General features: G+C 37.1%; 55 protein-coding genes and 1 tRNA gene (1 of these 56 running past the window's edge). 28 read left to right on the top strand and 28 right to left on the bottom strand.

Annotation, left to right across the window (positions count from 1 at the left end; genetic code table 11):
* The 7 genes from topA to K8089_RS05990 all read left to right on the top strand — a co-directional run.
* Positions 1-541 carry the 3' end of a type I DNA topoisomerase gene (topA, locus tag K8089_RS06020; RefSeq protein ID WP_237602382.1) on the top strand. It extends 1,994 nt beyond the left edge of the window, so the window shows 541 of its 2,535 coding nt (coding positions 1,995-2,535); its start codon lies off the left edge, out of view; it ends in the stop codon at positions 539-541.
* Positions 541-1,704 (top strand): formimidoylglutamase, encoded by a 1,164-nt coding sequence (locus K8089_RS06015; RefSeq protein WP_237602381.1) that lies wholly within the window; start codon positions 541-543, stop codon positions 1,702-1,704. Before topA ends, K8089_RS06015 begins: the two co-directional genes overlap by 1 nt.
* 114 nt (positions 1,705-1,818) lie before the next feature.
* Entirely contained in the window at positions 1,819-3,192 is a 1,374-nt protein-coding gene (porK, locus tag K8089_RS06010) for a T9SS ring complex lipoprotein PorK/GldK (RefSeq protein WP_237602380.1), read from the top strand.
* Between the two features lie 63 nt (positions 3,193-3,255).
* Positions 3,256-3,921 (top strand): type IX secretion system motor protein PorL/GldL, encoded by a 666-nt coding sequence (gene porL / locus K8089_RS06005; RefSeq protein WP_237602379.1) that lies wholly within the window; start codon positions 3,256-3,258, stop codon positions 3,919-3,921.
* Positions 3,922-3,965: 44 nt separating this feature from the next.
* A complete protein-coding gene (gene porM / locus K8089_RS06000) occupies positions 3,966-5,540 on the top strand; it encodes a type IX secretion system motor protein PorM/GldM (protein WP_237602378.1) in 1,575 nt (524 codons plus the stop codon).
* Positions 5,541-5,566: 26 nt separating this feature from the next.
* Entirely contained in the window at positions 5,567-6,466 is a 900-nt protein-coding gene (gene porN / locus K8089_RS05995; protein ID WP_237602377.1) for a type IX secretion system ring subunit PorN/GldN, read from the top strand.
* Between the two features lie 130 nt (positions 6,467-6,596).
* The gene (locus K8089_RS05990) at positions 6,597-7,640 is read left to right on the top strand and encodes an NAD(P)/FAD-dependent oxidoreductase (RefSeq protein ID WP_237602376.1); all 1,044 of its coding nucleotides are present in this window, start codon (positions 6,597-6,599) and stop codon (positions 7,638-7,640) included.
* 1 nt (position 7,641) lies between these two features.
* On the opposite strand, the gene K8089_RS05985 is transcribed toward K8089_RS05990, so the two are convergent.
* A complete protein-coding gene (locus tag K8089_RS05985) occupies positions 7,642-8,034 on the bottom strand; it encodes a DUF983 domain-containing protein (protein ID WP_237602375.1) in 393 nt (130 codons plus the stop codon).
* A 135-nt stretch (positions 8,035-8,169) separates the two neighbouring features.
* Between K8089_RS05985 and K8089_RS05980 the strand changes: the two genes are divergently transcribed.
* A complete protein-coding gene (locus tag K8089_RS05980; RefSeq protein WP_237602374.1) occupies positions 8,170-10,086 on the top strand; it encodes an ABC-F family ATP-binding cassette domain-containing protein in 1,917 nt (638 codons plus the stop codon).
* A 32-nt stretch (positions 10,087-10,118) separates the two neighbouring features.
* Entirely contained in the window at positions 10,119-10,301 is a 183-nt protein-coding gene (locus K8089_RS05975) for a CPXCG motif-containing cysteine-rich protein (RefSeq protein ID WP_237602373.1), read from the top strand.
* A gap of 10 nt (positions 10,302-10,311) precedes the next feature.
* Here the strand turns inward: K8089_RS05975 and K8089_RS05970 are convergent, their stop codons facing one another.
* Positions 10,312-11,859 (bottom strand): AsmA family protein, encoded by a 1,548-nt coding sequence (locus K8089_RS05970; protein ID WP_237602372.1) that lies wholly within the window; start codon positions 11,857-11,859, stop codon positions 10,312-10,314.
* Positions 11,860-12,035: 176 nt separating this feature from the next.
* Between K8089_RS05970 and K8089_RS05965 the strand changes: the two genes are divergently transcribed.
* Positions 12,036-12,108, top strand: a tRNA-Met gene (locus K8089_RS05965).
* A gap of 152 nt (positions 12,109-12,260) precedes the next feature.
* Here K8089_RS05965 and K8089_RS05960 read toward each other — a convergent pair.
* Together K8089_RS05960 and K8089_RS05955 are read right to left on the bottom strand one after the other, a co-directional pair.
* Entirely contained in the window at positions 12,261-13,517 is a 1,257-nt protein-coding gene (locus K8089_RS05960; protein ID WP_237602371.1) for an alpha/beta hydrolase-fold protein, read from the bottom strand.
* Positions 13,518-13,654: 137 nt separating this feature from the next.
* Positions 13,655-13,912, bottom strand: a complete 258-nt coding sequence (locus K8089_RS05955) for a hypothetical protein (protein ID WP_237602370.1) — start codon at positions 13,910-13,912, stop codon at positions 13,655-13,657.
* A 309-nt stretch (positions 13,913-14,221) separates the two neighbouring features.
* Between K8089_RS05955 and K8089_RS05950 the strand changes: the two genes are divergently transcribed.
* Complete coding sequence (locus K8089_RS05950; protein ID WP_237602369.1) at positions 14,222-15,496, top strand: DEAD/DEAH box helicase; 1,275 nt, start codon at positions 14,222-14,224, stop codon at positions 15,494-15,496.
* Positions 15,497-15,625: 129 nt separating this feature from the next.
* Here the strand turns inward: K8089_RS05950 and K8089_RS05945 are convergent, their stop codons facing one another.
* Entirely contained in the window at positions 15,626-16,210 is a 585-nt protein-coding gene (locus K8089_RS05945; protein ID WP_237602368.1) for a diheme cytochrome c-553, read from the bottom strand.
* Between the two features lie 287 nt (positions 16,211-16,497).
* Between K8089_RS05945 and K8089_RS05940 the strand changes: the two genes are divergently transcribed.
* The 3 genes from K8089_RS05940 (at position 16,498) to K8089_RS05930 (ending at position 18,211) form a co-directional block, all read left to right on the top strand.
* Positions 16,498-17,010, top strand: a complete 513-nt coding sequence (locus tag K8089_RS05940; RefSeq protein WP_237602367.1) for an OmpH family outer membrane protein — start codon at positions 16,498-16,500, stop codon at positions 17,008-17,010.
* Positions 17,011-17,022: 12 nt separating this feature from the next.
* The gene (locus K8089_RS05935) at positions 17,023-17,538 is read left to right on the top strand and encodes an OmpH family outer membrane protein (protein ID WP_237602366.1); all 516 of its coding nucleotides are present in this window, start codon (positions 17,023-17,025) and stop codon (positions 17,536-17,538) included.
* Positions 17,539-17,740: 202 nt separating this feature from the next.
* Positions 17,741-18,211 (top strand): GtrA family protein, encoded by a 471-nt coding sequence (locus K8089_RS05930; protein WP_237602365.1) that lies wholly within the window; start codon positions 17,741-17,743, stop codon positions 18,209-18,211.
* Positions 18,212-18,214: 3 nt separating this feature from the next.
* On the opposite strand, the gene K8089_RS05925 is transcribed toward K8089_RS05930, so the two are convergent.
* The 7 genes from K8089_RS05925 to K8089_RS05895 form a co-directional block, all read right to left on the bottom strand.
* The gene (locus K8089_RS05925; protein ID WP_237602364.1) at positions 18,215-19,015 is read right to left on the bottom strand and encodes a carboxypeptidase-like regulatory domain-containing protein; all 801 of its coding nucleotides are present in this window, start codon (positions 19,013-19,015) and stop codon (positions 18,215-18,217) included.
* A 130-nt stretch (positions 19,016-19,145) separates the two neighbouring features.
* The gene (gene arsB, locus K8089_RS05920; protein WP_237602363.1) at positions 19,146-20,195 is read right to left on the bottom strand and encodes an ACR3 family arsenite efflux transporter; all 1,050 of its coding nucleotides are present in this window, start codon (positions 20,193-20,195) and stop codon (positions 19,146-19,148) included.
* A 1-nt stretch (position 20,196) separates the two neighbouring features.
* A complete protein-coding gene (locus K8089_RS05915; RefSeq protein WP_237602362.1) occupies positions 20,197-20,808 on the bottom strand; it encodes an arsenate-mycothiol transferase ArsC in 612 nt (203 codons plus the stop codon).
* A gap of 16 nt (positions 20,809-20,824) precedes the next feature.
* The gene (locus K8089_RS05910; RefSeq protein WP_237602361.1) at positions 20,825-21,715 is read right to left on the bottom strand and encodes an arsenite methyltransferase; all 891 of its coding nucleotides are present in this window, start codon (positions 21,713-21,715) and stop codon (positions 20,825-20,827) included.
* Positions 21,716-21,756: 41 nt separating this feature from the next.
* Positions 21,757-22,086 (bottom strand): ArsR/SmtB family transcription factor, encoded by a 330-nt coding sequence (locus tag K8089_RS05905; protein WP_237602360.1) that lies wholly within the window; start codon positions 22,084-22,086, stop codon positions 21,757-21,759.
* An 88-nt stretch (positions 22,087-22,174) separates the two neighbouring features.
* Complete coding sequence (locus K8089_RS05900; RefSeq protein ID WP_237602359.1) at positions 22,175-22,735, bottom strand: hypothetical protein; 561 nt, start codon at positions 22,733-22,735, stop codon at positions 22,175-22,177.
* 111 nt (positions 22,736-22,846) lie between these two features.
* Positions 22,847-24,589 carry a CRTAC1 family protein gene (locus K8089_RS05895; protein ID WP_237602358.1) on the bottom strand — a complete coding sequence of 581 codons (1,743 nt, stop codon included), beginning with the start codon at positions 24,587-24,589 and terminating at the stop codon, positions 22,847-22,849.
* Between the two features lie 236 nt (positions 24,590-24,825).
* Between K8089_RS05895 and K8089_RS05890 the strand changes: the two genes are divergently transcribed.
* A complete protein-coding gene (locus K8089_RS05890) occupies positions 24,826-25,713 on the top strand; it encodes a LytR/AlgR family response regulator transcription factor (protein ID WP_237602357.1) in 888 nt (295 codons plus the stop codon).
* 2 nt (positions 25,714-25,715) lie between these two features.
* Complete coding sequence (locus K8089_RS05885) at positions 25,716-26,825, top strand: sensor histidine kinase (RefSeq protein WP_237602356.1); 1,110 nt, start codon at positions 25,716-25,718, stop codon at positions 26,823-26,825.
* A gap of 40 nt (positions 26,826-26,865) precedes the next feature.
* Here K8089_RS05885 and nhaA read toward each other — a convergent pair whose 3' ends face one another.
* A complete protein-coding gene (nhaA, locus tag K8089_RS05880) occupies positions 26,866-28,203 on the bottom strand; it encodes a Na+/H+ antiporter NhaA (RefSeq protein WP_237602355.1) in 1,338 nt (445 codons plus the stop codon).
* Positions 28,204-28,438: 235 nt separating this feature from the next.
* On the opposite strand from nhaA, the gene ffh reads away from it, so the two are divergent.
* The 3 genes from ffh to K8089_RS05865 all read left to right on the top strand — a co-directional run bounded on the left by ffh (position 28,439) and on the right by K8089_RS05865 (position 30,965).
* Positions 28,439-29,767, top strand: a complete 1,329-nt coding sequence (ffh, locus tag K8089_RS05875) for a signal recognition particle protein (protein WP_237602354.1) — start codon at positions 28,439-28,441, stop codon at positions 29,765-29,767.
* 56 nt (positions 29,768-29,823) lie between these two features.
* Positions 29,824-30,021: a four helix bundle protein gene (locus K8089_RS05870; protein ID WP_338149237.1), complete on the top strand. Its 198-nt coding sequence runs from the start codon at positions 29,824-29,826 to the stop codon at positions 30,019-30,021.
* A 68-nt stretch (positions 30,022-30,089) separates the two neighbouring features.
* Positions 30,090-30,965 carry a bifunctional 5,10-methylenetetrahydrofolate dehydrogenase/5,10-methenyltetrahydrofolate cyclohydrolase gene (locus K8089_RS05865; protein ID WP_237602353.1) on the top strand — a complete coding sequence of 292 codons (876 nt, stop codon included), beginning with the start codon at positions 30,090-30,092 and terminating at the stop codon, positions 30,963-30,965.
* Positions 30,966-30,967: 2 nt separating this feature from the next.
* Here K8089_RS05865 and K8089_RS05860 read toward each other — a convergent pair whose 3' ends face one another.
* The 8 genes from K8089_RS05860 to K8089_RS05825 form a co-directional block, all read right to left on the bottom strand.
* Positions 30,968-31,405 (bottom strand): YkvA family protein, encoded by a 438-nt coding sequence (locus K8089_RS05860; protein ID WP_237602352.1) that lies wholly within the window; start codon positions 31,403-31,405, stop codon positions 30,968-30,970.
* Positions 31,406-31,459: 54 nt separating this feature from the next.
* Positions 31,460-31,945, bottom strand: a complete 486-nt coding sequence (locus tag K8089_RS05855) for a DUF393 domain-containing protein (protein WP_237602351.1) — start codon at positions 31,943-31,945, stop codon at positions 31,460-31,462.
* 9 nt (positions 31,946-31,954) lie between these two features.
* Positions 31,955-32,995, bottom strand: a complete 1,041-nt coding sequence (locus K8089_RS05850) for an AI-2E family transporter (RefSeq protein ID WP_237602350.1) — start codon at positions 32,993-32,995, stop codon at positions 31,955-31,957.
* Positions 32,992-33,441 (bottom strand): VOC family protein, encoded by a 450-nt coding sequence (locus K8089_RS05845; RefSeq protein ID WP_237602349.1) that lies wholly within the window; start codon positions 33,439-33,441, stop codon positions 32,992-32,994. The genes K8089_RS05850 and K8089_RS05845 overlap by 4 nt, the downstream gene beginning before the upstream one ends.
* Complete coding sequence (locus K8089_RS05840) at positions 33,442-33,681, bottom strand: DUF7218 family protein (protein WP_237602348.1); 240 nt, start codon at positions 33,679-33,681, stop codon at positions 33,442-33,444.
* Positions 33,682-33,740: 59 nt separating this feature from the next.
* Complete coding sequence (locus K8089_RS05835; RefSeq protein WP_237602347.1) at positions 33,741-33,926, bottom strand: hypothetical protein; 186 nt, start codon at positions 33,924-33,926, stop codon at positions 33,741-33,743.
* Positions 33,927-34,016: 90 nt separating this feature from the next.
* Positions 34,017-34,583: a hypothetical protein gene (locus K8089_RS05830; protein WP_237602346.1), complete on the bottom strand. Its 567-nt coding sequence runs from the start codon at positions 34,581-34,583 to the stop codon at positions 34,017-34,019.
* Between the two features lie 50 nt (positions 34,584-34,633).
* A complete protein-coding gene (locus K8089_RS05825; protein ID WP_237602345.1) occupies positions 34,634-36,169 on the bottom strand; it encodes a helicase HerA-like domain-containing protein in 1,536 nt (511 codons plus the stop codon).
* A 144-nt stretch (positions 36,170-36,313) separates the two neighbouring features.
* Between K8089_RS05825 and K8089_RS05820 the strand changes: the two genes are divergently transcribed.
* Positions 36,314-36,943, top strand: a complete 630-nt coding sequence (locus tag K8089_RS05820) for a 7-carboxy-7-deazaguanine synthase QueE (RefSeq protein WP_237602344.1) — start codon at positions 36,314-36,316, stop codon at positions 36,941-36,943.
* A gap of 78 nt (positions 36,944-37,021) precedes the next feature.
* Here the strand turns inward: K8089_RS05820 and K8089_RS05815 are convergent, their stop codons facing one another.
* Positions 37,022-37,564 (bottom strand): DUF2911 domain-containing protein, encoded by a 543-nt coding sequence (locus K8089_RS05815; protein ID WP_237602343.1) that lies wholly within the window; start codon positions 37,562-37,564, stop codon positions 37,022-37,024.
* Between the two features lie 306 nt (positions 37,565-37,870).
* Here K8089_RS05815 and gyrB point away from each other — a divergent pair, with 306 nt between their 5' ends.
* On the top strand, positions 37,871-39,811 hold the full coding sequence (gene gyrB / locus K8089_RS05810) for a DNA topoisomerase (ATP-hydrolyzing) subunit B (protein WP_237602342.1): 1,941 nt from the start codon (positions 37,871-37,873) through the stop codon (positions 39,809-39,811).
* 203 nt (positions 39,812-40,014) lie between these two features.
* Positions 40,015-40,941, top strand: a complete 927-nt coding sequence (gene mdh, locus K8089_RS05805; RefSeq protein ID WP_237602341.1) for a malate dehydrogenase — start codon at positions 40,015-40,017, stop codon at positions 40,939-40,941.
* A gap of 145 nt (positions 40,942-41,086) precedes the next feature.
* On the opposite strand, the gene K8089_RS05800 is transcribed toward mdh, so the two are convergent.
* Entirely contained in the window at positions 41,087-43,639 is a 2,553-nt protein-coding gene (locus K8089_RS05800) for an adenosylcobalamin-dependent ribonucleoside-diphosphate reductase (RefSeq protein WP_237602340.1), read from the bottom strand.
* A gap of 241 nt (positions 43,640-43,880) precedes the next feature.
* On the opposite strand from K8089_RS05800, the gene K8089_RS05795 reads away from it, so the two are divergent.
* From K8089_RS05795 to secDF, 5 genes are all read left to right on the top strand, one after another.
* Complete coding sequence (locus tag K8089_RS05795; protein ID WP_237602339.1) at positions 43,881-44,306, top strand: hypothetical protein; 426 nt, start codon at positions 43,881-43,883, stop codon at positions 44,304-44,306.
* 83 nt (positions 44,307-44,389) lie between these two features.
* Complete coding sequence (locus K8089_RS05790; RefSeq protein WP_237602338.1) at positions 44,390-46,429, top strand: TonB-dependent receptor; 2,040 nt, start codon at positions 44,390-44,392, stop codon at positions 46,427-46,429.
* A gap of 17 nt (positions 46,430-46,446) precedes the next feature.
* Complete coding sequence (locus K8089_RS05785; RefSeq protein ID WP_237602337.1) at positions 46,447-47,301, top strand: hypothetical protein; 855 nt, start codon at positions 46,447-46,449, stop codon at positions 47,299-47,301.
* Positions 47,302-47,470: 169 nt separating this feature from the next.
* A complete protein-coding gene (locus K8089_RS05780) occupies positions 47,471-48,085 on the top strand; it encodes a hypothetical protein (protein ID WP_237602336.1) in 615 nt (204 codons plus the stop codon).
* Between the two features lie 174 nt (positions 48,086-48,259).
* Positions 48,260-51,298, top strand: a complete 3,039-nt coding sequence (secDF, locus tag K8089_RS05775) for a protein translocase subunit SecDF (RefSeq protein ID WP_237602335.1) — start codon at positions 48,260-48,262, stop codon at positions 51,296-51,298.
* A 274-nt stretch (positions 51,299-51,572) separates the two neighbouring features.
* Here the strand turns inward: secDF and K8089_RS05770 are convergent, their stop codons facing one another.
* The 5 genes from K8089_RS05770 to folE all read right to left on the bottom strand — a co-directional run bounded on the left by K8089_RS05770 (position 51,573) and on the right by folE (position 55,642).
* Positions 51,573-52,070, bottom strand: a complete 498-nt coding sequence (locus tag K8089_RS05770; protein WP_237602334.1) for a DUF192 domain-containing protein — start codon at positions 52,068-52,070, stop codon at positions 51,573-51,575.
* 75 nt (positions 52,071-52,145) lie between these two features.
* Positions 52,146-53,075: a prolipoprotein diacylglyceryl transferase gene (gene lgt, locus K8089_RS05765; protein ID WP_237602333.1), complete on the bottom strand. Its 930-nt coding sequence runs from the start codon at positions 53,073-53,075 to the stop codon at positions 52,146-52,148.
* A gap of 64 nt (positions 53,076-53,139) precedes the next feature.
* Complete coding sequence (gene yidD / locus K8089_RS05760; RefSeq protein ID WP_237602427.1) at positions 53,140-53,376, bottom strand: membrane protein insertion efficiency factor YidD; 237 nt, start codon at positions 53,374-53,376, stop codon at positions 53,140-53,142.
* A gap of 33 nt (positions 53,377-53,409) precedes the next feature.
* Positions 53,410-54,885 (bottom strand): cysteine--tRNA ligase, encoded by a 1,476-nt coding sequence (gene cysS / locus K8089_RS05755; protein WP_237602332.1) that lies wholly within the window; start codon positions 54,883-54,885, stop codon positions 53,410-53,412.
* 79 nt (positions 54,886-54,964) lie between these two features.
* Entirely contained in the window at positions 54,965-55,642 is a 678-nt protein-coding gene (folE, locus tag K8089_RS05750) for a GTP cyclohydrolase I FolE (protein ID WP_237602331.1), read from the bottom strand.
* A 140-nt stretch (positions 55,643-55,782) separates the two neighbouring features.
* Between folE and K8089_RS05745 the strand changes: the two genes are divergently transcribed.
* Positions 55,783-57,671 (top strand): immunoglobulin domain-containing protein (locus K8089_RS05745; protein ID WP_456237142.1); only part of this gene is annotated, 1,889 nt, incomplete at its 3' end.

Raw genomic sequence — 57,671 nt, 5'->3', positions numbered from 1 at the left:
TTTTGGGCCCTATGTGCGCTTTGGTAAAACCTTTATATCGCTTCCCAAAGGGATGGATCCTTTAGATGTGGATATGACTTTCGCAAAAGAATTAATTGAAGAAAAGAAAAAAGCCGATGCTCCTATATACATGTATGAGGATTTACCAGTGCAAAAGGGAGTAGGGCGTTTTGGACCCTATATTAAATGGAATAACATGTTCATTAATGTGAACAAAAAATATGATTTTGACAATCTCTCAAATCAAGATATTGAACAACTTATTGAAGACAAAAAGCAGAAAGAAATTGATAAATTAATCAATGAATGGCCCGAAGAAAAGATACGGATTGAAAAGGCACGTTGGGGACGATTTAATATTATAAAAGGAAAAACTAAGGTGGAATTGCCAAAAGGCACTGAAGCTGATAAAATTACTTTGGAAGAAGCTCAAGCGTTATTAGAGAAAAAACGCCCTAAAAAGAAAACTGCGGCAAAAAAGAAAACTGCAGCCAAAAAGAAATCGACAACTAAGAAAAAAGCCACCGCCAAGAAAAAATAATGATAGCCTTTTTATCTCCAGTTACAAATAAAGTCTTGGCTCATCGGGAAATTTTACCGCTTGGAACCTTGGGCAAACAAATTGAAGTTCACGCTAAGAAAGAAGAATTGCCAGACTTAAACAATGTAAAGTTTGCAGTTCTTGGAATAAAAGAAAACCGCGGCGATGTAGATTATATGGGAGAAGAGATATCTTTTGACCCATACCGAAAAGCATTGTATTCTCTTTACCCCGGTAATTGGAATTATAAAATAATAGACCTCGGCGATATTGAAAAAGGCGCAACAATAGAAGACACACGTTTTGCTACAAAAGAAGTAATAGCTGCACTTTTAAAAAAGAATATCGTGCCATTGGTACTTGGTGGTGGACAGGACCTTGCCTACGCACAATACCGCGGGTACGACGGCTTGGGAGCGATGGTGAACGTGGTAAACATAGACAACCGTTTTGACCTAGGAAATGCTGAATTGCCAATCTCAAATAAATCGTATGTAGGAAAAATGGTGGTAGATCAACCCTACAATCTTTTTAATTATAGTGCGGTTGGGTATCAATCGTTTTTTAATGCGCCCCAAGAAATTGCATTAATGGACAAACTTTTTTTTGATGCCTTTCGCTTAGGCGAAATTACGTCCGATTTAACGACAGTAGAGCCCATTATGCGCGATGCAGATATGGTAACCTTAGATGTTACTGCAATAAAAAGTTCAGAATTAAGTTATAAAAATAACGACAGCCCAAATGGCTTTGATGGTCGCGAAATTTGTGCTATTTCGCGTTATGCCGGAATTAGTAATAAAGTAAAATCTTTCGGTGTTTACGAATTGAGCAATTCTATTGAAAGTAAGAGCGGCGCAATGCTGGTGGCGCAAATATTTTGGTATTTTATTGAGGGGTATAACTTTAGAGTAGATGATGGAGATTTTGATGATGAAACCCGCTTCACTACCTATAAAGTACCAGTTGAAGATGAAATATTAGAATTTAAAAAAAGCAATAAAACTGAAAGATGGTGGATTGTTTTGCCATTTATTTCAAATGTTAATAATAAATTAAAAAGCCGTGCGTTATTACCTTGCACTTATGGCGAATATTTGGGTGCATGTAATCAGGAAATTCCTGAAAGGTGGTTGAAAGCCCGGTACAAAAATGAAGTATAACCTAAGTAAACAAGTAAAATTAGGGGTTGATGGATTTTCAAAAAAAAAATTGTTTTTTTGGATTTTTATAGATACGTTTACGCCCTTGAATCTCAAAATTTAACCAAAATACCTATGAAGAAGTTTATTGCATTAACTGCGATCGTTGCCTTTTTGTTCAGTTGTAACTCTGGAGACCGAGGCGAATTGGTTGGGGTAAAAGGTAAAAAATGGTATCCTCAAAAACCCTATGGCATGACGCTTATCCCCGGTGGATCCTTCATTATGGGTAAGAGTGACGACGATTTCGTCGCCGTGAATGATGCGCCAACAAAAACCGTTACCGTTCGCTCATTCTATATGGATGAAACTGAAATTACTAATTCAGAATACCGCCAATTTGTTAATTGGGTACGAGATTCCACTGTAAGATTACGACTTGCAATTCAAGCAGACATGGTTGGAGCAACTCCTGGCGATGGCGGAATTGGTGAATTTGCTTTCGTTGATCAAGAAAATGAAGAAATGACGCCGTACCAGCAATATATGTACGATAATTACTTCGGTATGGGTGAAGATTACTACGCCGGAAGAAAGTTGAACGATAATATAGATATTATCTGGGATACTTCTGAATACCCAGACGAATACTATTCTGAAGTAATGGATACAATGTACATTCCAATTGAAGAATCGTATAACGGCCAGCGTACAATTGATGTTAGCAAACTGAAATTCCAATACACTTATATGGATATTCAAGCTGCAGCAAGAGATAAAAGCAAGCGAAGAAAAGATTTCATTAAAAAAGAAGAGTTGAATATATATCCAGATACTACTGTATGGATTAAGGATTTCAATTATTCTTACAATGAGCCAATGCACAACGATTACTTTTGGCACCAAGCTTATGGCGATTACCCTGTAGTTGGTGTAAGCTGGAAACAAGCAAAAGCGTTTACCGCTTGGAGAACTTTGTATAAAAACGCATACCAAAAATCTAAAAATAAAAATTTCGTAAACTCTTTCCGTCTTCCGGGCGAAGCGGAATGGGAATATGCAGCTCGCGGCGGTCTTGAATCTGCTACCTATCCTTGGGGTGGACCATATGCCAAGAATGACCGTGGTTGTTTTATGGCCAACTTTAAACCTTTGCGTGGCGATTATGCGGCCGATCAGGCATTGTACACAGTAGAAGCTAAAAGTTACGAGCCAAATGATTTTAATCTATACAATATGTCTGGAAATGTGGCCGAATGGGTAGCATCATCATATGACCCCGCCTCTTATGACTTTAGCTCAACTATGAATCCGAATGTTAATGACGATGATAATATGCGAAAAGTAGTACGTGGTGGATCTTGGAAAGACGTAGCTTATTTTCTTCAAGTAAGCACCCGCGATTATGAATATGCAGATTCAGCCAGAAGTTATATTGGTTTCCGAACTGTACAGGATTACATGGGCACAGACGTTGTTTTAAATCAAAACTTTGGCGACGCACGCTAATACCCCATATTTACTAAACTCTATCAACCTTAACTAAAAACTCTCAATTAAAAATTAAGCATTATGGCACAATCAAAATCATCAAAGAAATTATTTAATATGGCTTATGGCCTTGGAGCATCCGTTGTAATTTTAGGAGCGCTTTTCAAAATTCTTCACTGGGAAGTAAACCTTGGCGTTTTTAACCTTGACGGAGGTCTATTATTGGCAATCGGTCTTATTACGGAAGCAATTATTTTTGCTATTTCTGCCTTTGAACCTGTAGATGACGATTTAGATTGGTCATTGGTTTATCCAGAATTAGCTGGCGGAGCAGCCGGAACCAGAAAAACTGTGGGTAAAGAACCAGAAGACGCTCAAGGGCTTTTGTCTAAAAAACTAGACGATATGCTTAAAGATGCACGAATCGATTCAGAATTAATGAACAGTCTTACTACCAGCATTCGTTCTTTTGAAGGTGCTGCTAAGAGTATCGCACCAACTGCCGAAGCTATGAGCTCTACCAAAAAATACAGCGAAGAAATGGCGCTTGCTGCAGCACAAATGGACTCATTAAATAGCTTGTACAAAGTTCAAATAGAATCTACAAGCCGTCAAGCAGAAGCAAACGAACAAGTGGCAGAAAATGCCGAACAGCTTAAACAACAAATGCAGCACTTAGCTACTAACCTTTCTTCATTGAATGGTGTTTACGGAGGTATGCTTTCTGCAATGAGTACTAAAAACTAAGATAGGTCTTCACCTTAATTATTAATCTTTAAAAAAGAATAAAAATGGCAGGAGGAAAACTATCCCCAAGGCAACGAATGATTAACCTGATGTATCTGGTTTTCATTGCAATGCTTGCACTTAACATGTCTAAAGAAGTATTATCGGCTTTTGGACTATTAAACGAAAAAATATCAGACGCAAACGTGGCAACAACACAGCGCAACCAAGCTTTTATGGAAGGGTTGGCTGTTAAAGCGGCCGATGAGCCAGGGCAATACGCTGCGGTTGAGGCAAAAGCAAGAGAAATTTCCCAGATTTCTGATGAATTAGACACTTATTTAGCTTCGCTTAAAACGGCTTCAATGGAAAAAGTTGAAGACCCAACAGATTACGAAGTAATGGATAAGGCAGATTTTTTTAACAATCTGTTTTTTAGAGGAGATAAGTACAAAGAAGGTGGACAAGAATTTATAGACAAAATGGATGCCTATCGTACCGAAATGATTGCTATATTGTCTGATCCGGCATTGGCAAATGTTGCTGGTATCGAAGAAATTAAAAAATCTATCGAAACTAACTTCTCTACTGAAGAAGAAACCAATAGAAACGGTAAAAAAGTAAAATGGTTAAATTATAACTACGAAGGATTTCCATTAGTAGCTTCTTTAACTAAACTTACGCAGATACAAGCAGATGTTAAATCTACAAAAAGTGAAGTATTACAAAGAATGCTAGCCGGCCAACAAGCAGCAGCATTATCTTTTAGTAACTACTCAACCTTATTAGAAACATCAAAGTCTGCGTATTATGCTGGTGAAAATTTTGATGGAAGTATTGTATTAGGTCGTACGGATGAAAGTACAAAACCAAAAAGAGCTGAACTTACGTTAGACGGAAGAAAACTTGTTGAAGGTACAGATTATACTTTTGAAGGTGGAAAAGTGAAGTTAAATGTAAGTGCTGGTTCACCAGGAGATCATAAAATTGAAGGTTTCTTGTATTACGGTGAAGGCGGCGAAGAAACAGAAGTAGCGGTAGATCGCTCTTTTGCTACCATCTCTATGCCTAATTCGGCTGTAATTGCTGCAGATAAAATGAATGTAGTTTATCGCGGGGTAGATAATCCAATGACGGTTTCTATTCCTGGAATTCCAGACAATAAAGTAAATGCTTCCGCACCTGGTCTTTCTAGAGTTTCGGGTAGTAAGTATGTAATGCGTCCAGGATCTGGAAGAACAGTTACTATATCTGCAAATGGTACGTTGCCAGACGGAAAGCCAGTAGGCTCTAAATCTGAATTTCGTATTAAAGATATTCCACCACCAGTTGGTGCAATTCGCGGGGAAACAGGAATCGTGAGAATGGAACGTGGCGGACTTGAAATTTCATCAGTATCTGCTGTACTGCCAGATTTTGACTTTGATGTAAATCTAAACGTAACAGGATTTAGCTTTAAAGTTTCTGGGCAACCCACGGTTCGTGTGAACGGAACAAAGTTAGACGCAGCCGCCAAAGGAGCTTTAAGAAGAGCTGGACGAGGCGAAACCGTTCAAATTTTTGATATCAACGCGAAAGTTTCAGGTAGTAGTGTAGTTCTTAAGAAAACTTCACCTGTAATTATTGAATTGACAAACTAATATTTAGTATTAAAAACCCTATAGGTATGAATTTGAAAAATGTTGTTTTATGTGTTTTTGGTCTCGGAATGGCCGCTAGTGCTTCGGCACAGGTAAACATTCTAAATGCCAAAACCCCTGAAGATATAGGCAAAAAAACAGAATCGCAAATTGCTTATGACAATGATAAACCCCTGCCTTATGGGTACACAGACGAACGAGATGTGTTGTGGTCTAAAACTACCTGGGAAATTATCGATCTTGATGAGCGTGTTAATTTTCCACTGTATTATCCCATAGATACAAACAATATTGGTTCTGATAGACGTTCCTTATACGATGTTTTGGTGAAGAACATTAAAAATGGAAAAATTGATGGTGTATATGCAGATTCGTATTTTACCGAAAAAAGAACGTTACAAGATATTGAAGCATCTTTAGTTTATAGTGACACTACAGATTTAGGTATAGAGCAATATAACGCCGAAGGGATAGTAGACCCACAATATGTAAGACGTTTTTCGCTCGACGCCGGCGATATTGAAGCGTGGCACATTAGAGGGTATTGGTACTTAGACAAGCGTCAAGGCGAATTAAAATACCGTATGCTCGGTATCTGCCCAGTCGCTAACGAAGCGCGTTCCAAAGCTTTTCCTGAAGATGGAGTTGATTCCAAAGTTGAACTTTTTTGGGTGTGGTTTCCAGGAGCTCGTGAAGTTTTACACGAAGCAAAAGCCTTTAACCGTAAAAATACTTCGCAACCAATCTCTTACGATCATTTGTTAAATTCCAGACGCTTTCATGCTGTTATTTATAAAGAAGATAACGTTTATGGCGATAGAGGCGTAGATGATTACATTAGCGACAACGCTCTTATGCAATTGTTAGAATCTGATAGAATCAAAGAACAAATTCGTAATATTGAAATCGATTTGTGGAACTATTAAATAATACCATAGTTTTATAATTTAAACCCTTCAAATTCTATATTGGAAATTGAAGGGTTTTTTAGTTGCGCCAAATGTTTAATTTTTTCAAATATCGTGAAAGTAGCTTTTTGAAAATATAATTTTAGAAATGAAGAAGGTAGATTATATTATTGTGGGACTCGGCATAGCCGGTATAAGTCTGTGCGAACAACTTCAAAAGCAAAACAAAACTTTTATAGCGATTGACAGCGGTCGTAAAGGCGCAACGGCAAAGTCGGGAGGGGTTTTTAATCCAACAGTGTTAAAACGCTTTACAGCCGCTTGGAATGCTTCATTATTTTACCCAGCAGCAGTTAACTTTTATACCGAGCTTTCTAAAAAACTAAACAAGAAGCTATTTGTTGAAACTTCCGTATTAAGAATTTTCAAAAGCGTGGAGGAACAAAACAATTGGTCTGTTGCTAGCGATAAAAAGGATTTACGGCAATTTCTATCTTCAGAATTTTTAAAAAACACCAATACAGCAATTAAAGCATCCTACGGTTTTGGCGAAGTGTTGGGCACCGCACATATTGAAACGGAACTGCTGCTTTCTGGCTACCGCGAATTTTTGCAGGAAGCAGGTTTATTACTTTCGGAAAATTTTCAATATGAAATATTACAATATATAGACAGCAGTGTTAATTATAAAAACATTACTGCTTCAAAAATAATTTTTGCAGAAGGCGCAAAAGCAATTGAAAATCCATTTTTTCCGGAGCAAGCGATTATAGGTAATAAAGGAGAGTACGTGCTAATTAAAGCACCAGAATTGCAATTGGATGCACTTTTAAAAGGCTCGCTTTACGTAATTCCTGCTGGAAAAAACGTATATAAAGTTGGCGCAACTTACAGCCGCGATGATTATACCGATATTCCAACCGAATTGGCAAAGAACGAAATACTTTCAAAATTAAAAACATTTGTAAACTGCCCTTTTGAAGTAATTGGGCAAACCGCTGGCGTGCGGCCTACGACCAAAGACCACCGACCAATATTGGGAAGTTTAAAAGAAAATCGGAACTTGGTATTTTTTAACGGTTTGGGATCGCGAGGTTTTTTGATGGCACCCTTGCTTGCTGAAATACTGTTGAACTCATTGGAAAATAAAGAAGCGCTTCCCAAAGAAATGGATATTCAAAGAATGCTTTAAATTAAAATTGTTGTTTCGCTTTATTCTTGTCGTAATCCACGAAAAAATTAATCCAAATATTTCGGGAAATCCTTACAATTGGTGGATACAAAAGTATTAAACATAAAATAATAATTAGAAAAGTAACATCTCTGTCTAGCCCAATAATAAAGTAGGTAATAATAAAAGCAGCTATAGCAATGGCGCAACCTACACCATAACTAACGTACATTGCTCCAAAATAAAACGACGGTTCTATTTTAAACTTTTGTTCGCAATGACTGCAGGTGTCGTGCATTTTCATGATTTTTGAAACTTTGTACGGATTGTGCTCCAAATACATATCGCCCTTATGGCATACGGGGCATGTGCCGGTGAAAATACTGTAGAGTTTAGAACCTTTGAGGAATTGCATTATAGGCTTTTTTAACACCGCAAAAATAAGCATCTTTGCAAGAATTTTGAAGTTATCTGGACAATAAAAAAAAATAGTGATTCCGGGTAATTTTTAGAAATCTGTAAACCATTATTCCGAATTCATAATTATAAAATGATTAATATTCACAACCTATCGGTTTCCTTTCAAGGCGACTATTTGTTCGAAAAAATTACCTTTCAATTAAAACCCGGCGATCGGGTGGGATTAGTGGGTAAAAATGGTGCGGGCAAATCTACCTTGCTTAAAATTATAGCCGGTGAACAGGAATATGATACGGGACAAATTGCGACCGATAAAGAAATCTCCATTGGCTTTCTAAAACAAGATATTGATTTTGTAAAAGGACGAACAGTTTTAGAAGAATCGTACGAAGCTTTTACCGAAATTAAAAAACTTGAAAAAAAGCTTGAAGAAATAAATACCCAACTGGCAGAACGCACAGATTATGAAAGTGATGGGTACCACGATTTGATGGTGGATTTAAACGATGTTCAACATCAATACGAAATTCACGGCGGCTATAACTATCAAGGTGAAACCGAACGTATTTTACAAGGTTTGGGTTTTCAAAGAGCAGAATTTGGTAAACGCACCGAAACCTTTTCGGGCGGTTGGCGCATGCGTATTGAGCTTGCAAAATTATTACTTCAAAATAACGATATTTTGCTTCTCGATGAACCTACCAACCATCTTGATATTGAGTCAATACTCTGGTTAGAGGAATTTTTAAAAAGCTACGCGGGTGCGGTTGTAATTGTTTCGCACGATAAAATGTTTTTAGATAACGTTACCAATCGAACCATTGAAATTTCACTGGGAAAGATTTACGATTTCAACAAACCATATACGCAGTATTTAGTACTTCGCAATGAATTGCGTGAACAGCAATTGGCTTCGCAAAAAAACCAGCAAAAACAAATTGAGCAAACTGAAAAACTTATCGATAAATTTCGCGCCAAAGCCAGCAAGGCAACAATGGCGCAGTCGCTTATAAAAAAGCTGGATAAAATTGATAGAATTGAGGTTGACGAAGATGATAATAGCGTAATGACACTGCGTTTTCCAGTTTCAATTACTCCTGGAAAAGTGGTGATTGAAGCTAAAAATATATCAAAAAGTTACGGCGATAAAAATGTTTTAAACCAAGTAGATCTTGTTGTAGATAGGGAAAGTAAAATTGCTTTTGTGGGGCAAAACGGACAAGGTAAATCTACATTGGCGAAAATTATAGTTGGTGAAATAGAGCACGGCGGAAAGGTAAATCTCGGCCACAATGTACAAATAGGATATTTTGCGCAAAATCAAGCAGATTATTTAGACGGTAGCAAAACTGTTTTAGACACCATGATTGACGCTGCTAACGAAAAAAACCGAAGCCGGGTTCGCGATATTTTGGGCTCTTTCCTATTCCGTGGTGATGATGTAGAAAAATATGTTCGAGTTTTAAGCGGTGGCGAAAGAAATAGGTTGGCGCTTGCCAAATTATTGCTTCAACCGTTTAATGTTTTGGTGATGGACGAACCTACCAATCATTTAGATATTAAGTCTAAAAACGTATTGAAAGACGCATTAAAAAGCTTTGAAGGTACTTTGTTATTGGTCTCTCACGACCGTGATTTTTTGCAAGGTTTAACCGGTAAGGTTTACGAGTTTAGAGACCATAAAATAAAGGAATATTTGGGAGATATTAATTATTTCCTTGAACAGCGAAATCTTCAAAATCTTCGAGAAGCGGAAAAGCGAACCGTTGTTTCTGAAGTAAAAGTAAAACGAACGGCTGGCGAGGAGTATGAAATTCAGAAGAAATTGAAATCTGCCAAAAATAAATTAAGTAATGTAGAGGCCGCTATTTCAACTTTAGAAAAGGAAATTGCAACAATAGATACTGAATTGCTTATTAATTACGAAGAAACCATTGCAAAACCACACTTTTTTGACAAATACCAAGAGAAGAAAAAGAAGCTTAAAAACCTAATGGAAGATTGGGAAGTGCTTCAAGAAACGGTAGAATCTTTAACTTCAGAATAGGAAAAATTCGTTGTTTTCGTTACATTTAAAGTATGTACGAACACTTTTTTCAATGTCCGCATTGTTGGGAAGAAATATCGATGTTGCTAGATGCTTCGGTTCGGCAGCAAAAATATATTGAAGATTGCGAAATTTGTTGCAACCCAATTGAATTGGATGTTACTTTCGAAAATGGTGAAGTTGTAAATTTTTCAGCATCCAATATTGGACAGTAAAACTATTAGCCTAAACCATTATTTTTACAAGGGCGGCTTTAATACTTATCCATAAAAAATTAAAAATAGATTTGGTTTTGTCTCTGTTAGCAGTAGCCGTACCTTCTTTAAAAGAGTTATCGTCCGACTTGCTATTTTTGGAAACAAAAATATTAGTAATAGCAGAAAATATTGTGTTTTTCTCTTTTCCGTCTTTTTGCAATATATTTATTTTAAAGTTGGAATAACTAATTTTCAAATCTGTTGTCGCCGCTTCGCTATTTCCATCTATTGTAAAATACGTTTTATTGGTTCTTCCTTCCAATCTCACTTTTAGGTTGGGTACGGTAAAACTGTTCAATTTATTTGCAGCTAAGGCGTCAACATTTGCTTTAAATAAAAATGCATCTGTTTTATTGTTTACATCAAAACTCCAGTCTACCGAGATAGGCGTGTTGTCCATAAAATTTGCATTAATTTTTATATTGGTTTTTTCAGGACTATTATACGTGTTGCTCACATTTGAAATTGCGGCATTCAGATTTCTAAAATTTATAGAACCCCCCATATTTTCTGATTTTGTTCGTTCTTCGTATTTGATATTTCCATCCTTAATTTTTAAAGAATCTACAGTCAACCGGAAGGGTAGTTCGCGAAGCATTTTACTGTAGAGCGGCTTAATCTTTAAATCATCAGATACTAATTTATCGCGGTAAATCTCTAATGTAGGAGCTGTGAGACCCACCATTTTGCTTTTTGCAAAAAATTGGCCTTGGTTAAAGCCAAAATCTATCGCTTCAATTTTTAGTGTTTGTAAATTTAAATCGTAATGATCTCGCTCGGTAGAAATAACTTGTGAAAGCTTCTTTTTTGAATACTTCGTTTTTAACGTAACTTTTTCAAATAGTGCATTGTTATTTACAATGGAGAAGTCTTCAACTGTAACATTTTCATATGGGCTAACTTTCACAAAAACGGAGTCGCTTTTGGCTCGGTAACTTTTGAATTCTAAAGGAATTTTCCGTTTAACAGTATTTTTGTCAACTTTAATATCATCTATCGCTACGGAAAGTTTTTTTGTATATAGTTTGGTTGAGTCCTCACTTTTCTCATAAATAGCAAACCGGCTGTTGTTTACTATTAATTTATTTACAATTATAGGTTTATAAATGTCTATGATTCCTTTTTGCACCGTGTCTTTACTTGAGAGAACACGATCTTTGTAATAGGCCATTATGGGGTTTTCAAGCGAAATAGTTTCAATGTGTATTTCGTCTTTAAATAAATAGTCCCAATAACTAATTTGAGAAATTTTAAGTTTTTCAACATTGATGAATGTGTGTTTTACGCTGTCTTTTTTATTTTTTATTATTAGTGAAGCATTGGTTATTGATAGCGATCCGCCAAAAGATGCTACGGTAATTTCATCGTAGGAGCGAATCATATTTTCCGGCAACCGTTCATTTACAAAAGATTCCAGTTTGTTTTTTAGAAATATGTTTATAGAGACGGTGGCAATAATGAAGACAGCCCCTAAAGTAAGAACGGCTAAGATTATTTTTTTTAAGTGTTTGTTCATAATTTAAAGATAGGTAAAGAAGATAATGCAAAAACAACTTTAATTAATACTTTACAAAAATTAATGAAGGACTGCTTGTAGAGTCGAAAAAGCTTCTTATCTTTGCAGTCCAATATTTCTGTCGGCAATATGAACCGAAAGTTAAAAGCTAAAGATGAAATATTGAAAAACCATATCGCGGGATAGAGCAGTAGGTAGCTCGTCGGGCTCATAACCCGAAGGTCACAGGTTCGAGTCCTGTTCCCGCTACTATAAATAACAAGGCTTCACAGAAATGTGAGGCCTTTTTTTATGGAGCGGGTACAGAATGGATCAAGACAAATTGTTGTATTTATACAAAAATTGTGGTTAACCAATTGAGGGAGGGGACTATCTAATAAAGTGTGTATGTTAAAAAATCTTCACCGTCCCTTCATACTTTCCATTCTTTTCTTAAAGTAGTCGCTGGGGTTTATTTTATACGCTTTCGTTATTAACTTTAAGGCATTTTCAAAATCATTAATTCCTTCGTAATATTCTGCCATAGAATCATAGGCATTTGCACTATTGGGGTAATATTCAACAGCAAGCTCAAAGTACATTTTTGCTTTTTCAGGTTGCTTCATATCCAAATTCATATAACCAGACATGGTTAAAAGTTCTTCGGGATAGGGCGGCACTGCATATCCAAAATGCGCTTTCAGCTTCTTCTCTCTGTATTTTATAATATTGAATAATGTTTCTTTGGGCGTATCGAACGAGTTTATCTTATCGGTATTTTCCATCTGGTACCATTCAAAAGTAGCTATCAATCCATCCATTGTGGCCGGAAAAGGAATTGTACCGTGCAGATCCTTCGGGTAAAATTTCCAATTATAAGCCAATCCATTCGAGGCGTTTTGCTTTACCAAATTTGAAAATGTAATATTAGAACGCGCAAACAAGGTGTAGTCTGTAGTATCTTCCATAACATTATCTAAGGTTATCTTCGAGTTCTGCATATGCAATTGCCCGCTTAAAGCAATAAATAATGACTTTCCTTTGAAGTTATTCTTGGCGAGTTTTTCACCTGCCTCAGTTATTAATTTTTGGTTGTCCCAATCAAGACTTGGATCAATGGCTATATAGTTTGAAAATAATTCGGGTTGCTTAAGAAGCACGTAAATAGCGAACAATCCGCCGTACGAATGCCCAATTAAGGTTCTAAAATTAGTGACAGGATATTTGTTTTCAATAAATGGAATCAATTCTGTTTTAATAAAATTGCTGTACTGCGGCGCCTCTCCATTTTCTTCATTAAAGGGCATGCCGTATTTTTCAGATATTTTTGAAGTCGTCAAATCCCGGGTTCTGTTGTGAGCATTCGAAACGCCAACAAGCACCATTTCGGGTGTAAAACCACCACTGTAAAAATCTTGAACGTTGCTAACAGCAGGTAGCAATATTTCCCCATCTAAAATAAAAACTACCGGATATTTCTCACTGTTTTCGGGACTGTAATTTGCGGGGAGTTGAATGTAAATAGTTTTGTATTCATTAAAAGTTTTGGAGTAGAGGCTATCTGTAATTCCAATTTTTTTTAAGAAGTGCTCGTTTTCGCTAATTTGTGCATATCCCAACACTTGAATAAAAGTGAAAAAAATTATGCACAACGCTACTCGAAGTATGTTTGAATTCATTTTTAGTGTTTTAAGTTTAGATTCTTTTTTTGAAAAAATAACAGCGAAAAAATGAATGAATTCATTTGAGGAATGAATTTCATAACAACAAATTCACTAAAACAAATATAACTAAATAATTAGTTTAAACTAATTATTTAGTTGTTAATACACGCAACTATTACAAAATTCCGGGTTTCTCTTTTTCTTTTTTGAATAACAGTAGCGCGTACTTTTCGCAATTGTTTCGCAGTGGCTTTTTTAAAATTGAAATTATCGTCAACCGCTTCGTAGTATTCGGCTTTGGTAGTTTGGTAGCTTTTCGGTTTAAAAAAACTCCGCTTTTCAGAGAGTAGAATTTTGTTGTTACGCAGGGTAACAAGCATATGGTTAATACTGCCATAACCGCTGCGCATAATTATTTACTTTGAAGAGTTTTCAACGATAAAGTTAACGATTGCCCGTTAAATCACCTAATGCCTCAATTCGATTCCAATTATTTTTATACTCAGTCATTCCAATTTAACGCAATAGGTAAACCATAAAATATCGTAATCAAATTACCTCAAAATAATAATAAAAACCCCCACGCAGAAAATTAGCCGTACCTTCGCCGCTTATTAAAACCGTCTTCTTAGTTTTAATGGTTTTTCAAAGGACCGAATTCTAAAAGCGCCGCGATAAACTATCTCCAAGCGCAGCGGTCTTACAACTTAAATTAATTTATGACATTTAAATCACTTGGGCTATCCGATGCCCTGCTGAAAGCAATTAGCAAAAAAGGATATGAAACGCCTTCGGCAATTCAACAAAAAGCAATTCCTCTAATTTTAGAACGCAAAGACGTACTTGCCTCCGCACAAACCGGAAGTGGCAAAACAGCAGGATTTGCTTTACCATTGTTACAAATTTTAAACAGTGAACCAGCCTACCGAAAACGCCCTGTTCGCGCTTTAATACTTACCCCAACACGCGAACTTGCCGCGCAAGTGCAGGATGAATTCAGGGAATACAGTGAATATACAGACCTCCGTTCCACCGTTGTTTTTGGTGGCGTTGGTGCAAATCCACAAATCCGCGCTTTGCGAAATGGCGTGGATATTTTGGTAGCAACACCGGGAAGATTGCTCGATTTGGAAAACCAAAATGCGCTGTCGCTTTCAAAAGTTGAAATATTGGTTTTAGACGAAGCGGACAGAATGCTAGATATGGGCTTTCTTCGCGATATTAAAAAGATACTCGCCCTATTGCCGTCAAAAAGACAGAACTTACTTTTCTCGGCAACTTTTTCAAAAGAAATAAAAAAACTCGCTAATGAGTTTTTACACAATCCCGTTTTGGTGGAAGCTACGCCTGAAAATACTACAGTTGAAAAAATAGATCAAACAGTTTACCGTGTTGATAAAGCACAAAAAACAGATTTAATTATAAAGCTTATTTCTGAAGGAAATTGGAAACAGGTTTTAGTTTTTACGCGAACAAAGCACGGCGCTAACCGGTTAAGTGAAAAGCTTGAAAAGGCGAAAATTACATCTGCCGCAATTCACGGGAATAAAAGTCAGGGTGCGCGAACAAGAGCATTATCTGGCTTTAAAGAAGGAAAGGTACGCGTTTTAGTTGCTACCGATATTGCAGCCCGAGGCCTCGATATTCCCTTATTGCCACACGTTATTAATTTTGAACTACCAAATATTTCTGAAGACTACGTACACCGTATTGGTCGTACCGGAAGAGCAGGGGCAAGTGGTGAAGCAATATCGTTAGTAAGTCTCGATGAGGTAGGTTATTTGAAAGACATTGAAAAGTTGATTGGTGAACGATTTCAAACCAAAACACTTTCAGGTTTTGAACCAACCGAAACAATGGCCGAGGTAAAAGAAGCAGAAGCAGAAAAGAAGCGTCAAAAAGCGCAACGCCACAGCCGTGGAAGAAATTCTCAGTCTAAAAAAACGTCTCAAAACAAAGGTAAAAGTAACGGAAGAAATAGAGGAAGAAGATAATTTTTATCTTGTAAAAGCTAATTTTCATCAAACGTTATACCGTCTTTCAATACAATATCGGTTAAAATCGAAAGTATTAAAAAGACGGTATTTTTGTTTTAAACTTGCCAGTTCGAAATAAAATTGTGACTAAGATTTCGGCGGAATTGGCGGCGGCACCAGATTGTCTACAGGTTTAATAGTTTGTAAATAAGCAAACATGGCCTTTAAATCTGAATCTGGTAAAAGTGATATGGTTTGCCAAGGCATAGGGGGTAGTAGATTTCGACCGTTCTCCATTCCTTTGTACTTACCGTGTTTTATTGCAGTTAAAAATTCCTTCTCGCTCCATCCGGCTAACCCAGTATCGTGCGGCGTTAAATTTGATGCGAACGAAGTTCCCCACGGACCAATTGCAGCAGTTAGTCCGGGTGTAAATAACACATAATTTTTTGCAGTTTCGGGGTCATATTCTGGTAAACTATAATTGGCAGGATGTCCAGAAAGCAACAAGTCTGGGTCAAAAATAGGACCTTTGTCAGACATTTTTTTGGGCGAATGACAATCGTGACACCCGATCGCTTTTACAAGCATTTCTCCGCGTTGCAAAATCGATTCTTCTATTTCAGTCGTTTTAGGTTCATACACTTTGGGTGTATCCTTTTCTTCTTTTTTAGAATTGCAGCTTGCCAGTACAATACAAAACAAGGCTAATGTTAAAAATTGATTTTTCATAATTTGGTTGATTTAATGTTGTTTCCCAAATTTAAAAAATTAATTGCTTCATTTTTTAAATTTATCTGTATTTTTACCTGATAATTAGACACTTATGTCTTTTTTTGTGAAATATTTTTTCAAATATATTGTTTCGAAATTGTGCGATATGAATTATTAAAAAATTAAAGAGAAATATTGCTAAATGACAATAAACCATTGATATACATGTAAAAAGATTAATTTCAGTGTAATGTAAACAATAGGTTTATATGATTGTGTTTTAATTATTTTAAAAAATCACGAATATGAAAAATCTGTTTTACCGTAGCTTTTTGTTACTTGCAACCTTATTCATTAGCAACTCACCAATACAAGCGCAAACTTTTGGGTATGTTAATTCAGCGGCAATCTTAAGTGAAATGCCGGATGTGAAACGAGCAGACGCCAAGCTTGAGGCGTTGCAAAACCAACTGCAAAAGCGTGGACAGCAGATGGTAGCACAATTAGAAGCCGATTATGCTGTAATTCAAAAGAAAATAGAAAGAGGAGAAGCGAGTCCCGCCCAACAAAAACAAGAGGTTCAAATATTAGAAAAGCGCCAACAACAGATAATCGATTTGGAAAAAGATATGGGCAGACAGTTAGAGAGTAAGCGGGCTGAATTACTCCAACCTATTTACGAAAAAATAAACAATGCTATCGCTGCTGTGGCGCAGGAAAAGGGGTATCGCATTGTTTTTGACCAAGGCGTGTTGCTTTATGCTTCCGAAACATTGGATGTTTCAAGCCTGGTAAGAGCAAAACTGGGAATGCAATAATAAATGTGACTTATGAAAAAAGGCAATTTAAATATTTTAATCGTTACTATTTTTCTGTGTTTGGGTATGCAAAGTATTGCACAGAAATCCGGACATTTAAACTTCGGCAATTTAATAGCTATGCTGCCTGAAACTAAAAGTGCCGATATTGAATTGGAATCCTATCATAAAGTGCTGATTCAGAAATCCGAAGCTATGGTAGCAAAGCTTCAGGAGGAAAATAATAATTTTATAAACGATGCGAAGAGTGGTATGCTTACATCTGCACAGCAGTCGGAAAATGAAGCGTATGTACTAAATAAGGAACAAGAAATTTTAATGTATCAACAACAAATTGCTCAACTCCTTGACCAAAAACGAGAGGAATTATTGTCACCTATTGTTAAGAGAGCAAATCAAGCCATAAAAGACGTGGCAGAGGAAGAAGGTTATATAATAGTTTTTGACACTAGTGTTTTTAACGCCGTGCTTTATGCTATGGAATCCGATGATCTTATGCCACAAGTGAAGCATAAATTGGGAATATAATAAGGCTATCGTATTGTTATGATTTTTTGATGAAATATTTTACAGATAGTACTTCTTCCGAAGCAAAATTGATACCTAAGCTATTCTCAACGAGCCAGTAATCTCCATACAAGTTTGCCCAGCATTTAAACCGAAAAGTAAACTGGCGCTTTTATAGCTTTTTTTCATTTACCTATTGATTAACTTTGCGCCTTTTCGGGGTATGAAAAACAGTATTATTAAGTTTATAGACGCCTTCTACTTTTTGTTTCGGCGTTTTCTTCCTTTAAAAACATATCGCTACGCAGTCTGTGGCGGAGGCAATCTAGTATTCGATATTTTTTTGTATTTCGTCTTTTACAATTTCATCTTTGCAAAGCAGAATTTAGATTTGCATTTTGTGGTGTTAAGTCCGCACATTGCTTCTCTATTTTTTGTGTTTCCAATAACATTTGTGACGGGGTTTTTGCTTCAGAAATTTATTACTTTTCAAGCTTCCAATTTACCGTGGCAGGTTCAGTTTTTTAGATATTTTCTGGTGGGAATGGGCGCCTTGGTGCTCAACTATATTTGTTTGAAAATATTTGTTGATGGTTTCGGCTTTTATCCAACGCCTTCAAAAGTTTTAACAACTTTTATTGTGGTTATTTATAGTTATTTGCTTCAAAACGCGTTTAGTTTTAAAAGGATTTGACGATTACTGCTTGCTTAATTGCAACCGATATTCTTCGCTTTTTGCTTCCAGAAAATCAGTGATTTCAATAGTGCTCTGTTTCATAACTGTTTGATATTTTGGATCGTCTTCACAGAAAAAAATGAAGGAATAAATTTTCAACTTATCTATTTTTAAACCATCGATAAAATAACTATCGGGAAATTTTTCTAAAAGACTTAATGTCAGTGCAGCTGTTTTGTTGAATTCCAAATGTTTTTTTAGCATTTTTGTTCGCCCCGAAATCATATTTAAAAGCGCATCCACGGGTCCGGAAGTTGCAGTGTATAATTGCCGGCGAGTTTTGGAGAGTTGCGGCAAATCTGCGTTGGGTAAGCCAATGGAAGTGGCAGTAATTGGCTCTTGAATTGGGATGATGTTTGCGTCACTTCCTATATAACCCGTAAGCGAGCGCCTTAAAGTTACCGTACTCAATTGGTTCATTTTCTCACTGAGGTTGATGCTAATTTTTTTATTGGTTATCTCTTCTTGGCGAATAATGAGCGTTGTTGTTTGAATTTGAATGGCCGAAACCGATAGCGTGTCGTTTACCGCAACGGCAATACTAAACGCGCCGTTTGCATCACTAACGGTGCCTTTATTTGAAGAAATGTTGAAAACGTTAACACCTTCAATTTCTATATCGTCTGCGGTATTTATTTTTCCTTCAACGGTTATTCTTTGTGCAAACATGCTGCTGGAAAGTAAAATTGCAAAAAGTGCAAATAACGTTCTTAAAACTTTAAGTGTACGGCTAGAATTATTTGTAAAAGGAAGTTGCGCCATTTTTAATTTTAACCAAGTTTATAAAATAAATGGCATAAATAAATAAAGCTTGACTTAAACTTAACATATTGACAACAAAATCTGCCTTTTGACGAGTCGTAGTTTATAGAAAACTACTCGATCCTTATTTTTATAAATCACTTTTTACAAAATACTTTTTCCGCAACCAAAAGGAAACTCGAACTAATAAAATAAGTGCCGGCACTTCCACTAAAGGGCCAATAACCCCTGTAAATGCTTGTCCAGAATTTAATCCGAAAACAGCAATGGCTACCGCTATGGCCAATTCAAAATTGTTGCCTGCTGCGGTGAAGGCTATGGAGGCGGTTTTGTCGTAAGTTGTTCCCATTGCTTTCGAAAAGAAAAAAGCAATAAAAAACATTACGATAAAGTAAATTAAAAGCGGAACAGCAATTAATAGCACATCCATCGGGATTTCTACAATCATTTCACCTTTTAACGAAAACATCACAACAATTGTAAATAAAAGTGCGATAAGTGTGAGAGGCGATATGGCTGGAATAAATTTAGTTTCGTACCATTTTTCACCTTTCAACGGCACCAAAATAAGCCTACTTAATATGCCAAGTACAAATGGAATTCCTAAATAAATTGCCACACTTTCTGCAATTGTGGCAATTGAAATATCTACGATAGCTCCTTCAAAACCAAAATATGGCGGTAAGACAGTAATGAAAATCCATGCGTAAAAACTATAAGCGAATACTTGAAAAATACTGTTTAGCGCTACCAATCCTGCTCCGTATTCACTGCTGCCTTCTGCAAGATCATTCCACACTAATACCATTGCAATACATCGCGCAAGGCCAATTAGAATAAGGCCTACCATATATTCGGGGTAATCGCGTAAAAAGGTTATCGCTAAAAAAAACATTAAAACTGGACCCACAATCCAGTTTAATATTAATGAAATAGACAACCCTTTTACGTCTTTAAAAACTTTAGGTAATAGTGCGTACTTTACTTTTGCCAATGGCGGATACATCATTAAAATTAAGCCAATTGCAATTGGAATGTTGGTGCTTCCGTTATTAAAAGAATTTAAATAATTAGGAAAGCTCGGAAAAAAATAACCAATTCCCACACCAATTGCCATTGCTATAAATATCCAGAGCGTAAGATTGCTGTCAAAAAAGTTTAATTTTTTTGAAGGTGCCATTTTATAAATTTATTTTTGAAAATACATATTTCATTTCTGTAGCAATCTGCTTGCTGCGCGCTTCGTAAATTTCTTGTTGAAACGGGGTACCGTCTGAAGTTTTTGGATCTTCGTAGGTAATAGAAAACCGTTTTTCGGCTCCAGCGACAAACGGACAGCCAGTATCGGCTTGCGAACACGTCATTATTGCTGCGAAGTTGTGTTTTGGATTTACAGCATCATCATATTTTTTTGAAAATGCTACTATAGGAACTGCCGTTTCAGAAAAATATATTTTGTAAGTAGGATTGTTGGATTCCACTCCTTTTGAAATTTTAAATCCAGCTTCTTTTAAAGTCGTGGCAACCATCGGGTATAGGGCGGTAGCTTCCGTTCCACCCGAAAAACATTGGGTACTTTGAACATTATAATAGGCTGCCGCAGTTTGTGCCCAAATTTGGGCCAAATGGCTCCGTCGCGAATTGTGCGTACAGATAAAATTGAGCCGTATAGGGTAGTTTGCAGCAGCCTTTTCTTCTATATATTTAGCCAGGGGATTTAAAAGTAGTTTACGCTCTTGCGCGAGATTTGATGTATCTAACTTTTCGAAATAGTTTTGAAGTGCGCTAAACATTCTAGTTTTATTGATATTAACAGCATCCTGAATTTGGAGCACAACTGCCACTTTCTTCCTGTAATTCTGCCATATTTAACTTCGGCTTAGTTGCTTTTGTTCCGGGCTTTTCAGCATAAACAGTAACACTAAAAATTCCTGTGTTTGAAGAATTGAAATTTTTCACTTCATCGGCAGAAAGATATTTTTCGAGTATATCATTCGGGATTACGATAGGTTTTTCTTTTTGGATTTGAATATTCTGAAAACCTGCTTCTTCAATAAATTGTAAATATTCATCTTTTTGAATCGCTCCAGCCACACAACCAGCGTACATTTCGGCATCTTCTTTTAAGGCATCGGGAAGGCTTCCCACTAATACCACATCTGAAATACTAAAATGTCCGCCAGGTTTTAAAGTCCTGAAAATTTCAGCAATTACCTTTTGCTTATTTGGTACTAAATTTAATACACAGTTGCTTACAATAACATCTGCCACATCGTTACTCACAGGCATTGCATCTATATCTCCTTCGCGAAATTCTACGTTATTAAAACCTAATTTCTCAGCATTTGCACGGGCTTTTTCTATCATTATTGGCGTAAAATCTATTCCAATAACTTTTCCTTCGGCGCCAGTTTCGTGTCTTGCTACAAAGCAATCGTTTCCAGCCCCCGAACCCAAATCGATCACGGTATCGCCTTTTTGAATTTTTGCAAATTGTGTGGGTAAGCCGCAGCCCAAACCAAGATCGGCATCTGCAACGTAACCACCAGTTTCGGAATAATCGTCCATCATAATATTGTACACTTTATTTGACGGCGTTGTTGCGCCACAGCAGGAAGCTGCGTTTTCGGCTTTGCCCTGTTCGGCAATTTTTGCGTAACGGTTTTTTACAATAGCTTTTAATTCTTGTTCGTTATTCATCTTTTAAAAAATTTTGGTTTGTATTTCAGTTTAAACTTTTTTTAGCAGCAGGTTTCATTAAGAATATCTTGGTCTAAAAATTGGGACATTACTTTCTTCATTTGTAACCATTTTTCTGTATCGATGCAATAACAAATACTTGTGCCTTCAATACTTCCTTTTATTAAACCGAGGTTTTTTAGCTCTTTTAAATGTTGCGAAATTGTAGGTTGTGCCAAGCCAATTTCTTCAACTAAATCGCCACAAATACAAGTATTTATTTTAAATAAATGTTGAAGAATTGCCACGCGAGCCGGATGCCCAAAAGCTTTGGCAAAAGTTGCTATCTCGTTTTGTTGCTCGGTAAATATTTCAGTTTTTGTGATTCCCATAATCGCTATATAAGTTCATTGCAATATTACGATGAATAATTAAAATATTATTATAATTGAAAGTTTTTTTTGACAAATAATTACTTAGTTAAAGCTTTAAAAGGCTTTCAAAAGTTTCAAAATGATGAAGTTCGGTTCTCAAAGAGATAGATAATCTATCGTCTTTTAGTACAACTGAATAGATTTCACCCGATTGAAAAAGAGGGTCGAGCGATTGGAGAAGGTTTTCGATAAATGAGTTGTTTATAGATGAACCATAGAAAACATAATCTTTACGATCCTTATAAGATTTTGATGAATTGAAGAGGTTTTTAATAAATTCGAACCCTTCTTTATTATAGATAGAAAATTCAGAATTAAAGGAACCTGCCATCGGCGTTGACCACTCTGCTAACGTAAGAAGATTTTGTTTTTTGGATGAAAAAATTAAATTTCCCGTAGAAGTGTAAGTGGCTTTTTTATATTTTAAATTCCATGATTTTGGTGTCATTATTTGAGCTTGGATAAAATAGGACCATGCATTGAAAGTTCCTTTTACCTTCCCATTTTTGGTGGCAATATAATTTTCGAATGCTTTGCAAAACTCCTCATTTATTTTATAAAAAGGAGAGCTGAGTTCAGCAGAAGCTGCGTTCGATTTTATCTTCATTTAATTATTATTCAGATTTTCTCAATGTGAAGATATCAAAAACGTGCTGAATTTTCACCACAAAAACTCAGCACGTTTACAAACTAACCAACGTTTTGATAGTGTAGCTCGTTATTTAATTATAATTTTTTGTGAAGTAATACTATTGTCATTAGTGATTTTTAAAACATATTCTCCTACATTTAAATTGCTTACATTCAATGTAATTGACGGTTTCAAATTGACTTTTTGTTGCTTTACTCTTCTTCCATTTAAATCGAAAATTTCAATCTTTGATGCAATTCTATCTTTTGGGAAATTGATGAATAAAACTTCCTGTGTAGGCACGGGATAAATTATGAAACCATCTTTTGCTTGAGTTGCTGAACCCAATTGTATGCCGTTACCTTCAACAATTAAATATGTGTTGTTCTCCTCAATATCGGTAAAAGTTTCTACTGTCCCGGAAGGCCATTCAATTATAATTTCGGAAACATTAGAAGCATCGCCCAAACCGAAATGGTTGGTAAAACTATTTTGACTACAATATCCGCTGGCGGCTTCAATTTGGCGGGTTTGTAAAATTTCATTTCCATTTATAGTAGCCCTAACTCTTACTTTTGCGCCAACCGCCGATGCGTTCGACGGATTGCCAACGCAGCGAATTTTTATCCAGTTATTCCCGCTACCCGTATTTTTGAACAATGAATTGTTTTGATTTTCGTTTAATGTATTTGCCAAAATAACATCCAGCCAGCCGTCGTTGTTAAAGTCGCCAAAGGCACATCCAAACGTATTTCCTTGGTGGTTTGCCAAGCTGCTACTTGTATCTTTTGTAAATACTCCTGTACCATCATTTATAAAAAGTGAATTTGTTACTTGCCCAGGAAAATAGGCGTTACAAACTAACAAATCTAAATCGCCATCGTTATCCACATCGGCGAATGCCGAACCAAAAGAACTTCCTGTTTCTAAAGCAATGGCCGAACTTGTTTGTTCTATATAAGTTCCGTTTTCATTTATAAAAAGTTGGTTTTTCTGGCCATCCCAATTTGCTACAAAAAGATCGAAATCGCCATCGTTATCAACATCGGCCCAAGAACTTCCTGCCGAATTTTTACCGTTTTGAGTTATCGCCAAGTTTGTAATTTTTGTAAAATTATTGGGACTATCATTTCTAAAAAGCGAATTGTTAGCATTATTTTCGTTGGCAATAAATAAGTCGCTATCGCCATCGCCGTCGTAATCTATCCAATTTATGGAGCGCGAAGCAAGGGTTTCACTGGTAATTGACTGGCCGGTTACCGCTTCAAATGAACCATCACCCTGATTTTCAAAATAAAGATTTCGAGTTGAAACCACACTATTTGTTATGTAGGCATCCAAAAATTGATCGTTGTTAAGGTCAATCCAATTCGCCATTTCAGAATATGTTAGCGGCAAACCAATAGCATTGTCAGGTTCGTATGTAAAGGTGCCGTCGCCGTTATTTCTATAAAAATAATTTATCTTTCCCGTACCATTTCTACCGTAGGTTACAACTATTGCGTCCAAATCGCCATCGTTATCAACATCGGCGAAACTGGCGCCATCAGAGCGGTCGTTATCCATAACAATATCATCTGCGATTACAGTTGTAAAAGTGCCGTCGCCATTGTTTAAATAAAGCATATTATTTTGTCCCGAAGCTGGACCGTTGGTAAAAAATATATCGTCCCAGCCATCGCCATTTACATCTATAAAATTTGCACTTCGGGATGCTGAAGGCGTTGTGGTAATATCGGCAATGGTAGTTTCTTCAAAAGATTGCGCTGTTGCTTTTAAACTGAAAAGTGAAAAAGCGCAAAAAGTGAAAAGGAGTACTGGTTTTTTCATAATTAATCGGTTTTTTGAATTCGTTTTGCTTTTTGAAATTGATTTTATAAATGTGAAATTAACACGAAACATAACCGAGTTTTCAGTTTTGTTGCCAACGGAAGATTATTGTTTTGAATTACTATTTAATTGTTTTAGAAAACTTTTTGCTTTTAAAGTTTCTTGTCAAAAAACTGAAATCTTACAGTGTATAAAAAGATGCGAACCGCTGAAGGATTGATGTGAACCACTGATATATGAGTTTGAAGTATAATTATTCTGAAACAGATAAATTTAAATTAGTTGATATAATTAATAGGTTTGCTACATTTACTTTTAAAATACCAACTAAATTGCTCCATTCTACAAAAATAAGCTGCCTAATAATTGATGATGAACCCTTGGCCCGAAAGCGATTGCTCACTCTGGTTGAGCAAATGGATACATTACAATTACTAGGTCAATGCAAAACTGGAAAAGAGGCTGTAAAGAATATTGAAGCATTAGAACCCGATTTGGTTTTTTTAGACATTCAAATGAAGGATATGAGTGGTTTTGATGTACTACAAAAACTAAAATCTCCAAAAAAGCCAATGGTGATTTTCGTTACAGCTTTTGACACTTATGCTGTAAAAGCCTTCGATGCTTTCGCTTTAGATTATTTATTGAAACCATATAAAAAAGAACGCTTTCAACAAGCCGTTGCAAGGGCAGAGCAACACTTTAAGAATAATACCAGCAATACTTTGGAAAGTAATTTTGAAAAATTATTACATTATTTTGAAGCGGAAAAAACTGACAACCCCAAAACCGCTTCAAAAACCAAACTGCCAATAAAAACAGGTAATACCGTTAGTTTTATCCCTTATTCTGAAATTCAATATATTCTCGCTTCGGGTAGTTATGTGGAAATTTGTACGCTGGATAAAAAACACGTTTTGCGCGATTCGCTTCAAAATATAATTGAAGAAATAGATAATAATACAATGCTCCGTATTCATCGTTCCACGATTATAAATATGAGTTTTTTAGACAAAGTAATTCATTCAAATTTTGGTGAAATTGATGTAAAAATGAAAGATGAGTCACGTTTCAGAGTTAGTAAAAGTTACCGAAAAGACTTTCAACAAAAATTAGGAGTGTAAGGATGCTGCAAAAATACATAGACTTAAAACTTCTAAAATACCTCGCTGTATTTTATACCATTGTGGTGGTGTTGGTGCAATTTAAAAAAAGCTATTATAAGCTAATTGGCACAAGCAGTTACGGGCCGTTAAGTTGGGGGCAACTGTTTAATCACGGCGTGTTTATAGATTGGTTTGTAGTTATTGGGTTTATGGCATTTATAAGCTACATCACAAAATTGATGTTTGAAAGTTGGGGCGCAAAAGGATGGAAAAAAATTATATGGGTACATCTTTTCTTCTCTTTCTTTATTGGGTATTTCATCTTTTTTGTAACTGCTGTAATTTCTTTTTTAATTGGCGACATTTCTCTTGCAGAAACTTCGCGCTATATTTCGTTTAAGCATTTTGTTGCAGTGGTAGAGGTGAATTTTCTCGTGTATTTTGCAATGATAGGTATTGTAAACGTCTATTATTACATCAAAAAAGTTCAGAATATTGAGCTTCAAAAGGCGCAAATAGAAACGCATTTGGCCACCGCAAAACTCAATATGTTGAAAGCTCAATTACATCCGCATTTTATATTTAATACGCTAAACAGTATTTCGGCTTTAATTGAAATTGATAAAGAAAAATCGCAAAATTTAATTGCAGATTTTGGCGATCTCTTTCGTGATATTTTAGATTTTAAGGATAAAAATTTAATTCCACTTTATAGAGAATTGGCATTGTTAGATAAATACATCGACATTGTTTCTATCAGGTTTTCAGACCATCTTTTAATTGAAAAATATATTGAAAATAATGTAAAAAATACGTTAGTACCGCATATGCTTTTGCAGCCAATTTTTGAAAATGCAATAAAACACGGCTATGGGTACAATACGACTGAACTAAAGATAAAATTGAAAATATACAAAGACTCCAATTATCTTTATTTCGAAATTGAAAATGACGGCGAGCCGTTAACAGCAGCTTTTGAAGATTTATTGCCAAATGGAACGGGTTTAAAAAATACGCGCGACAGACTAAAAACCCTTTATGGCAACGATGTAAAATTTAGCGTGAAAAACAATAAAAACGATAAAGGTGTCTTCACTTTTATTAAAATCCCTCTCAAATTGCAAACCTAATTGTTAGGGCGTTTTCGGTGAGATCTGCTTGCAAATCATATTAATTTGCCTCCTTTACCGCAGAAGGATTGTGGTTAAAACTTCCTTTCACAGTCCTAAACCGTAGAATACTAAACCCAATTATAGCTGAAAGAAAGGAGCCAATTAAAATCCCAATCTTAGCAGAATCTATATACTCGGGACTGCTGTTAAAGGCTAGGCCAGCAATAAAAATAGCCATTGTAAACCCAATCCCGGCCAAAAACGAAACGCCAATAATTTGTTTGTTGGTAATATCTGCCGGTACTTCTATAATTTTCAGTTTTCTGGCCACGAAAATAACTGTAGAGATGCCAATACTTTTTCCTAAAATTAAACAAATAATTATGTTAACTATTAAGGCAGATTCCATACCGCCATTACTAGTTAAAGCTACACCAGCGTTGGCGAGTGCGAAAACAGGAATTACTAAATAAGCCACCCAGTTGTGAAGTTTATGCTCTAAAACTTGTAAAGGAGATCTGTATTTATCAGACCAATCTTCTAAATCGTCAATTAAATCTAATTGCTGTGCAGATAGCACCGGTTTTTGAAGAATATTACTCTTTTTTAAATTTCCAACAATACTATCTAATTGGTCGGTAAATTCAAAAGTGCTTATTTTTTGACGAACGGGAACCGCAAAAGCCATTAAAATTCCTGCTAAAGTAGGATGAAGTCCTGCTTTCAAAAATAACAACCAAACCACAAATCCCGAAACAATGGTTAAGAATTCAAAATACAAACCTTTATAACTTAAAAAGTAAATAATTGCCAATAGTCCTAAGGCAGAACCTAGCATAACCAAATCTAAGTTTCCGCTATAAAATATGGCAATTACTAAAACGGCACCTAAATCGTCTACAATAGCGAAAGCGGTTAAAAATATTTTTAAACTCAACGGTACTCTATTCCCGAGAACTTTTAAGATTGCCAACGAGAAGGCAATGTCCGTCGCCATTGGTATTCCCCAGCCTTTTAATGTATCTGGGTTTTGGTTTAGTACAATATATAAAAGTACTGGAAGTGCAATTCCGCCAATGGCGCCAAAAAGCGGGAACATTACCTTTTTAGTGGAATTGAGTTCCCCAATTAAAAATTCTCTCTTTATTTCCAATCCAATTAAGAAGAAGAAAATGGCCATTAACCCATCGTTTACCCAAAGAAGCAGTGGTTTTCTCAACTCAAAACTGTCTGTTACAATGCCAAGTTCATATTGCCAGAAATCTTGATAACTGTCGGCAAAGGCTGAATTAGCCCAAACCAAGGCAATAATTGTAGTTGCCAACAATAAGATACCCGTGGCACTTTGAAGATTGACGAATTTTTGAAACGGTGAAAGTATTTTTGATTTTACCATATAACGCTTAAGAGCTCGCAAGATACCAAAACCAACAGATAATTTAAATTTTGAACGATACTTACCATTTTGTTTTATGAAATATTTGTGATTATTTGACTTTAATCGATGAATTTTTTGAAAATAAAAGACTGTAATTTGAATATTGAAAAAAACCCCGCGCAGAGAGATGCCAAAACAATGATTACTGCCTTCTTTTTTTTATCTTTGCACCTCGTAAAAAGAAAGTAAGAATATGTTCGATAATTTAAGCGATAAGCTGGATAAAGCACTGCACGTACTGAAAGGTCACGGCAGCATCACCGAAGTAAACGTAGCTGAAACTTTAAAAGAAGTACGCCGCGCTCTTTTAGACGCCGATGTTAACTTTAAAACAGCGAAAGAATTTACCAATACTGTGAAAGAAAAGGCGCTGGGCCAAAACGTACTCACTACGTTGCAACCGGGCCAATTGATGGTGAAATTGGTAAAAGACGAATTGACCGAGTTGATGGGGGGCGAAACTGCTGGCATCAATTTAAGCGGTACACCAACCGTAATTTTAATGTCTGGTTTGCAGGGTAGTGGTAAAACTACTTTCTCTGGAAAACTTGCCAATTACTTAAAAACGAAAAAATCTAAAAAACCACTCTTAGTTGCCTGTGATATCTACCGTCCCGCGGCAATTAATCAGTTGCACGTGGTTGGAGACCAAATAGGCGTTGAAGTTTATAGCGAACCCGAAAATAAAAATCCAGTTCAAATTGCCCAAAATGCAATTGAACACGCCAAACAAAATGGCTATAACGTTGTAATTGTCGATACCGCTGGACGTCTTGCCATAGACGAGGCAATGATGACCGAAATCGCAAATGTTCATCAAGCAATAAACCCGCATGAAACACTTTTTGTTGTTGATGCAATGACGGGGCAGGATGCTGTAAACACCGCAAAATCCTTTAACGAACGACTAAATTTTGAAGGAGTTGTACTTACAAAATTAGACGGTGATACCCGAGGAGGTGCTGCAATTTCTATTAAAAGTGTTGTAGATAAACCAATCAAATTCATCGGTACTGGTGAGAAGATGGACGCTATTGATGTGTTTCATCCAGCTCGTATGGCCGACCGAATCCTTGGAATGGGAGATGTTGTTTCGCTTGTTGAAAGAGCGCAAGAACAATTTGATGAAGAGGAAGCGAGAAAACTTCAGAAAAAAATTGCAAAAAATCAATTCGGTTTTGACGATTTCCTTAGCCAAATTCAGCAAGTTAAGAAAATGGGAAGCATGAAAGATTTGGTGGGAATGATTCCCGGCGCCGGAAAGGCTCTAAAAGATGTTGATATTGACGACGATGCTTTTAAAGGTATTGAAGCAATAATCCATTCAATGACCCCAACCGAAAGAACACAGCCTTCAGTTATTAATGGTAGCCGAAAGAAACGAATCGCCAAAGGAAGTGGCACCAGCGTACAACAAGTAAACCAGCTGCTAAAACAATTTGACCAAATGAGCAAAATGATGAAGATGATGCAAGGTGGCGGCGGAAGAAAGATGATGCAGGCAATGAGTAAGATGCGTTAAATAAGTAGCAGTCTTCACTAGCAGCAGGCAGTATTAGTGTTTTAAGTTTAATTAATATGAGTTTCAAAACTTTATTGGCGTATCTAAAGGGATTTGAACTTTCAATGCAAATTTTTGAAATCTCTAAAACGTTAGAAAATTCCGAAACTCAAGTTTGGTTGCAATTTGCTGGGTCTTCGGGTTATATTTCTGTTGAGGTTGAAACTGATCTTAGCAATAAATGTGAAGAAATAGGCAAACTAATAATTATATGATTGATAATCCACGCAAATTTGGAGTTTGAGTTACTGCAAACTGCAACTGCTACTGAATACTTTTACAAATGACAATACTAGACGGAAAGAAAGTTTCGAACGATATAAAAAATGAAATCGCTGCCGAAGTGGATAAAATGAAAGCCAACGGCGAAAAGGTGCCACATCTTGCCGCTATTATTGTTGGCGACGACGGCGCTAGTCTTACTTATGTGGGCAGTAAAGTGAGAGCCTGCGAACGCGTGGGTTTTGAATCTACTTTAGTCAAAATGCCTCATACCACCAGCGAACTGGAATTGCTGAAAAAAATTAAGGAACTAAACGAAGACGACAATATAGACGGTTTTATTGTTCAGCTTCCACTGCCGCCGCAAATTGATACGCAAAAAGTACTGCTTACCGTAGATCCTTCAAAAGATGTTGATGGTTTTCACCCAGAAAACTTCGGCAAAATGGCTTTGGATATGAGTACGTTTATTCCCGCAACCCCCTTTGGAATTTTAGAATTGCTACAACGTTACGAAGTTGATACCAAAGGAAAACACACCGTCGTGATTGGCAGAAGCCACATTGTAGGTCGCCCCATGAGTATTTTAATGAGCCGAAAAGGTTGGCCTGGAAACAGCACTGTTACACTTACGCACAGCAATACTAAAAACATAGCACAGATAACTACGCAAGCAGATATTATTATTTCGGCACTTGGTGTTCCCAATTTCTTAAAAGCCGAAATGGTAAAAGACGATGCTGTAATTATTGATGTTGGGATTACAAGAGTAGAGAATGAAAATCATCCCAAAGGCTATGTAATAACTGGCGATGTAGATTTTGAAAACGTAAGTAAAAAAGCGTCGTTTATTACACCCGTACCCGGTGGTGTAGGGCCAATGACTATTGCTATGCTTCTTAAAAATACATTATTGGCAAGAGAGCAGCGCAAATAAAATTATAGGCCTTTACCTTCCTTTATTTTCCAATCTAAATATTTATGAAGGTCTGTTTCAATCCATCCAACACCGACGGCCATTACAGACATATCATCGATAAATCCTATTCCGGGAACAAAATCTGGAATAATATCAAACGGATTGAGAACATATAATAAGACTAAAACAATAGTGGCTATGGTAAACCAAGGGACGTGGGGATAGACTTTATTCTTTATATCTTTTAACATTCCTACCATAATTTTACCAAGTTCGGCGTATTTTGATAGTGAATTTGCACCGCTAAATTTTTTGTTTATCGCTTCTTCATTTTCCAAAACCACCTCTACATCTGCTTCATCTATTTTAGTGACCTCTTCTTCCATATATTCCGCTGGCCCCGAATCGCGATTTCCTGGGTTAAAATACATTTTTGATAAAATTCCTTTAAACGACATAGTTTTTTATTTTAAAGATAAGGTTTTGAAGAAAAGTAAAGTTTTAAAATTTTGTTATAAATACGTGGTGAGCAAATAAATAATGGAAAAACCGAAAATGAGAATCAAAAACCAATACGGTTTGAGGGCACATGGATTTTTTCCGAAGAAAATTTTAGTAATGTTAAACATAAAACCCCGATGTTTAGCAATAAAATTATATGCTTTATCGCTAAGTAGCTGAAACCACTTATAATTTGAATACCAACGGTGCCATTTATAATTGGGTTTTTCAAAATATAAAAAACTGCGGTATGCGGAATTGGGCCCGCTAAAAATTTCACCGTTTGTTTCAATTAGCCGAGACGCTTTTTTAAATTCTTTTAAGGGTATGTCTGGATACAATTCTGAAACTTCTTGGTATGTTTTGTATATTAACTTTTTGTTGGTTTTAGATTGCCAATTTGTAATCCAAAATTTGCAGAATCCACATTTGCCATCCCAAACCATCATTGCGGTTTTAGAAGGAGGATAGGCCGTTTTCGCAATTTTAGAAAACATAAAACAAATTTATAGTTGCTCTTCTTGGGCTGGAGTATTGGTTTTGCCGTATTCTTTTCTGTATATACTTACAATAACCATAAAAAGACTGATGAGAAGTGGTCCAAAAATTAGCCCAATAAATCCGAAGAGAGGTACTCCCACTATAACCCCAATTAAAGTAACCAGCGGATGTACGTTATCGAGTTTTTTAAGTACATAAAGTCTAATAATATTATCGGTTGAACCTACTACTACAAAGCCGTAAATAAGTATTCCCCATGCTTGGAAAATATGGCCTGTTGAAAGTGTGAGCACAAATACTGGCAGGATGCCTACCAAGGTGCCAACAAATGGAATCATGCTACCAATTGTAACTATAACGAACCAAAAAAAAGGATCTTCAATTCCAAAAATTAGAAAACCGATAAGTGCCACAAATCCTTGAGCGATTGCTACCAATGGAATGCCCAATGCATTGGAGCGAACCATAGCTTGTACCTCTATACCAATTTCCTTTAAATTACCGCGGTCCATTGGAATGTATTCTTTCAACGATTCTCTCAAGTCTGTTCTATTAGTCAACATGTAGTAAAGCATAAAATACATAAGCCCAATCGCGATAAAAGCATTAAAAGTGCCGCCGGCTAAATTTTGTAAATTTTCGGAAAGCCAACTCGTAATGGCAGAGGGATCTATCTGCGAATTAAGGTCATAACCTACGGTATCTTCAATTTTTCCGAGCTGCTCTTTGAGTGCTCTAATAACTTCGGCTGAATTCTGTACGGCGTCGCCAATTTTATTGGTAAGCATTAAAATAACTCCAGAAATGGGAATAAGTATTCCAACGAAAGAAAGAAACATTAGTAGTGCAGCTGCAACTGCGGGATTCCAGTTTTTTTTATTTACTAATTTAGCCATCCATTTTCGCATTAAAACATACAGCGTTATGGCTCCTAAAACCCCTGTGAGATAGGGTAGCATCTCCCTAAAAATAAGGCTGCCCATTAATAAAATTAGCAAAATAACAAATACTTGTCTTATTATTTGTGGCGGAATTTGTCTTATCATTTTGCGAATAATTGGGTTAAATCTGCAAAGGCTTTAAATTCTAAAGCATTTCCTGCGGGATCTTTAAAAAACATAGTAGCCTGTTCGCCAACTTCTCCTTTAAATCGCACGCAAGGTTCAATGATGAAGGTAATGTTTTTTTGAATTAGTTTTTCAGAAAAGGTTTGGAAAGTGTCCATATCTAGCACGACGCCGAAATGGGGTACAGGCACTTCTTTACCATCTACCAAATTGTGCGCATCTTTTTTCTGAAAATTAGAAAGGGGTTTTTCAGTATTTTTCTCTTTTAGATGTATTACAAGTTGGTGTCCAAAAAAATCGAAATCTACCCAATGGTCACTATGTCTGCCTTCGGGAAGTTCAAGAATTTCTCTGTAAAACATTCTACATACCGCTAAATTATCTACTGGAATGGCGAGATGGAAGGGCCTTAAAGTGCTTGCCATTTAGTTGTTTCTTAAAGCGTGGATCAATTCTTTTTTCTTCATTTTTGATCGTCCATCAATTCCCACATTTTTAGCTTGTTCGTAAAGCTCTTCTTTGGTCCATTCTTCGTAGGGTTTGGCTTCTCCACCTTTTTTACCTGCGTTTGAAGTGTTTGCAATTCGCGCAGCTTTTTCTTTGCTATAACCCTTATCGCGAAGGGCTTCGTATTGGTCTTCGTTTTTTATTCTTGGATTTGGCATAATGATTTAATTTAAGCACAAAAACCCTTCGCAGGGCAAAGGGTCTTTATAATTAATAATTAAGTTTGATCGGTATCTTTTCTATTTTTAAGCAGGCCTATACCGGCAAAAAAGAATACAATTCCCAGTATAATCAACGCCCAAGGGCTCATTCCTACTTCCATATTTCCAAAAGCTGCAAGTATCCCCATAACAAGGCCAATACCGCCAGCAATGGTTAAAATAAATCCTAAAATCTTAATCATAATTCAATAGTTTTGATGGTTAATTAGATTAAAATTAAAGGAAAAGGTTTATACCGTAATAAACCTTAACAAAATCTTTGCAGGAATAAATTATTCAGTTCCTGCTTCCCAGCCAATCATAAAATATTTAATTGGGGCGTCATCGGGTATCTGGCTTGCTTCAATTTCAATATTCATGTTGTATCGTAACGCTTCGGGAAGGCTTTTTTTATCGATGGTTAAATAAACATCGGTGTCCTTTAAAAATACAACTACTGCGTTAATAGTAGTTTGCAAATTGTCTATAGTGTAGTTGGCCTTCACGTCTTTAAATGTGCTGGCGAGCGATAAGCCTTTTGCTGTTTTGTAACGCGAATCTAAAACTTGAATATTGGTTATTGTTGCGTTTGGATTGTTCTCCTCTTCTGGCGTTAGCAATAAAAGTTTTTTTCCACCCTTTTCGAATATTTCCACTTCGCCTTGTGTTTCAAGCGCGTTGGGCGATGAATTTATTTTTACAATAGAATCGTTGGCAAAAATGGAGTCAACTTGCTTGATTTTAATTTCCTTCGTTAAATTTCCGATAGCCCCGTTTTGGATTAAAAATGGATCGCTGTCTTTTCCGCATTGAACAAAGGCAAGCGAAATTATTCCTATTATTAAAAGTGTCTTTTTCATTTATGATTTTAGTTATTTGATTTTATTATTTATATCCTTCTGTCTATTGATTATCGCATCATTTTTCCAAGAATGCCCAAAACACTTCGAATTACCGTAGGGCTAGAGAGTGTTTTTATCCAAGGATTTGTAGTGCTTCTTCTACGCGAAGTATTCCTACTACGGCCCGAACTGGTTCTTCGGGCTGCTTCTTTTTCTCTTTCAGCTTTTTCTTTGGCCTCTTCTCTATTAGCAATTTCGATTTTTTCGGTCAACATTTCGTAGGCACTTTTTCGGTCTACTACTTCGTTGTATTTCGGAATTAATTTCGACGTATTTAATAGGTTTTTCAATTCGCCATCGCTCAAAATATCCATTCTGCTCATTGGCGCACGCAACATTGTACGAGCAAGCGGTGTTGGAATCCCTTTTTCATTTAAAGCACTAATTAAGGCTTCACCAATACCCAAAGAAGTTAAAACTTCATCCGTTTTATAATATTCTGAAAGAGGATAATTTTCTGCTGTTAGCTTAATGGCTTTTCTGTCTTTTGCCGTAAATGCTCTAAGAGCATGCTGAATTTTTAACCCTAGTTGGCTTAAAACAGCATCGGGCACATCGGTTGGGTTTTGGGTTACGAAATACAATCCCACGCCTTTTGAACGAATTAATTTAACAATGCTTTCAATTTGATCGAGTAATGCGCTACTGGCTTGGTTAAAAATTAAATGTGCTTCGTCTATAAATATTACAAGCTCTGGCCGGCCACTGTCGCCTTGTTCGGGAAATGTGGCGTAAATTTCAGCCAAAAGGCTAAGCATAAATGTTGAAAAAAGCTTCGGTCTATCTTGAATATCTGTTAAACGAATTATGTTTACATAGCCCCTTCCGTTTTCATCAATGCGAAGCAAATCGTCTGTGTTAAAAGACTTTTCGCCAAAAAATAAATCGGCACCTTGTTGTTCTAATTCTACAACTTTTCGAAGAATAGCCCCGGTCGATGCTGATGAAATCCGGCCGTATTCACTTGCAAATTCATCTTTACCTTCATCAGTGGTGTACTGCAATATTTTTTTGAAATCTTTTAAATCTAAAAGCGGCATTTTATGGTCGTCGCAATATTTAAAAATTACAGATACAATGCCTGATTGCACATCGCTTAAATCTAAAATTCTTGAAAGCAAAACGGGTCCAAATTCACTAACAGTGGCACGAAGTCGCACGCCATCTTGATCTGAAAGTGTAAGGATTTCAACAGGAAAATTTTTGGCTTCATACGGAAAACCAATTGCATTGTGACGCTCCTGAATTTTTGGATGGTCAGCGCCGGGCTGTGCGATTCCACTAAGGTCGCCTTTAATATCCATCATTAAAACAGGAACTCCTTTTTCAGAAAGGTTTTCAGCAATAATTTGTAGCGTTTTTGTTTTTCCCGTTCCTGTGGCGCCGGCAATTAGTCCGTGGCGGTTTAATGTTTTCAACGGAATTTTTACATAGGCATCTTTTACAGTTTCGCCGTCAAGCATTGCTGCGCCCAGATTTATAAAATCTCCTTTGGTTTTATAACCCTCGTTGATGTAATCAAAAAAAGCCTGTTTCTCTGCCATGGTGCCAAATTTTGCTCAAAAGTAATAAATTATAGGCCACTAAGTTTTTTATAGGGGCAAATTCCAAGTATTGAAAGTTATTTATTTGCAATTTGCTTCCCAATTAAGTTCGTTTTCAGCTACAATTCAAGTATTTTTGCACCGATGACAGAAGAAGTGCAAAAATTGGTAAATAAAGGGGTGATGCTTCCATTGATGGAGGAGTTTTACACCATTCAAGGCGAGGGCTATCACAAAGGAACGGCGGCTTATTTTATACGGGTGGGTGGTTGCGATGTTGGTTGCCACTGGTGCGATGTAAAGGAGAGTTGGAATGCAGAGCTACACCCACCAACGCCAATAGGAAAGATTGTTGAAAACGCAGCAAAATATTCAAAAACTATTGTAATAACGGGTGGCGAACCCCTTACTTGGAATATGAACCCTTTAACCGAAATGCTAAAAGCCCAAGGCATGCAAATTCATATTGAAACTTCCGGTGCTTATAAACTTACAGGCACTTGGGATTGGGTTTGTCTTTCGCCCAAAAAGATGAAATTACCTACCGAGGAGGTTTACAAAGTTGCCAGCGAATTGAAGGTAATTGTTTTTAATAAAGACGATTTTCGCTTCGCAGAAGAACAAGCTGCAAAAGTGAATAAAGATTGCATATTATATTTGCAGCCAGAGTGGAGTAAGCGCGAAAAAATGAGTCCGTTAATTGTAGATTACGTTATGCAAAATCCACAGTGGAAGGTTTCATTGCAAACGCATAAATATTTGAATATTCCTTAAAATAGCTGTCAAAAAAAAGCACCAAAATCCAAGAATACGATTTTGGATTTTGGTGCTTTAAGTTTTCGATTAAAAATATCAAGCCTTTTTAAAAGGAATTTCCACATAATGGTCGTCCCAACCAATAAGTAAGGTTGTGCCATCTTTTTCAGGTTTAAATATCATAGAAAGTGATTCGATAGGAGCGACGGAATCTTTACATTCTACCGTTATTCTAGCCACATCTTTGTCCTTTTTATAGCTATAGGCGCCCCACACATTGGTATCGCTATTAACGATGATAGTCCATTCGTCTTCACCGGGAATTGTGTAAAGCGTATAAGTACCCGGGTTTAAGATTGTTTTACCAAATTTTAATGGAATATAAATAGTAAGCTCAGTTGCTTCGTTAGCCCCGGTTCTCCACACTTCGCCGTAAGGCACTAAATCGCCAAAAATATCGCGTCCTTTTTTCTGTGGACGGCTGTAAATTACGCGGGCCATAGGTGGGCTGTTTTTATCGGGTCGGGCCATTGCTAAATCCATTGGTGAGGCATCCATTTGTGGAAAACTCTGTGCGTTTACACTCTGAAAAGCGAATGTAGTGACTAAAAAACAGGTGATAAGGAATATTTTTTTCATTGGTATTTTTAGTTTTAAACTTTAATAAAATTTATAAATATGAAAATTATTTTGAATGAAAATTTTGTTAAACGCACAAACGGTTCCTCAAAATAATATACGTTATAAACGTTTGTTTGGTCGAAAATAGTACGCAACTATTACACCAAAAACTGAATCTAAATAAATCAACTTAAAAATTGGTGTTTTTTCACATTTATTTGTTAATAACTTATAGCTTATAACTTACGCAAACCCTTAATTTTATTGGGGATTTGGTTATATTTGTTCGTTACGAAAAAAACTGAAAATCATTCAAATTATTATATGAGCGAAGAACAGAAAAAAGGCAATTACGGCGCCGATCAGATTCAAGCGTTAGAAGGTATGGAGCACGTGCGTATGCGCCCCTCCATGTACATTGGCGATGTAGGCCCACGTGGCTTGCACCATTTGGTTTATGAAGTGGTGGATAACTCCATCGATGAGGCCATGGGTGGTTATTGCGACACTATTGAAATGTGGATAAACGAAGACAATTCGATAACCGTAAAAGACAACGGTCGTGGAATTCCTGTGGACATTCATAAAAAAGAAGGCGTTTCTGCTCTTCAGGTTGTAATGACTAAAATTGGAGCTGGTGGAAAATTTGATAAAGATTCTTATAAAGTTTCCGGTGGGTTACACGGGGTGGGAGTTTCTGTAGTGAATGCGCTTTCCGGGCATTTAACAGCTACCGTACATCGCGATGGAAAAATATGGCAGCAGGAATACGAGCGCGGAAAAGCAATGTACCCTGTAAAATCTGTTGGAGAAACAGATTACCGCGGTACCATTGTAACTTTTAAACCAGACAGCGATATTTTTCAACAATCGCTAGAATACAGTTACGATACACTCGCGAGCAGAATGCGCGAACTTTCTTTCTTAAACAAAGGCTTAACGATTTATTTGACAGATAAACGTCAAACAGATGAAAATGGCGAATATGTTACTGAAAAGTTTCACAGTAAAGAAGGGTTAAAGGAATTTATTCGTTTTTTAGATGGAAACCGTGAGCCAATTATTGCTGAAGTAATTTCAATGGAAGGTGAAAAAAACGACATTCCTGTAGAAGTTGCTATGGTTTATAATACTTCTTTTAACGAAAATCTGCACTCGTACGTAAACAACATTAACACACACGAAGGTGGAACACACCTTTCAGGTTTTCGTGCTGGGCTTACGCGAACACTTAAGAAATATGCAGATGCCTCTGGCATGCTCGATAAGTTAAAATTTGACATTGCGGGAGACGATTTTCGAGAAGGATTAACGGCAATTATTTCGGTAAAAGTTCAAGAACCCCAATTTGAAGGGCAAACAAAAACCAAGCTGGGTAACCGTGAAGTTACATCTGCAGTAAGCCAAGCGGTTTCTGAAATGCTCGAAAACTATTTGGAAGAGCATCCAAACGACGCAAAAACAATTGTACAGAAAGTAATTCTGGCAGCCCAAGCTCGCCACGCAGCACGTAAAGCACGCGAAATGGTGCAACGTAAAACCGTGATGAGTGGTGGTGGTTTGCCGGGGAAGCTTTCAGATTGCTCTGAACAAGATCCAACAAAATGCGAAGTATTTCTCGTAGAGGGTGACTCGGCGGGTGGAACGGCAAAACAAGGTCGCGATCGAAACTTTCAAGCTATTCTGCCACTGCGTGGTAAAATTCTCAATGTTGAAAAAGCCATGCACCACAAGGTTTTTGAAAACGAAGAAATTAGAAATATTTATACCGCACTGGGTGTAACTATTGGTACCGAGGAAGACAGCAAAGCGCTTAACCTCGATAAACTTCGCTACCACAAAGTAGTGATTATGTGTGATGCCGATGTGGATGGTAGCCACATTGCCACATTAATCTTAACTTTCTTCTTTCGTTATATGCGCGAACTAGTAGAGGCGGGTTGCGTTTACATCGCCACGCCACCGCTTTATTTAGTGAAAAAAGGAGCAAAAAAGGACTATGCTTGGAGCGATAAAGAACGCGATAGATTAAACGAAGAATATGGCGGAAGCGCTTCTATACAACGTTACAAAGGTTTGGGTGAAATGAACGCTGAGCAACTTTGGGACACCACAATGAATCCTGAATTCCGTACCCTTCGCCAAGTAACCATCGATAACGGAACCGAAGCAGACAGAATTTTCTCGATGCTTATGGGCGACGAAGTTCCGCCGAGACGTGAGTTTATTGAAAAGAATGCTGTTTATGCAAATATTGATGTGTAAGTAAAAATTTTACATTTATAAAAAGCCCATTTTTGAAATAATCAGTAATGGGCTTTTTACTTTTAACCCTTTATTGTCCTTATTTTAAGCAGATATTGGTATTTTTGTACTGCATTTCAGAAACGTTCTGAAAGATTGAAATGTCACTCCGAATTTCTTCGGAATAACAATAAATCACAAACAATAAACCATAAACATTTAATATGAAAGTAACAGTTGTAGGAGCAGGTGCTGTGGGCGCAAGTTGTGCAGAGTACATTGCCATCAAAAATTTTGCAAGCGAAGTAGTTTTGTTAGACATTAAAGAAGGTTTTGCCGAAGGTAAAGCAATGGATTTAATGCAGACGGCTTCTTTAAATGGTTTCGATACTAAAATTACTGGGGTAACAAATGATTATTCTAAAACAGTTGATAGCGATATTTGCGTAATTACTAGTGGAATTCCACGGAAGCCAGGAATGACTCGTGAAGAATTGATTGGTATTAACGCCGGAATTGTGAAAGATGTTTCTTCAAACCTTGTAAAACACTCTCCAAATACTATTATTATTGTGGTGAGTAACCCGATGGATACTATGGCGTATCTGGTTCATAAAACTTCCGGTTTAGATAAAAACAAAATTATTGGGATGGGCGGCGCATTAGACAGCGCGCGTTTCAAATACCGTTTGGCAGAAGCTTTGGGTGCACCAATTAGCGATGTGGACGGAATGGTAATCGGCGGTCACAGTGACACCGGAATGGTGCCGTTAACACGTTTGGCAACTAGAAATAGTATTCCTGTTAGCAAGTTTATTTCGGAAGATAGATTAAATCAAGTTATGGAAGACACTAAAGTTGGCGGAGCAACGCTCACAAAACTTTTAGGAACTTCAGCTTGGTACGCTCCCGGAGCCGCAGTTTCTGGATTGGTACAAGCAATTGCTTGCGACCAAAAGAAAATGTTCCCTTGTTCGGTAATGCTCAACGGCGAATACGATTTGAAAGATATCTGCATTGGCGCGCCAGTTATTTTGGGTCGCAACGGTATTGAAAAGATTGTAGAACTTGAACTAAACGATGCCGAAAAAGCACATATGAAACAAAGTGCCGATGGGGTTCGTAAAACGAATGATCTTTTGGAGTTGTAATTCGAGAGATCTTTAAAAATTAAAACCTCACACGTTTCTAAAACTTGTGAGGTTTTTTTATTGAAAATCCCCAAAGGTTTTAAAAACCTTTAGGGATTTAGTCTTAAATATTATAGCGCAGCGGTCTTACGTTCTACGTCTTTATTTATCCACATTTTGATGACCCACAATCTTTGCAAGTCAAACAACCTTCTTGATAAATAAGTGAAGTACTATTGCAGTTTTCACACTTCTGCTTTCTCGCTTCCGTTCCGTCTGCAACGTAACGCTTTAATGCGCGTGCAACACCGTTTTTCCATGTGTTGATGCTTTCGGTATCCAGTTGCAGGCTATTGATTAATTCTACCGCTTTTTCAATTGGCATACCGTGGCGGAGCGTGCTGGAAATTAGTTTTGCATAGTTCCAAAACTCTGGATTAAATTTATGCGAAAGCCCTTCAATAGTGGTTTTGTAGCCTCTCTTATTTTTGTATTGAAAATCGTAACGCGAAGTTCCGTCTTCATTTCTATTTTTAATAATTACACCTTCATTCACCCAACGCGGAATTAAAATTCCATCTTCATCATCGGCAAAACCTGTAAAAATCTCGTATGGTTTTCCGTCAATCAGACCAATAAAAGCAATCCATTTGTCTTTATTGTTTTGGAAGCGTACAACATCTGCTTCTAAAATTTCGGGACGTTTGGTTGGGAAAGCGGTGAGTGTTTCAATTACATCTTCTTTCTTTTCTTCGTTCGAAATTAAAACTCCCGATCGAGAACCATCGCGATAAACCGTAACGCCTTTACAACCTGCTTGCCATGCTTCCAAATATAATTTGCCCACCAATTCTTCGGTAGCATCGGTAGGTAAATTGATGGTCACAGATATGGAGTGATCTACCCATTTTTGCACCGCGCCTTGCATACGCACTTTGCTCAACCAATCAACGTCGTTTGAGGTTGCTTTGTAATATGGTGATTTCTTCACGATTTTGTTCAGTTCTTCTTGGCTGTAATTTTTGTCGGTTGCAATTCCGTTCACTTCCATCCACTGCTTAAAGCGGTGGTGAAAAACTACATATTCTTCCCAGCTGTCGCCTACTTCATCTACAAAATCTACCCGCACGTTTTTATCGTTCGGGTTTACTTTCCTTCTTCTTTTATAAACCGGCATAAATACGGGTTCAATTCCAGAACTTGTTTGCGTCATTAAACTAGTTGTTCCCGTAGGCGCAATGGTGAGGAGTGCAATATTTCTACGGCCGTATTCTAACATATCGTAATACAACTTTTCATCGGCATCTTTTAGGCGAAGAATAAACGGGTTGTTTTTTTCTCTTTCGCTGTCAAATATTTTAAACGGACCTCTTTCCTTTGCTGCATAAACCGATGCACGATACGCCTCCAAAGCAAGTGTTTTGTGAATTTTAACCGAAAAATCGTTCCCTTCCTGGGTTCCGTATTTTATTCCTAAAGCAGCAAGCATATCACCTTCAGCTGTAATCCCGATTCCGGTTCTGCGACCTTCTTCGGCTTTGTGTTTAATATTTAACCAAAGGTTTTTTTCAACTGACTTTACTTCGTCACTCTGCGGATCTGCATTAATTTTGGCGATAATGGCATCTACTTTTTCAAGTTCCAGATCGATAATATCGTCCATTATTTTTTGGGCGATGCCTATGTGTTTTTTAAACAAATCAAAATTAAAAGTTGCATCCTGGGTGAACGGATCTTCAACATAAGAAAACAAATTGATTGCCAACAATCTGCACGAATCGTACGGGCAAAGTGGAATTTCGCCGCAAGGATTGGTAGAAACAGTTTTGTAACCTAAATCTGCGTAGCAATCTGGAACCGACTCTTTAATTATAGTATCCCAAAAAAGGATGCCTGGCTCGGCAGATTTCCACGCGTTATGCACTATTTTTTTCCACAGTTTTCCGGCTTCAATTTCTTTTGTGTTTTTTGGGTTGTCGCTAAAGATTGGGTATTTCTGTGTGTAGTTTTTTCCATCTTTTACAGCTTGCATAAAAGCGTCGTCCATTCTAACAGAAACGTTGGCGCCCGTTACTTTTCCCTGCTCCATTTTAGCATCTATAAAATCTTCGGAATCTGGGTGATTTATAGAAACCGAAAGCATCAATGCGCCGCGACGACCATCCTGCGCCACTTCGCGAGTAGAGTTTGAATAACGCTCCATAAAAGGAACAATGCCAGTTGAGGTTAATGCTGAATTCTTCACCGGAGAACCTTTTGGGCGAATGTGTGAAAGATCGTGACCCACTCCACCGCGACGCTTCATTAATTGCACTTGCTCTTGGTCTATTTTCATAATTCCGCCGTATGAATCGGAATCGCCATTGTTGCCAATTACAAAGCAGTTTGAAAGCGAAGCAATCTGGTACGGGTTGCCAATTCCCGCCATTGGACTTCCTTGTGGCACGATGTATTTAAAATCTTTTATAGCATCAAAAACCGCTTGCTCGCTTAACGGATTTGCATAACGTTGTTCAATACGCGCAATTTCTTTTGCGATACGACGGTGCATGTCGTTTGGCGTTTTTTCGTAAATATTCCCGTCGGAATCTTTAAGTGCATACTTGTTTACCCAAACACGGGCGGCAAGATCATCGCCTTTAAAATATTCAACCGAGGCTTCAAAAGCTTCGTCCTGTGTGTAGGTACTTGGGGCGGAGACGGCGTTTTTAATTTGCATAATTCGAAATGGGTTTTTGGATGGTTTTAAATTCAATTTTTAAAGTAGGTAAATATAACGAATTAGTAATCTCAATTTCTATCGAAATTTTAAAGTTGTCAAGAAGTGATTGTTAATATCCTAAAAATCAACAATGTAAAAATTTATCAACAACTAAAAGTTGACAAATATTTAAACCTTTATTTTTATTGTGTTTTCTTTTTTGTAGCGCGTATAAATTTTTGGAGCGATGTTAAAATATGTGATAATTATCATTTTTATAAGCTATTTTTCTACTTATTTTTGTAATGTGAAAAACCTAATTCTCGTAATTGCATCCGTAGTAATCCTCACGAAACCTATGTGGCCAGTGGTAGATTATATTGTGAATTACGATTACATTGTAAATGTGCTTTGCGAAAACAAAGACAAGCCCGAAATGCAGTGTAACGGAAAGTGTCATTTATCTAAGGAATTGGCAAAGGAAGCCGGCGCCGAAGATGAAAACCCGTTTAGCAGTAAAATTTCACATACCGAAATTCCGCAGTTTATAATTTCAGAAGAAATTTCAGAATATATTTTTACGTCTGAAAGCGAAATAGCTTCAATTGAAAAAACCGGCTATAAGCCAAATTTGAACTCTTTTCTTTTTATATCAAAAATTCTTCATCCGCCGCAGTTGGGATAATTTCAAATAATGGATTTTTTTTGAAATTTCTTCGGAATATTTCAAAAACCCACTTCCTTTTAAATTATCAAAACTATTAAAAAATGAAAGCATTTATAAGTGTGTTTCCTTTTAAGGGAATGCTTATGGGTAGTCTTTTGGTGGCAATGGTATGCGGTACTTTAGTGTCGCCGTTGTACGCTCAAGAAATACCCGCAGACAGCTTGAAATTAATCAATCTTAACGAAGTGATTGTTATTTCAACAGCCAAACAATTAGATCATCAAAAACAACGCAAACCCCTATCTACTTTAGATGAATTTTTGGAGTCGTCGCGTAGTATAAAAATGGTAAAACGCGGTGCCTATGCGTGGGAACCGACGATGAACGATATGGCTTCCGAAAGGTTGGCAGTAACCATTGACGGTATGCAAATATTTGGCGCATGTACCGATAAAATGGACCCGATTACTTCGTATGTTGATGTGTCTAATCTTTCGGAAGCGGAGATAGGTTCGGGTCAGCAGGGTGCGGCTTTTGGCAATTCGATTGGCGGCGGCATTAATTTAAAATTGGACAAAAGTAATTTTAAGCCAACCGGCTGGACGGGTTCTTTGGAAAGTGCTTTTGAAAGCAATAACGCAATGCGTGTTTTTGGTGGTGAACTAAATTATTCCGATGAAAAATTTTATTTAAACACCGATGCAATTTATAGAAAGGCCGATAATTATAGCGCTGGAGGCGACGAAGAAGTAAAGTTTTCACAATTTGAAAAATACAACTTCTCTGTTAACTCTGGGTTTAAATTGACTGAAGATAAATCTGTTTCCGCTACCTTAATATATGATGAAGCCACGGATGTTGGTTATCCCGCATTAACAATGGACGTTTCTTTGGCGCGAGCGGTGATTGGTTCGGTGAGTTTTAATCAGGATACTTTGTTTGGAAATTTCAGCAATTGGGAATCTAAATTGTATTACAATACCATTAAACATACGATGGATGATACCAAACGTCCCGACGTGCCAATACATATGGACATGCCGGGGTGGAGCGAGACAGCGGGTTTTTATACACAGGCTAATTTCAACAAAGAGAAAAATCATTTCTTTTTTAAGTTGGATGGGTTTTACAATAAGAGTTATGCCGAAATGACGATGTATCCAACCAACAGCAACGAGCCGTTAATGTTTATGCTTACGTGGCCGGATGTGCGTACTAAAGACGTTGGTTTTTATGGCGAAGATCATATTCAGTTTAAGAAAGCTTCGCTAAAACTTTCCACGCGTTTGGCGTATCATTCAAACACCGTTGCTGATGATTTTGGGTTGAACAGTTTAAAAATTTTCTACCCCGAAATGGAAAAGACAAACACGCGTTTTCTTAAAAGTTTTTCGGCGCAATACCACAATATGTGGCATGATTTTCACTTAAATGGTGGTATTTCGTATGGTGAGCGCGCGCCTTCGGTTTCGGAAGGATATGGCTTTTATTTGTTCAACAGTTTTGATAATCACGATTATATTGGCGACCCCGGTTTAAAAACGGAAAGTTCTGCCGACGCAAACATTTCAATAACCTTTAAAAAACCAATTTTTGAAATAACTGCTTCGGCAAATTATTTTCGGGTTTTCAACTATATAATTGGAGTGGTAGATAATTCGCTCAGCACGATGACTATTGGTGCTGAAGGGGTTAAAATTTATACCAATCTTGAGTATGCGCAGCTTTTTAATACTTCGCTTTCGGGGCGGTATAGTATTTCGAATGCGTTTAAATGGACCGGACAAATTTCATATCACCGAGGGGTTGATAACGATGGTGAAAACCTGCCGTTAATTAGTCCGCTTTCGTACAGAAGCGCGATCGATTTCTATAAAAATCAATATTCTGCATCGCTTTCGGTTGATGGTGCGGGAGAGCAAAGCAATTACAATCCTACTTACGGTGAAACAAAAACTGCTGCTTATGCTACGCTTTCGGCAAGCTTCGGAAAACGTTTCTTTTTAAATGACAACGACCTTTTTGTAAAAACAGGAATTGAAAATATTCTCGACACTCATTATTCTTCATATACCGATTGGAACAACATTCCGCGTATGGGGAGAAACTTTTATTTAACTATTTCATATTCAATAAACTAATTATTAAAAACATAAAGATGAAAACACTAACATATATATTCGCAATTTTAATACTTTCAGTTTCATTCGTAAGTTGTTCGGATGATGATGAAAATGTACCGGTAGAAGTAAACCCGGTTGAGGGGTTAACGATGATTTATGAAATTGAAGCAACAGATCACACGGTGCAGATTTATTCAGAAAAACAAAACCTTGAAGTTGGTTATAACGAAATTTCTATCAGAGTAAAAGATTTGGCAAGCGACAAATTTTTGTCGAATGCCACACCAACTTGGATGCCAATGATGCATATGGAAACTATGCAACATGCTGCACCACACTCTATGTTACAAAATACGGAAGAACCCACGGTTTATAAAGGTCATATTGTTTTCCAAATGGCGAGTAACAACACGGAATATTGGGAGCTAACACTAAACTACACAATGAATGGTGAAGCAAAAGAAGAAGCGTTGCGAGTTACAGTTGCCCAACCAGTTGATGGTTTGAAAAAAACACAAGTTTTTACAGGGAGCGATGATGTGCGTTACATTTTAGCATACGTAAACCCAAAAGAACCCAAAGTTGCAGTTAATGATTTTCAGGCTGTACTTTATAAAATGGAAACAATGATGGATTTCCCAATGGTTGAAAATTATAAAATAACTGTGGATCCAAGAATGCCGGGGATGGGCAACCACAGCTCGCCAAATAATGAAGATTTAACCTATAATGCTGCAACTAAAACGTACGACGGAAAACTGTCTTTAACGATGACTGGTTACTGGCGGATAAACCTAAAACTATTGAATACAAATGGTGAAGTTTTAAAAGGCGAAGACGTTACAGAAGCCAACCCTGAGAGCAGTCTTTATTTTGAATTGGAGTTTTAAAAAGAAGAAAGACGAAAGGACAGTAAAACATAAGACAAAAAAACCAAAAAAATTGAAGCAATTATTTTTAAAGTGCTTTCAAATTTAGTCTTTAGTTGTATGTTTTATTGTCCTACGTCATTTTCTCTATCCAACATCTTTTTTAAAGTTATTTCTTTATATTTGGCGCGTGAACTGGAAATGGTATATTCCCGTATTAATTATTGCCCTTGCTTTTTTTGGAATAAGCTTGGAGCAATCTACGCTTCCTAATCAGGAAATAGTTGTTCAGTTTAATACTAAAAATGTAAGTGCTGCTGAAGCAGAACAAGCCATTGCCAACGTTACTTCTCAGTTAAAGTCCATTGGAATAGCGCATGTTTTAGTTTCCGAAATACAAAACGGACAATTAAAGGTTTCGTACTACAGCTCGAAAGATGTTGCTACAATTAAAGGGCTGTTTAGTGGCCAAAATAAGCTTCAACTTGCAGGTACAGATTTTAATGAAAGGAATACTTCTTCTAAAATTCCTTTTTCCCAAGATTCACACATTTATAAATTAGATGTAGTTACAATCCAAAAAGATTTTGGGTCTAATTTAGATTTACAAGGGATTTTAGTTATTGTTAAAGCTGCTAAAGATCAATATTTAAAGCCGGTTTTTTCGCTGCATGCTTCAGAAAACAATTTCGATTTAAAGCAGGCTATTGCGTTAGTTGCGTATAAAAACTATGGCAATATTTCACTTTTAATAAATCACGCTTCCTATAAAATTCCTGAGGTTAGGGCTGGACCTTTTACTTAAAATTCTTCGTAATAAATTTTTAAGGTGAAAAGATTTCGCTTTAAAAATGGTTTGGATTATTAATATTTCCGAAGCCAACAAATATATTTTTTTAATAACCACGATAATTGTTAGATAAGGCGGCAAATTATATATTTGCGCGATTTAAAAAAATCTGACCATAAAAAATTAAACATGCAAAATAAAGGATTAGTTACCGTATTTGCCATCCTTTTTGGATTGGTGAGTATTTACCAGCTTTCTTTTACGTTCATCGCGAACAAGGTAGAAGGCAACGCTAAGGAGTTTGCGCAAAGCAAATTTTCTGAAAATGAACCCCATGAAAGAGATGCGGCAGAAAATCGCTACCTCGATTCTGTGGCGAACAACCCAGTATTTTTAGGAATTGATTATAAAACCGCTAAAGAAAAGGAGCTTAATAAAGGGCTTGACCTTAAAGGTGGTATTAACGTAATTCTTGAAGTATCAGTAAAAGACATCTTAAAAGGTCTTGCAAACAATACCAAAGATCCGGCATTTAACCAGGCTTTGGAGAATGCCAAAGAATTACAAAAAACAAGTCAGGAAACGTATTTAGAGTCTTTCTTTAAAGCATTTGAAGCAATTCCGGGCGATAATGAACTTGCATCGCCAGATATTTTCTTTAACAAGAACTTGGAAGACGTAATAAGCGCTGGCATGACCAATGCCCAAGTAAAGCCTATTATAGAAAAGAAAATTGACGAGTCTATTACTTCGGCTTTTGAAGTTTTAAGAAAACGTATCGATAAATTTGGAGTAACACAACCTAACATTCAGCGTTTGGGTAAATCTGCGAGAATTCTTGTTGAACTTCCCGGTGCAAAAGATGTTGATAGGGTTAAGAAATTGCTTCAAAGTACCGCCCAACTAGAATTCTGGAATGTATATAAGTTTGAAGAAGTAGCAGGATTCCTTCAAGCAGCCGATAATAAGGCAGGTGAAATAGCTATGGCAAATACTTCGTCTGAAACAGCCGAAACAGAAACTACGGAAAAAGAAGCAGATTCTTCAAAAACGGAAGACGACGATGTTAGTAAACTTTTAGGAGGTGAAGACGTTAGCGATTCCTTAATAGATGACAGCAAAACAAACCCAATACTTTCTAAAATGGTTTCTTTGGGTAACCAAGGAGGTCCGGTAATTGCTACTTTTAAATTAAAAGATACTGCAGCCATCAACGGTTATTTGCGCAACCCACAGATTAAATCGTTGTTGCCAAATGATATGCGTTATGCAAAATTTGTTTGGGGCTTGCCAGAAGTAGCGCCAGAATTAAATGGCGAAGAAATAACAGCACTTTACGCTCTTAAAGGTAACCGTAGCAATGTTCCTCCATTGGGCGGAAGCGTTGTGGTAGATGCCAGACAGGAATACGACAACCTAAGCCGTGTGGTAGTATCTATGCAGATGAACGGTCAAGGTGCCAAGGTATGGGAGCAACTTACAGGAGCTGCCTACGAAAATCAAAGCCAGATAGCTATTGTTCTTGATAACACTGTGTATTCTGCGCCAGGTGTAACTTCCGGTCCTATTGCGGGTGGACGTAGCCAGATTTCTGGAGACTTTACCGTGAACCAAGGACAGGATTTAGCAAACGTACTACGTGCGGGTAAACTTCCGGCTTCTGCTGAAATTATTCAAGGTGAAGTTGTAGGGCCTACATTGGGTCAAGAAGCTATTAGCAGTGGTGTAATGTCTTTTGCAGTAGCACTTATAATCGTTCTTTTCTGGATGATTGGTTACTACGGAAGAGCTGGAGCCTACGCAGATATTGCTTTAATGGTCAACATTCTTTTCATCTTTGGAATTTTAGCCGGTTTGGGAGCCGTACTTACTTTACCTGGTATTGCAGGTATTGTGCTAACGGTTGGTATGTCGGTAGATGCGAACGTACTTATCTTTGAAAGGATTAAAGAAGAACTCGCTAAAGGGAAGGCGCAAAAAGATGCCGTTAAGGACGGTTTCAACAATGCGTTATCTTCTATTCTCGATGCCAACATTACAACGGGTCTTACCGGTTTAATTCTTTTGGTTTTCGGTACGGGTCCTATTCAAGGGTTTGCCACTACCTTATTAATTGGTATTGCAACATCTTTATTTACTGCAATTTTTATAACAAGATTGTTTATAGATAAGTACACCAGAAATGGTAAATCATTACCGTGTTCTACATCGTTTACTAAAAATCTATTTACCAATGTACACGTTCAGTTTTTGAAAAAGCGTAAAACAGCTTATGTGTTTTCAGCAATTATGATAGTGATAAGTCTTGGTTCGTTATTTGTAAATGGTCTTAACCAAGGTGTAGATTTTGTAGGAGGACGTACATACACAGTGCGTTTTGCTAAAGATGTGAATTCGATTGACATTCAAAACGATTTAATTGAAACCTTCGGAAGTGCGGAAGCAAAAACCTACGGTGGCGATAATCAATTAAAAATTACCACTAAATACAAAGTGGAGGAAACTGGAACCGATGTTGATGATGAAATAGAGCACATGCTTTTTGAAACCGTTAAAAAACATTTTCCAGCTGGCATGACCTATGAAGATTTTGTGGGGGATGGTGAAGGAAAAACAATTGGTAGAATGGAGTATTACAAAGTGAGCCCTACCATTGCAGACGATATTAAAAAAGATTCGTTCTGGGCGGTATTTGGCTCATTGGCAGTTGTGTTCCTATATATTCTGCTTAGATTTAGAAGATGGCAGTTTAGTTTAGGTGCAGTTGCGGCGGTATTCCACGACGTGCTTATCGTGTTGGGGGTATTCTCACTTACGTACAAGTTTATGCCGTTTAGTATGGAAATAGACCAAGCCTTTATTGCGGCAATCCTTACGGTTATTGGGTACTCGCTCAACGATACGGTAATTGTATTTGACCGTATTCGTGAATACTTTGGCGAACACCCAAGCTGGAAAATGAATCGCATTATAGACCTTGCTTTAAGTAGTACCTTAAGTAGAACGTTAAATACCTCTTTTACTACACTTATCGTATTGTTGAGTATGTTTTTCTTTGGAGCAGAATCTATTCGCGGACTGTTATTTGCAATTATTGTGGGTATTTTAGTAGGTACCTATTCATCATTGTTTATCGCAACTCCAGTGATGTACGATACTGTAAAACGCAAAAAAGTTGAAGACTTAATTGATAAAAAAGAAGAAGACGAAGCAGCCTTAGAGGCATAATAGCTACAATTCTTTAGAAATAAAAAAGACCTTTCCACATCTGGAAGGGTCTTTTTATTTTTATCCAATATTGCAAGTTATAGGAAGCTAGTTTATAAAAAACAAAACAGGTTGTTTAAATAGTAAAAATCAAACGGTTTGTCAGTTCGAGCGCAGTCGAGAACTCTAAGTTTCTGACGTGCTATTAGGTCTCGACTGCGAAGACCTGACATCCAAAATTTTCTTTTTAGACATCTTATTTATACTTTGAAATTATATCGTTAACCCAATTTACTTATTTGGTAGTGGTATATGAAATCTTATCACCTTTTTTGAGCTTCCATTTATCTGAAAGGCCGGCGTTTACTTCTAGTACATATTGTGAAGCACCTTCAGAAGGAAGTGAGGATTGATCTAAAGGTTTAGCGTTTTTCTGTATGCTAACAATTTCCTTTTCTCGATTTAAATAAATTATATCCAACGGAATATACGTGTTCTTCATATAAAAAGAACGCGGCTGCATATTTTGAAATACAAACAACATCCCTTGATTTTCGGCCATCGAGTGTCGATACATTAAACCTGTTTCGGTTTGGTATACGTCATCTGCAATTTCAATGTCCAACTTTGCAATTATGGAATCGTTTTCAGCTTTTAAAAGTTGCAGCTCACCTTCTTTAGTAAAGGTAATTTCCTTGGTAAGGCTTTTGCCTTCAGAAGTTGAAGTGTCTTTGCAATTATAAAACGTGAACATTGAAGCAACTAAAGCTGCGGAAATAAGTATTTTTTTCATTTGAAGAAATTATTAAAAACCACGGATACACGAATAATAATTTAATGACATTCTTGTATTGGTGGTTAATTTATTTTATGAAGTAATAGGTTTTTTTGAAGCTTTCCACATAATGTAGATTCCGGCAATTATAAAAGGTACGCTTAGCCACTGCCCGGTAGAAAGTAATCCTAAAGCAGACTCAAAACCGCCTTGACTTACTTTTACAAACTCCACTATAAAGCGAACCATAAACAGCAATATCAAGAACACCCCAAATATGTAGCCAACCTGCTTTCTGCGCTCGGTTTTCCAATATAGATACCAGCATACCAAAAACACAATTACATAACCCGCCGCCTCATAGAGTTGCGCCGGATGACGAAAGGGCACGCTATCGAGGAAATCTACGAACTGTGGGTTGTGTACAATTGCGTCATAGGCAGCTTTCGGATTTTGAATTCCAGTTACGTTCACTGCGTCTTGTTTGTCAATTCCATCGTGCAGAAACCGTACGCCCAATGGAAAATCGCCAGATGGTTTCCCAATTATTTCAGAATTCATAAAATTACCGATGCGTACAAAAATTCCACCTGCAGCTACCGCAATTACAATGCGATCCATAATCCACAAGAAAGGTTTTTTAATTACATTTTTAGTGTAATAATACATCGCAATTAAAATCGCAATTGCTGCACCATGACTCGCTAAGCCTTGAAAACCTGTGAATTCAAATTCGGGAACTGTGCTAATTGGTAAGAAAACCGAAAGTGGATCTTGAACAAAAAGTTCGGGTTGGTAAAATATAACGTGCCCCAAACGTGCGCCCACCAAAACCGCTACCACCATGTAGATAAATAAGCTGTCTAACTTTTCTTGCGACATGCCTTCGCGTTCATAAATCTTTTTAGTAAGAATCCAACCCAAACTAAACGCCACCACAAACATTAAGCTGTAATAACGAATCATAAAAAAGCCAAGATCAATCCCTTCAGAAGGGTTCCAGGTAAAACTTAAATAATGCATATATTATATTTAAAAACGCCCCGTAAATATAACAAAAGCGAAAAAGTATTATTGAACAAATCTTTTATTTCTTTTTTGGAGGAACGGGGTCGTAACCCGAGCCACCCCACGGATTGCAACTTGCAATTCGTTTTATTGCCAGCCAACCGCCTTTTAATAAGCCGTGTGTCTGCAACGATTCTACAGCGTACTGCGAACAGGTAGGCGAGTAGCGACACGTGTTTGGTGTGAAGGGAGAAATAAAATTTTGATATCCTTTAATGATTAAAATAAAAGGATATGTAAGAATTTTTTTCATAATTTTCTCCCGTTTGAAGGGCTCGAAGAATGTGTTTTAATTCAACGAAAAAGTGGTGCCGTCTTTACCGTCCTTCAGTTGAATTCCCTTTGAGGCAAGTTCGTCACGTATTTTATCGCTCATCGCAAAATCTTTATCGGCTCGTGCTTTATTTCTTAATTTAATAAGCAATGCTACTGCAGCGTTAAGCTTTTCGCCATCTTGCGAATTTTCTAAAACACTCTCTTCCAATCCTAAAACATCAAAAAGAAAGTCGTGCATTGTTTGTTTTAATAATGCCAAATCTTTTTCTGAAATAGTTTCTTTCCCTTCCGTTATAGCATTTGCATATTTTACAGTTTCAAAAAGATGTGCAATTAAAATAGGGCTGTTAAAATCGTCGTTCATTGCATCATAACACGCCTTTCTCCATCCTTCAATATCAACGCTACTTTTTTCGGAAGCGTTTAAATCTGAAAGCATTCGGTACGCATCCATCAGTCTGTTAAATCCTTTTTCTGAAGCTTCCAAGGCATCGCTGCTAAAATCTAGAATGCTTCGGTAGTGGGCTTGATACATAAAGAATTTGGTAACCGTAGGTGAGAAGGGCTTGCTTAAAATATTATTTTCACCTGTAAACATATCATCCGGAAGAATAAAATTTCCCGTAGATTTCGACATTTTTTTACCGTTTAGCGTTAGCATATTGGCGTGCATCCAATAATTAACCGGAGTAACGTGGTTACAGGCTTCGGCTTGTGCAATTTCGCATTCGTGGTGCGGAAATTTTAAATCCATTCCGCCGCCGTGAATGTCAAATTGGTTGCCTAAATATTTTGTGCTCATTGCCGTACATTCTAAATGCCAGCCGGGAAAACCGTCGCTCCACGGCGATGGCCAGCGCATAATATGCTGCGGTTCGGCTTTTTTCCAAAGTGCAAAATCCTGTGGATTCTTTTTATCACTTTGTGCGGCAAGTTCGCGGGTATTGGCAATCATATCGTCAATTTGTCTCCCGCTTAATTTTCCGTAATTGTTGGTTTCGTTGAATTTTAAAACGTCGAAATAGACTGAGCCATTTTTTTCGTATGCAAAACCTGCTTCAATTATTTTTTCAACGATATCAATTTGCTCGTAAATATGCCCAGTTGCCGTAGGTTCAATACTTGGTGGCAGGGCGTTAAACTTCGCCATAACCGTGTGAAAATCGACGGTGTATTTTTGAACAACTTCCATGGGTTCCAATTGCTCCAATCGTGCTTTTTTCAAAATAGGATCGTCGCCGCTTTCGCCATCGTTTTCCAAATGGCCAGCATCGGTAATATTGCGAACGTAACGAACTTTGTAGCCCAAATGTTTGAGATACCTAAAAATTAAGTCGAAAGAAAGAAAGGTTCGGCAATTTCCCAAATGCACATTGCTGTAAACTGTTGGTCCGCAAACATACATGCCTATTGCGCCTTCGGTAATGGGGACAAACTTTTCTTTACTTTTTGAAAGGGAATTGTATATAAATAAATCTTGCTGTTTCAAGTTTTTAAATTTAGATGAAATTTATAATTTACTTGGAAATTGGGTTTGCCGCGATAGCTATCTGGGATGAAATTTCTTTTTAAAACTCGGTATCCAATTTTATATAATCTAAAAACTCTCTGCGTGTTTCGGCACTTTTAAATGCGCCGCCAAATTCGCTAGTAACGGTGCTACTATCAATATCGCGAATTCCACGCGAATTTACACAAAGGTGTTTAGCATCAATTACACAGGCTACATCTTCGGTGTTTAACACTTGTTGTAATTCCTTTACAATTTGCATTGTTAAACGTTCCTGCACTTGTGGGCGTTTTGCGTAATAATCTACAATTCTATTCATTTTTGAAAGTCCAACCACCGTCCCGTTAGAGATATAGGCTATGTGCGCTTTACCAACAATTGGCAACAAATGGTGTTCGCAAGTAGAGTAGAGGGTAATGTTCTTTTCTACCAGCATTTCTTGGTACTTGTATTTATTTTCAAAAGTAGAAGCCTTAGGTTTTCTATCTGGGTGAAGACCGCCAAAGATTTCTTGCACAAACATTTTTGCCACGCGGGTAGGGGTTCCTTTTAAACTGTCGTCTGTAAGATCGAGCCCCAAGGTTTGCATAATGCTTTGAACATCTTTTTTAATGCTTGCAATTTTTTCAATATCGCTAAGTTCAAAAGCATCGGGTCTTAGAGGGGTTTCTGTTGCACCTGCTATGTGGTCAATACCCATAGCCTCTATTTCCTTAAGTTGTTTTTCTAAATCCATTCAATTAAATATCTAATAAGTTTGCAAAGATACGCAATAGGTTGGTGGTTCTAAAAAGGGAGTCTTCTTATTTTGGCAAATAGAAGCGGGAAGTTTCATAAAATTTTCTTAATTTTCGCCGCAATTATTTACCAATAGCTATGAAGAAGAATTACTCCCCACACAATTTATTTTTATTATTTTTATTATCTGTGTTTTCATTTACCGTTTCGGCGCAAGGGCCGGGATCTTTATTTGTTAATGCGGGGCCCGATGTTGTTGTTGATTGTACTACTGGGTGTACAGATTTAACAGCTTCATTTTTAGAGACTTTTGATACTTCGGGGAGCACATATACCGTTTCTTCTATACCTTTTGTTCCTCCATTTCCTTTTAATGGTCTTGCAAATCCGCTAAATCCAGATATTGATGATGCTTGGTCTCCTGTAGATAACTTGCCTTTTGATTTTTGTTTCTTTGGTGATACCGAAACGCAATTTCAAGTTGGATCAAATGGTGTGGTTCGATTTGATGTGGATCCTGGAGATACTGGAGCTGGTTCTAATGCATGGTCTTTTGACGCTAACATTCCTAACAATTTTGAAGATGCTATTGGGGAAGCAAATATTTTATTGCCGGTACACGATATGGATCCTACTAAATCTAATTCAGAGGAAATAGGTTATGAAGTAATTGGAACATACCCAAATAGGGTTTTAGTGGTAGCTTACTATGAAGTGCCACTTTATTCGTCAAGTTGTAATAATCTTTTGGCGACCCAAATGGTTGTTTTCTATGAGTTTTCGAACGTAATAGAAATGTATATTTTGAATAAGCCTACCTGCCCTTCTTGGAATGATGGTAACGCTGCAATGGGGATTCAAAATAATGCTGGTACAATTGGTTACGTTCCCCCGGGGAGAAATACTTCAGATTCGCCGTGGACTACTTCAGATGAAGCGTGGCAGTTTTCCCCGAGTGGCCCTACAACCTATGTTTTTGAATGGCTTGATCCAGCAGGAAATGTTATAAGCACAAATCCAACAATAACTGTTTGTCCTTCTGGAACTGAAATCTATACAGCACGAGTTACTTATACAAATAGTTGTAATGGAGACGTAGTTGTTTTAGAAGATGAAGTTGAAGTTTCACTCCAAGCCAACTTTACTGTAGACTTGGGGCCAGATGTGGAGACGTGTAATGGAGGTTCTGTGGTTTTAGATGCAGATACCGGAATACCAACTGTAACTTATGAATGGTTTCTTAATGGTACACTTATCCCAGGAGCCACTAACCCAACATATACCGTAAATGCTCCAAACTCAGGAACTTATATGGTTGAAGCAACAGATAACGGATGTACGGTTGCTGATAGTGTTGATATAAATTTTTATGAACAACCGGTTATTGCAAACCCACCGCAAGATATAGCAATTTGTGACGACGGAACAACTCCGCCAATTTTTGATTTAACTCAGAATGATAATGTTGTACGAGGAGCACAAAACCCCCTCTTTAATATAACGTATCATCACAGTCAATTAGATGCAATTAATGATGCAAATGAAATTATTCCTGCCAATGCATATTTGTTAGTTGGTGCTTCTGAAATAATTTGGGTTAGAATTGAAGACCAGAGCGGAACGTGTTATGCAATTGATTTTTTTGAAATATTTTACTCATCGGCAACAGCAACACAACCTGCAAGTCCACATAGAGTATGCGATATAGGACTGGATGGCACTGAGTCAATCAACTTGAATAATGTTTTTGATGCCGTTATCTTAGGGACGCAAAATCCAGCCGACTTTACCGTTACGTATTATGATAATCCTGCAGATGCAATTGCAGGAATTAATCCATTGGCTCAGCCATATATTTTGACTGGTTCAGTTTTTATCTTTGCGCGTGTTACCAATAATACAAGCTCGGGTTGTTATGCAATTACGCAGTTCAATTTAATTTTAACACCCCAACCCACCGCCAACCCCCCTATAGATTTATACCAGTGCGACGATGGCACTACGGCTGGCGTATTCAATTTAACTGA

It is taken from the genome of Aequorivita vitellina, assembly GCF_022008365.1.
GTDB lineage: Bacteria > Bacteroidota > Bacteroidia > Flavobacteriales > Flavobacteriaceae > Aequorivita > Aequorivita vitellina.
Note: the sequence above shows the minus strand (reverse complement) of the source record. Positions and strands in the feature narration are given on the sequence as shown.

Excerpts from the sequence above, each read along its gene's own strand:
- K8089_RS05990 (WP_237602376.1), top strand. The coding sequence starts at position 6,597 with ATGAAGAAGGTAGATTATATTATTGTGGGACTCGGCATAGCCGGTATA.
- K8089_RS05855 (WP_237602351.1), bottom strand. The coding sequence starts at position 31,945 with ATGTTTTCTAAAATTGCGAAAACGGCCTATCCTCCTTCTAAAACCGCA.
- K8089_RS06015 (WP_237602381.1), top strand. The coding sequence starts at position 541 with ATGATAGCCTTTTTATCTCCAGTTACAAATAAAGTCTTGGCTCATCGG.
- secDF (WP_237602335.1), top strand. The coding sequence starts at position 48,260 with ATGCAAAATAAAGGATTAGTTACCGTATTTGCCATCCTTTTTGGATTG.
- K8089_RS05840 (WP_237602348.1), bottom strand. The coding sequence starts at position 33,681 with ATGCCAAATCCAAGAATAAAAAACGAAGACCAATACGAAGCCCTTCGC.
- K8089_RS05770 (WP_237602334.1), bottom strand. The coding sequence starts at position 52,070 with ATGAAAAAAATACTTATTTCCGCAGCTTTAGTTGCTTCAATGTTCACG.
- K8089_RS05905 (WP_237602360.1), bottom strand. The coding sequence starts at position 22,086 with ATGGGAATCACAAAAACTGAAATATTTACCGAGCAACAAAACGAGATA.
- K8089_RS05955 (WP_237602370.1), bottom strand. The coding sequence starts at position 13,912 with ATGCGCAGCGGTTATGGCAGTATTAACCATATGCTTGTTACCCTGCGT.
- K8089_RS05945 (WP_237602368.1), bottom strand. The coding sequence starts at position 16,210 with ATGAAAAATCAATTTTTAACATTAGCCTTGTTTTGTATTGTACTGGCA.
- K8089_RS05935 (WP_237602366.1), top strand. The coding sequence starts at position 17,023 with ATGAAAAAAGGCAATTTAAATATTTTAATCGTTACTATTTTTCTGTGT.
- K8089_RS05895 (WP_237602358.1), bottom strand. The coding sequence starts at position 24,589 with ATGAAAAAACCAGTACTCCTTTTCACTTTTTGCGCTTTTTCACTTTTC.
- K8089_RS05970 (WP_237602372.1), bottom strand. The coding sequence starts at position 11,859 with ATGAACAAACACTTAAAAAAAATAATCTTAGCCGTTCTTACTTTAGGG.
- K8089_RS05900 (WP_237602359.1), bottom strand. The coding sequence starts at position 22,735 with ATGAAGATAAAATCGAACGCAGCTTCTGCTGAACTCAGCTCTCCTTTT.
- mdh (WP_237602341.1), top strand. The coding sequence starts at position 40,015 with ATGAAAGTAACAGTTGTAGGAGCAGGTGCTGTGGGCGCAAGTTGTGCA.
- K8089_RS05950 (WP_237602369.1), top strand. The coding sequence starts at position 14,222 with ATGACATTTAAATCACTTGGGCTATCCGATGCCCTGCTGAAAGCAATT.
- K8089_RS05975 (WP_237602373.1), top strand. The coding sequence starts at position 10,119 with ATGTACGAACACTTTTTTCAATGTCCGCATTGTTGGGAAGAAATATCG.
- K8089_RS05860 (WP_237602352.1), bottom strand. The coding sequence starts at position 31,405 with ATGTCGTTTAAAGGAATTTTATCAAAAATGTATTTTAACCCAGGAAAT.
- K8089_RS05960 (WP_237602371.1), bottom strand. The coding sequence starts at position 13,517 with ATGAATTCAAACATACTTCGAGTAGCGTTGTGCATAATTTTTTTCACT.
- K8089_RS05910 (WP_237602361.1), bottom strand. The coding sequence starts at position 21,715 with ATGAATAACGAACAAGAATTAAAAGCTATTGTAAAAAACCGTTACGCA.
- K8089_RS05930 (WP_237602365.1), top strand. The coding sequence starts at position 17,741 with ATGAAAAACAGTATTATTAAGTTTATAGACGCCTTCTACTTTTTGTTT.
- porN (WP_237602377.1), top strand. The coding sequence starts at position 5,567 with ATGAATTTGAAAAATGTTGTTTTATGTGTTTTTGGTCTCGGAATGGCC.
- K8089_RS05870 (WP_338149237.1), top strand. The coding sequence starts at position 29,824 with ATGAGTTTCAAAACTTTATTGGCGTATCTAAAGGGATTTGAACTTTCA.
- nhaA (WP_237602355.1), bottom strand. The coding sequence starts at position 28,203 with ATGGTAAAATCAAAAATACTTTCACCGTTTCAAAAATTCGTCAATCTT.
- K8089_RS05815 (WP_237602343.1), bottom strand. The coding sequence starts at position 37,564 with ATGAAAAAAATATTCCTTATCACCTGTTTTTTAGTCACTACATTCGCT.
- porM (WP_237602378.1), top strand. The coding sequence starts at position 3,966 with ATGGCAGGAGGAAAACTATCCCCAAGGCAACGAATGATTAACCTGATG.
- ffh (WP_237602354.1), top strand. The coding sequence starts at position 28,439 with ATGTTCGATAATTTAAGCGATAAGCTGGATAAAGCACTGCACGTACTG.
- arsB (WP_237602363.1), bottom strand. The coding sequence starts at position 20,195 with ATGGCACCTTCAAAAAAATTAAACTTTTTTGACAGCAATCTTACGCTC.
- K8089_RS05915 (WP_237602362.1), bottom strand. The coding sequence starts at position 20,808 with ATGTTTAGCGCACTTCAAAACTATTTCGAAAAGTTAGATACATCAAAT.
- K8089_RS05865 (WP_237602353.1), top strand. The coding sequence starts at position 30,090 with ATGACAATACTAGACGGAAAGAAAGTTTCGAACGATATAAAAAATGAA.
- porK (WP_237602380.1), top strand. The coding sequence starts at position 1,819 with ATGAAGAAGTTTATTGCATTAACTGCGATCGTTGCCTTTTTGTTCAGT.
- K8089_RS05850 (WP_237602350.1), bottom strand. The coding sequence starts at position 32,995 with ATGATAAGACAAATTCCGCCACAAATAATAAGACAAGTATTTGTTATT.
- folE (WP_237602331.1), bottom strand. The coding sequence starts at position 55,642 with ATGGATTTAGAAAAACAACTTAAGGAAATAGAGGCTATGGGTATTGAC.
- K8089_RS05820 (WP_237602344.1), top strand. The coding sequence starts at position 36,314 with ATGACAGAAGAAGTGCAAAAATTGGTAAATAAAGGGGTGATGCTTCCA.
- K8089_RS05890 (WP_237602357.1), top strand. The coding sequence starts at position 24,826 with ATGAGTTTGAAGTATAATTATTCTGAAACAGATAAATTTAAATTAGTT.
- K8089_RS05825 (WP_237602345.1), bottom strand. The coding sequence starts at position 36,169 with ATGGCAGAGAAACAGGCTTTTTTTGATTACATCAACGAGGGTTATAAA.
- K8089_RS05830 (WP_237602346.1), bottom strand. The coding sequence starts at position 34,583 with ATGAAAAAGACACTTTTAATAATAGGAATAATTTCGCTTGCCTTTGTT.
- K8089_RS05845 (WP_237602349.1), bottom strand. The coding sequence starts at position 33,441 with ATGGCAAGCACTTTAAGGCCCTTCCATCTCGCCATTCCAGTAGATAAT.
- K8089_RS05925 (WP_237602364.1), bottom strand. The coding sequence starts at position 19,015 with ATGGCGCAACTTCCTTTTACAAATAATTCTAGCCGTACACTTAAAGTT.
- K8089_RS05940 (WP_237602367.1), top strand. The coding sequence starts at position 16,498 with ATGAAAAATCTGTTTTACCGTAGCTTTTTGTTACTTGCAACCTTATTC.
- lgt (WP_237602333.1), bottom strand. The coding sequence starts at position 53,075 with ATGCATTATTTAAGTTTTACCTGGAACCCTTCTGAAGGGATTGATCTT.
- K8089_RS05785 (WP_237602337.1), top strand. The coding sequence starts at position 46,447 with ATGAAAACACTAACATATATATTCGCAATTTTAATACTTTCAGTTTCA.
- gyrB (WP_237602342.1), top strand. The coding sequence starts at position 37,871 with ATGAGCGAAGAACAGAAAAAAGGCAATTACGGCGCCGATCAGATTCAA.
- K8089_RS05790 (WP_237602338.1), top strand. The coding sequence starts at position 44,390 with ATGAAAGCATTTATAAGTGTGTTTCCTTTTAAGGGAATGCTTATGGGT.
- K8089_RS05985 (WP_237602375.1), bottom strand. The coding sequence starts at position 8,034 with ATGCAATTCCTCAAAGGTTCTAAACTCTACAGTATTTTCACCGGCACA.
- porL (WP_237602379.1), top strand. The coding sequence starts at position 3,256 with ATGGCACAATCAAAATCATCAAAGAAATTATTTAATATGGCTTATGGC.
- K8089_RS05800 (WP_237602340.1), bottom strand. The coding sequence starts at position 43,639 with ATGCAAATTAAAAACGCCGTCTCCGCCCCAAGTACCTACACACAGGAC.
- K8089_RS05885 (WP_237602356.1), top strand. The coding sequence starts at position 25,716 with ATGCTGCAAAAATACATAGACTTAAAACTTCTAAAATACCTCGCTGTA.
- K8089_RS05980 (WP_237602374.1), top strand. The coding sequence starts at position 8,170 with ATGATTAATATTCACAACCTATCGGTTTCCTTTCAAGGCGACTATTTG.
- K8089_RS05835 (WP_237602347.1), bottom strand. The coding sequence starts at position 33,926 with ATGATTAAGATTTTAGGATTTATTTTAACCATTGCTGGCGGTATTGGC.